At 72.9% G+C, this 55,520-nt stretch carries 53 protein-coding genes (1 of these 53 running past the window's edge); 14 read left to right on the top strand and 39 right to left on the bottom strand.

The genetic code is table 11. From position 1 onward, the window contains the following. The 16 genes from cobA to AMK13_RS13355 form a co-directional block, all read right to left on the bottom strand. Window positions 1-496 carry the start of a uroporphyrinogen-III C-methyltransferase gene (gene cobA / locus AMK13_RS13430; RefSeq protein ID WP_074002361.1) on the bottom strand. 752 nt of this gene lie to the left of the window's left edge, so only the first 496 of its 1,248 coding nucleotides appear in the window; it begins with the start codon at window positions 494-496; the stop codon falls past the left edge of the window. Between the two features lie 107 nt (window positions 497-603). Next, complete coding sequence (gene cobT, locus AMK13_RS13425) at window positions 604-4,557, bottom strand: nicotinate-nucleotide--dimethylbenzimidazole phosphoribosyltransferase (protein ID WP_079272095.1); 3,954 nt, start codon at window positions 4,555-4,557, stop codon at window positions 604-606. Window positions 4,558-5,051: 494 nt separating this feature from the next. Then, window positions 5,052-6,308: a precorrin-6y C5,15-methyltransferase (decarboxylating) subunit CbiE gene (cbiE, locus tag AMK13_RS13420; protein WP_107418731.1), complete on the bottom strand. Its 1,257-nt coding sequence runs from the start codon at window positions 6,306-6,308 to the stop codon at window positions 5,052-5,054. Window positions 6,309-6,445: 137 nt separating this feature from the next. Further along, complete coding sequence (locus tag AMK13_RS13415; RefSeq protein WP_049652062.1) at window positions 6,446-7,081, bottom strand: GNAT family N-acetyltransferase; 636 nt, start codon at window positions 7,079-7,081, stop codon at window positions 6,446-6,448. 199 nt (window positions 7,082-7,280) lie between these two features. Continuing rightward, window positions 7,281-8,108: a MetQ/NlpA family ABC transporter substrate-binding protein gene (locus AMK13_RS13410; RefSeq protein WP_074002360.1), complete on the bottom strand. Its 828-nt coding sequence runs from the start codon at window positions 8,106-8,108 to the stop codon at window positions 7,281-7,283. Between the two features lie 57 nt (window positions 8,109-8,165). Beyond that, complete coding sequence (locus tag AMK13_RS13405) at window positions 8,166-8,894, bottom strand: methionine ABC transporter permease (RefSeq protein ID WP_049652064.1); 729 nt, start codon at window positions 8,892-8,894, stop codon at window positions 8,166-8,168. Further along, window positions 8,891-9,916 (bottom strand): methionine ABC transporter ATP-binding protein, encoded by a 1,026-nt coding sequence (locus AMK13_RS13400; protein ID WP_074002359.1) that lies wholly within the window; start codon window positions 9,914-9,916, stop codon window positions 8,891-8,893. Before AMK13_RS13400 ends, AMK13_RS13405 begins: the two co-directional genes overlap by 4 nt. Window positions 9,917-10,466: 550 nt before the next feature. Next, window positions 10,467-10,967 (bottom strand): GNAT family N-acetyltransferase, encoded by a 501-nt coding sequence (locus AMK13_RS13395; protein ID WP_049652066.1) that lies wholly within the window; start codon window positions 10,965-10,967, stop codon window positions 10,467-10,469. A gap of 206 nt (window positions 10,968-11,173) precedes the next feature. Further along, entirely contained in the window at window positions 11,174-11,431 is a 258-nt protein-coding gene (locus AMK13_RS13390) for a sigma-70 family RNA polymerase sigma factor (protein WP_053112078.1), read from the bottom strand. Between the two features lie 164 nt (window positions 11,432-11,595). After that, a complete protein-coding gene (gene argH / locus AMK13_RS13385; RefSeq protein WP_074002357.1) occupies window positions 11,596-13,020 on the bottom strand; it encodes an argininosuccinate lyase in 1,425 nt (474 codons plus the stop codon). A 115-nt stretch (window positions 13,021-13,135) separates the two neighbouring features. Further along, window positions 13,136-13,684, bottom strand: a complete 549-nt coding sequence (locus AMK13_RS13380; protein WP_049652068.1) for an arginine repressor — start codon at window positions 13,682-13,684, stop codon at window positions 13,136-13,138. A 23-nt stretch (window positions 13,685-13,707) separates the two neighbouring features. Beyond that, window positions 13,708-14,985, bottom strand: a complete 1,278-nt coding sequence (locus tag AMK13_RS13375) for an acetylornithine transaminase (RefSeq protein WP_074002356.1) — start codon at window positions 14,983-14,985, stop codon at window positions 13,708-13,710. Next, window positions 14,982-15,857: an acetylglutamate kinase gene (gene argB, locus AMK13_RS13370; RefSeq protein ID WP_049652078.1), complete on the bottom strand. Its 876-nt coding sequence runs from the start codon at window positions 15,855-15,857 to the stop codon at window positions 14,982-14,984. Before argB ends, AMK13_RS13375 begins: the two co-directional genes overlap by 4 nt. 142 nt (window positions 15,858-15,999) lie before the next feature. Then, window positions 16,000-17,172 (bottom strand): bifunctional glutamate N-acetyltransferase/amino-acid acetyltransferase ArgJ, encoded by a 1,173-nt coding sequence (gene argJ, locus AMK13_RS13365; RefSeq protein ID WP_074002355.1) that lies wholly within the window; start codon window positions 17,170-17,172, stop codon window positions 16,000-16,002. Beyond that, complete coding sequence (gene argC / locus AMK13_RS13360) at window positions 17,169-18,197, bottom strand: N-acetyl-gamma-glutamyl-phosphate reductase (RefSeq protein ID WP_074002354.1); 1,029 nt, start codon at window positions 18,195-18,197, stop codon at window positions 17,169-17,171. Before argC ends, argJ begins: the two co-directional genes overlap by 4 nt. 94 nt (window positions 18,198-18,291) lie before the next feature. Continuing rightward, complete coding sequence (locus AMK13_RS13355; RefSeq protein ID WP_074002353.1) at window positions 18,292-19,503, bottom strand: methyltransferase; 1,212 nt, start codon at window positions 19,501-19,503, stop codon at window positions 18,292-18,294. 80 nt (window positions 19,504-19,583) lie between these two features. On the opposite strand from AMK13_RS13355, the gene AMK13_RS13350 reads away from it, so the two are divergent. Continuing rightward, on the top strand, window positions 19,584-20,006 hold the full coding sequence (locus AMK13_RS13350) for a VOC family protein (protein ID WP_074002352.1): 423 nt from the start codon (window positions 19,584-19,586) through the stop codon (window positions 20,004-20,006). Window positions 20,007-20,015: 9 nt separating this feature from the next. Further along, entirely contained in the window at window positions 20,016-20,390 is a 375-nt protein-coding gene (locus tag AMK13_RS13345) for an RNA-binding S4 domain-containing protein (protein WP_074002351.1), read from the top strand. A 14-nt stretch (window positions 20,391-20,404) separates the two neighbouring features. Here AMK13_RS13345 and AMK13_RS13340 read toward each other — a convergent pair whose 3' ends face one another. From AMK13_RS13340 to AMK13_RS13330, 3 genes are all read right to left on the bottom strand, one after another. Next, a complete protein-coding gene (locus tag AMK13_RS13340; RefSeq protein WP_049652075.1) occupies window positions 20,405-20,914 on the bottom strand; it encodes an FBP domain-containing protein in 510 nt (169 codons plus the stop codon). A gap of 44 nt (window positions 20,915-20,958) precedes the next feature. After that, the gene (locus AMK13_RS13335; RefSeq protein ID WP_049652076.1) at window positions 20,959-21,513 is read right to left on the bottom strand and encodes a phosphohydrolase; all 555 of its coding nucleotides are present in this window, start codon (window positions 21,511-21,513) and stop codon (window positions 20,959-20,961) included. 116 nt (window positions 21,514-21,629) lie between these two features. After that, window positions 21,630-22,514 (bottom strand): SAM-dependent methyltransferase, encoded by an 885-nt coding sequence (locus AMK13_RS13330; RefSeq protein WP_079272094.1) that lies wholly within the window; start codon window positions 22,512-22,514, stop codon window positions 21,630-21,632. A 210-nt stretch (window positions 22,515-22,724) separates the two neighbouring features. On the opposite strand from AMK13_RS13330, the gene AMK13_RS13325 reads away from it, so the two are divergent. Next, window positions 22,725-23,636: a polysaccharide deacetylase family protein gene (locus AMK13_RS13325; protein WP_079272093.1), complete on the top strand. Its 912-nt coding sequence runs from the start codon at window positions 22,725-22,727 to the stop codon at window positions 23,634-23,636. A 42-nt stretch (window positions 23,637-23,678) separates the two neighbouring features. Here the strand turns inward: AMK13_RS13325 and AMK13_RS13320 are convergent, their stop codons facing one another. Continuing rightward, window positions 23,679-24,497, bottom strand: coding sequence for an SDR family NAD(P)-dependent oxidoreductase (locus AMK13_RS13320; RefSeq protein WP_074002350.1), 819 nt, complete (start codon window positions 24,495-24,497; stop codon window positions 23,679-23,681). 304 nt (window positions 24,498-24,801) lie between these two features. On the opposite strand from AMK13_RS13320, the gene AMK13_RS13315 reads away from it, so the two are divergent. After that, entirely contained in the window at window positions 24,802-25,671 is an 870-nt protein-coding gene (locus tag AMK13_RS13315; protein ID WP_074002349.1) for a 3-hydroxybutyryl-CoA dehydrogenase, read from the top strand. Between the two features lie 72 nt (window positions 25,672-25,743). On the opposite strand, the gene AMK13_RS13310 is transcribed toward AMK13_RS13315, so the two are convergent. The 8 genes from AMK13_RS13310 to infC form a co-directional block, all read right to left on the bottom strand. Next, entirely contained in the window at window positions 25,744-26,586 is an 843-nt protein-coding gene (locus AMK13_RS13310) for a chitosanase (RefSeq protein WP_049649866.1), read from the bottom strand. Between the two features lie 249 nt (window positions 26,587-26,835). After that, a complete protein-coding gene (gene pheT, locus AMK13_RS13305) occupies window positions 26,836-29,337 on the bottom strand; it encodes a phenylalanine--tRNA ligase subunit beta (RefSeq protein ID WP_074002348.1) in 2,502 nt (833 codons plus the stop codon). Then, window positions 29,337-30,458 (bottom strand): phenylalanine--tRNA ligase subunit alpha, encoded by a 1,122-nt coding sequence (gene pheS, locus AMK13_RS13300; protein WP_049649868.1) that lies wholly within the window; start codon window positions 30,456-30,458, stop codon window positions 29,337-29,339. The genes pheT and pheS overlap by 1 nt, the downstream gene beginning before the upstream one ends. A gap of 172 nt (window positions 30,459-30,630) precedes the next feature. Further along, window positions 30,631-31,734 carry a sensor histidine kinase gene (locus tag AMK13_RS13295; RefSeq protein WP_049649869.1) on the bottom strand — a complete coding sequence of 368 codons (1,104 nt, stop codon included), beginning with the start codon at window positions 31,732-31,734 and terminating at the stop codon, window positions 30,631-30,633. 117 nt (window positions 31,735-31,851) lie between these two features. After that, on the bottom strand, window positions 31,852-32,718 hold the full coding sequence (locus AMK13_RS13290) for a TrmH family RNA methyltransferase (protein WP_049649870.1): 867 nt from the start codon (window positions 32,716-32,718) through the stop codon (window positions 31,852-31,854). 100 nt (window positions 32,719-32,818) lie between these two features. Next, window positions 32,819-33,214, bottom strand: coding sequence for a 50S ribosomal protein L20 (gene rplT / locus AMK13_RS13285; RefSeq protein ID WP_030055649.1), 396 nt, complete (start codon window positions 33,212-33,214; stop codon window positions 32,819-32,821). 109 nt (window positions 33,215-33,323) lie between these two features. Continuing rightward, entirely contained in the window at window positions 33,324-33,518 is a 195-nt protein-coding gene (gene rpmI / locus AMK13_RS13280) for a 50S ribosomal protein L35 (protein WP_030055648.1), read from the bottom strand. A 142-nt stretch (window positions 33,519-33,660) separates the two neighbouring features. Next, window positions 33,661-34,392, bottom strand: coding sequence for a translation initiation factor IF-3 (infC, locus tag AMK13_RS13275; RefSeq protein ID WP_074002347.1), 732 nt, complete (start codon window positions 34,390-34,392; stop codon window positions 33,661-33,663). A gap of 446 nt (window positions 34,393-34,838) precedes the next feature. On the opposite strand from infC, the gene AMK13_RS13270 reads away from it, so the two are divergent. Beyond that, a complete protein-coding gene (locus tag AMK13_RS13270) occupies window positions 34,839-35,216 on the top strand; it encodes a DUF1844 domain-containing protein (protein WP_049649872.1) in 378 nt (125 codons plus the stop codon). A 50-nt stretch (window positions 35,217-35,266) separates the two neighbouring features. On the opposite strand, the gene AMK13_RS13265 is transcribed toward AMK13_RS13270, so the two are convergent. Then, the gene (locus AMK13_RS13265; RefSeq protein ID WP_074002346.1) at window positions 35,267-36,040 is read right to left on the bottom strand and encodes an SseB family protein; all 774 of its coding nucleotides are present in this window, start codon (window positions 36,038-36,040) and stop codon (window positions 35,267-35,269) included. A 102-nt stretch (window positions 36,041-36,142) separates the two neighbouring features. Here AMK13_RS13265 and AMK13_RS13260 point away from each other — a divergent pair, with 102 nt between their 5' ends. The 3 genes from AMK13_RS13260 to AMK13_RS13250 all read left to right on the top strand — a co-directional run bounded on the left by AMK13_RS13260 (window position 36,143) and on the right by AMK13_RS13250 (window position 39,000). Then, window positions 36,143-37,366 (top strand): amino acid deaminase/aldolase, encoded by a 1,224-nt coding sequence (locus AMK13_RS13260; RefSeq protein ID WP_074002345.1) that lies wholly within the window; start codon window positions 36,143-36,145, stop codon window positions 37,364-37,366. A gap of 58 nt (window positions 37,367-37,424) precedes the next feature. Further along, window positions 37,425-37,844 carry a hypothetical protein gene (locus tag AMK13_RS13255; RefSeq protein ID WP_049649875.1) on the top strand — a complete coding sequence of 140 codons (420 nt, stop codon included), beginning with the start codon at window positions 37,425-37,427 and terminating at the stop codon, window positions 37,842-37,844. Between the two features lie 241 nt (window positions 37,845-38,085). Next, window positions 38,086-39,000 (top strand): lytic polysaccharide monooxygenase auxiliary activity family 9 protein, encoded by a 915-nt coding sequence (locus AMK13_RS13250; RefSeq protein WP_049649876.1) that lies wholly within the window; start codon window positions 38,086-38,088, stop codon window positions 38,998-39,000. A 139-nt stretch (window positions 39,001-39,139) separates the two neighbouring features. Here AMK13_RS13250 and AMK13_RS13245 read toward each other — a convergent pair whose 3' ends face one another. The 4 genes from AMK13_RS13245 to AMK13_RS13230 form a co-directional block, all read right to left on the bottom strand. Then, a complete protein-coding gene (locus AMK13_RS13245) occupies window positions 39,140-40,300 on the bottom strand; it encodes a DUF2510 domain-containing protein (RefSeq protein ID WP_074002344.1) in 1,161 nt (386 codons plus the stop codon). A gap of 155 nt (window positions 40,301-40,455) precedes the next feature. Continuing rightward, the gene (locus AMK13_RS13240) at window positions 40,456-41,256 is read right to left on the bottom strand and encodes a 3-oxoacyl-ACP reductase (protein WP_049649878.1); all 801 of its coding nucleotides are present in this window, start codon (window positions 41,254-41,256) and stop codon (window positions 40,456-40,458) included. Window positions 41,257-41,263: 7 nt separating this feature from the next. Beyond that, window positions 41,264-42,643 carry an aldehyde dehydrogenase family protein gene (locus tag AMK13_RS13235; RefSeq protein WP_074002343.1) on the bottom strand — a complete coding sequence of 460 codons (1,380 nt, stop codon included), beginning with the start codon at window positions 42,641-42,643 and terminating at the stop codon, window positions 41,264-41,266. Window positions 42,644-42,646: 3 nt separating this feature from the next. Continuing rightward, the gene (locus AMK13_RS13230) at window positions 42,647-44,041 is read right to left on the bottom strand and encodes a glutamine synthetase family protein (protein ID WP_074002342.1); all 1,395 of its coding nucleotides are present in this window, start codon (window positions 44,039-44,041) and stop codon (window positions 42,647-42,649) included. Between the two features lie 165 nt (window positions 44,042-44,206). Between AMK13_RS13230 and AMK13_RS13225 the strand changes: the two genes are divergently transcribed. The 3 genes from AMK13_RS13225 (at window position 44,207) to AMK13_RS13215 (ending at window position 47,246) form a co-directional block, all read left to right on the top strand. Then, entirely contained in the window at window positions 44,207-44,935 is a 729-nt protein-coding gene (locus AMK13_RS13225; RefSeq protein WP_049649881.1) for a gamma-glutamyl-gamma-aminobutyrate hydrolase family protein, read from the top strand. Window positions 44,936-45,129: 194 nt separating this feature from the next. Further along, a complete protein-coding gene (locus AMK13_RS13220; RefSeq protein WP_074002341.1) occupies window positions 45,130-46,284 on the top strand; it encodes a cation diffusion facilitator family transporter in 1,155 nt (384 codons plus the stop codon). Between the two features lie 59 nt (window positions 46,285-46,343). Then, complete coding sequence (locus AMK13_RS13215; RefSeq protein ID WP_074002609.1) at window positions 46,344-47,246, top strand: 5'-3' exonuclease; 903 nt, start codon at window positions 46,344-46,346, stop codon at window positions 47,244-47,246. A 66-nt stretch (window positions 47,247-47,312) separates the two neighbouring features. Here the strand turns inward: AMK13_RS13215 and AMK13_RS13210 are convergent, their stop codons facing one another. From AMK13_RS13210 to AMK13_RS13185, 6 genes are all read right to left on the bottom strand, one after another. Beyond that, the gene (locus AMK13_RS13210) at window positions 47,313-47,780 is read right to left on the bottom strand and encodes an NUDIX domain-containing protein (protein WP_074002340.1); all 468 of its coding nucleotides are present in this window, start codon (window positions 47,778-47,780) and stop codon (window positions 47,313-47,315) included. Between the two features lie 286 nt (window positions 47,781-48,066). Further along, window positions 48,067-49,161 carry a radical SAM protein gene (locus AMK13_RS13205; protein WP_049649888.1) on the bottom strand — a complete coding sequence of 365 codons (1,095 nt, stop codon included), beginning with the start codon at window positions 49,159-49,161 and terminating at the stop codon, window positions 48,067-48,069. Between the two features lie 13 nt (window positions 49,162-49,174). After that, a complete protein-coding gene (locus tag AMK13_RS13200; protein ID WP_074002339.1) occupies window positions 49,175-49,708 on the bottom strand; it encodes a class IV adenylate cyclase in 534 nt (177 codons plus the stop codon). Next, a complete protein-coding gene (locus AMK13_RS13195; protein WP_074002338.1) occupies window positions 49,695-50,303 on the bottom strand; it encodes an AAA family ATPase in 609 nt (202 codons plus the stop codon). The genes AMK13_RS13200 and AMK13_RS13195 overlap by 14 nt, the downstream gene beginning before the upstream one ends. Window positions 50,304-50,330: 27 nt before the next feature. Then, the gene (locus tag AMK13_RS13190; RefSeq protein WP_074002337.1) at window positions 50,331-51,284 is read right to left on the bottom strand and encodes a hypothetical protein; all 954 of its coding nucleotides are present in this window, start codon (window positions 51,282-51,284) and stop codon (window positions 50,331-50,333) included. Beyond that, window positions 51,281-51,964 carry an ATP-binding protein gene (locus AMK13_RS13185; RefSeq protein WP_074002336.1) on the bottom strand — a complete coding sequence of 228 codons (684 nt, stop codon included), beginning with the start codon at window positions 51,962-51,964 and terminating at the stop codon, window positions 51,281-51,283. Before AMK13_RS13185 ends, AMK13_RS13190 begins: the two co-directional genes overlap by 4 nt. 301 nt (window positions 51,965-52,265) lie before the next feature. Between AMK13_RS13185 and AMK13_RS13180 the strand changes: the two genes are divergently transcribed. From AMK13_RS13180 to AMK13_RS13170, 3 genes are all read left to right on the top strand, one after another. After that, on the top strand, window positions 52,266-53,615 hold the full coding sequence (locus tag AMK13_RS13180; protein ID WP_241852865.1) for a tetratricopeptide repeat protein: 1,350 nt from the start codon (window positions 52,266-52,268) through the stop codon (window positions 53,613-53,615). A gap of 33 nt (window positions 53,616-53,648) precedes the next feature. Next, window positions 53,649-54,551: a phosphotransferase gene (locus AMK13_RS13175; protein ID WP_049649896.1), complete on the top strand. Its 903-nt coding sequence runs from the start codon at window positions 53,649-53,651 to the stop codon at window positions 54,549-54,551. Between the two features lie 337 nt (window positions 54,552-54,888). Beyond that, window positions 54,889-55,377 (top strand): SAM-dependent methyltransferase, encoded by a 489-nt coding sequence (locus AMK13_RS13170; RefSeq protein ID WP_074002334.1) that lies wholly within the window; start codon window positions 54,889-54,891, stop codon window positions 55,375-55,377. The last annotated feature ends 143 nt before the right edge of the window (window positions 55,378-55,520 follow it).

Genomic DNA, 55,520 nt, shown 5'->3' with positions numbered 1-55,520 from the left:
GACGGGCGGCCAGCGAGCCGTCCCGCAGGCCGTCCACGATGGCGTCGCGCAGGGCGGCGGAGTGGCGCGGGTCGCCGGTGAGGACGGCCACGGTGGCGCCCGCGTCGCGGCCGCTGGCCGGGGTCCAGGCGGTGGCCGCGGCGGCGTCGTCGCTGCGGGAGCAGAACACCCGATCGCGCTCGGCCTCGGCGCTGACCGCCGCGTTGACGGCCGGGTCGTCGGTGGCCACCAGGGCGTACCAGGTGTCGGCGAGGTCGCCGTCCCGGTACGGGCGGGCGTGCCAGGTGAGCTCGCCGGCGTCGGCCATGGCCTGGACGGCCGGGGTGGTGGCGGGCGCCACCAGGTGCAGGTCGGCGCCGGAGGCGATCAGGGCGGGCAGCCGCCGCTGGGCGACCTGGCCGCCGCCGACCACGACGACGCGGCGGCCGGCCAGCAGCAGGCCCACCGGGTAGGGGGTACGGCCCTCGGTGCTCGGGTGCGGGGTGGGCGCGGTCATCGGCGGTGCTCCTGATCGGGGATGAGGGTGTGGGGACGGTACGGCACGTCACCGCTCCGCGGTCCGGCGCGCCCTCGGGCCGGACCGCGGAGCGGTGACGGGGTGCGTCAGGCCTTCTCGGTGACCCCGGCGGAGTCGAAGGTCGCTACATCGTGCATCGCCCGGGCCGCGCTCTGCACCAGCGGCAGGGCCAGCAGGGCACCGGTGCCCTCGCCCAGCCGCAGGTCCAGGTCGATCAGCGGGCGCAGGCCGAGCTTCGCCAGCGCGGCCTGGTGGCCGGGCTCGGCGGAGCGGTGGCCGGCGATGCAGGCGGCCAGCACCTCGGGGGCGATGGCCTTGGCGGCCAGCGCGGCGGAACCGGCGATGACGCCGTCCAGGATCACCGGGGTGCGCAGCGAGGCGGCGCCCAGCAGGAAGCCGGCCAGGGCGGCGTGCTCCAGGCCGCCGACGGCGGCGAGGACGCCGATCGGGTCGCTCGGGTCGGGCTGGTGCAGGGCCAGCGCGGCGCGGATGACCTCGACCTTGCGGGCGTGGGTCTCGTCGTCGATGCCGGTGCCGCGGCCGGTGACCTCGGCCGGGTCGAGGCCGGTGAACACCGAGATCAGGGCGGCCGAGGCGGTGGTGTTGGCGATCCCCATGTCGCCGGTGACCAGTGCCTTGTTGCCCGCCGCGACCAGGTCGCGGGCGGTCTCGATGCCGACCTCGATGGCCTTGAGGGCCTCCTCGCGGGTCATCGCCGGGCCCTGGGTCATGTCGGCGGTGCCGGGGCGGACCTTGCGCGGCAGCAGGCCGGTGGCGCGGCCCTGCTGGACGGCGTCCGGCAGTTCGGCGGCGACGCCGACGTCGACGACGCAGACCTCGGTGCCGATCTGCTTGGCGAAGGAGTTGATCACCGCTCCGCCGGCCAGGAAGTTTCCGACCATCTGGGCGGTCACCTCCTGCGGCCAGGGGCTGACGCCCTGGGCGTGCACGCCGTGGTCGCCGGCGAAGATCGCCACGCAGGCGGGCTCCGGGAGCGGCGGCGGGCACTTGCGGGACAGGCCGCACAGCTGGGCGGAGATGATCTCCAGCATGCCGAGCGAGCCGGCCGGCTTGGTCATCCGCTTCTGCCGGTCCCAGGCCTCGCCGAGCGCCTTGGCGTCCAGCGGGCGGATGCCGCGCAGGGTGTCGGCGAGCAGGCTCTGCGGCTCCTCGCCGGGCAGCGCGCGGTTGCCGTACTGCTCCTCGTGGACGACCCAGGACAGCGGGCGCTTCTTGGCCCAGCCCTGCTGCTCCAGCTCGGGCTCGTCCGGGAACTCGTCGACGAAGCCGACGCACAGGTAGGCGACGACCTCCAGGTGCTCGGGCAGGCCGAGCTCGCGGACCAGCTCCTCGTCGTCGAAGAAGCTCACCCAGCCGACGCCCAGGCCCTCGGCGCGGGCGGCCAGCCAGAGGTTCTCGACGGCCAGGGCGGCCGAGTACGGGGCCATCTGCGGCTGGGTGTGCCGGCCCAGGGTGTGCCGGCCGCCGCGGGTGCGGTCGGCGGTCACCACGATGTTGACCGGGGTGTCGAGGATGGCCTCGATCTTGATTTCCTTGAACTGCTTGGCCCGGCCCTTGGGCAGCGAGTCCGCGAACGCCTCGCGCTGGCGCTCGGCCAGGGCGTGCATCCGCCTGCGGGTCTTCGCCGAGCGGATCACCACGAAGTCCCAGGGCTGCGAGTAGCCGACGCTGGGCGCGGTGTGGGCGGCCTCCAGGACGCGGATCAGCACCTCGTGCGGGATCGGGTCCGGGCGGAAGCCGTTGCGCACGTCGCGGCGCTCGCGGATCACCTGGTGGACGGCCTCGCGGCCGGCCTCGTCGTAGCCGGGGGCGGCCGGGCCGCGCGGCTCGGCGGGCTCCTCGGGCTGCGGCTCCGGCTGCTCCTGCGGCTCCTCGGCGGCGGGCTGCTCCTCGGCCACGGGCTGCTCCTCGGTGGCCTCGGCGGGCTCCGTGGCCTCGCCGGCTTCGGCGACCTCGGCGACCTCGCCGGACTCGACGGTCCCGGCGGCGGGCTGCTCGGCCTGGGGCTGCTCGGCGGCTTCGGCGGGGGCCTCGGCGGCCTGCTCCTGGACGGGCTCGGCCTCGACGGCGGGCTCCTCCACGGCGACGGGCTGCTCAGCGGCGGCCTCGGGCTCGGCCGGGGCCTGCGCCTGCTCGGCGGCCGGCTCCGCGGGGGCCTCGGCCTCCGGAGCGGCGGCGACGGGCTGCTCGGCGACGGCCTCGGCGGGCGCGGCAACCTCGGCGGCGGGCTCCTCGACGGCTTCGGCGGGCTGCGCCGCCTCCGCCTCGGGGGCGGCCTCGACCGGAGCCTCGGCGGCCGGCTCGACAGCTGCGGCGGCGTCGGCCTCCGCCGGCGCCTCCACGGGCTGCTCCGCGACCGGCTCGGCGACGGCCTCGGCCGGGACCTCGGCCTGCTGCTGCGGCTGCTCGCCCTCGGCCGCGGGCTCGGTGACGGCCTGGCCGGAGGGCATCTCACCGGTGCCCGCGGCGGTCTCCGCCACCGGCTCGGCGACGGCCTCCGACACGGCCTCGGCCGGGACCTCGGCCTGCTGCGCGGCCTCGGCGACCTCGGCGGCTTCGGCAACCGGGGCGGACTCGGCGCCCGCCACGGCCTCGGCGACGTGAGCAGCCTCGACGGCCTCGACGACCTCGACGGTCTGAGGCGCGTCGGCGGCCGCTATGGGCGCGGGCTGCTGCGGGGCCGTCTCCTCGACCACCGGAGCCTGCCCGGCCGCCCCGACCTTGGGCAGGCCGTGCGGGGTGGGTGCGGCGAGGAAGGCGGAGATCCGGCGCGGCTGACCGGCCGGGGCCGCGGCCTCGGGCTGCTCGGCCAGCACGGCGGCGCCGTCGGCGGCAGCGCCCTCGGCGGCGACGGCCTCAGGAGCGGCGGGAGCGACGGCGGTCTCGGCGGCCACGGGCTCGGCGACGGGTGCGTCGGCCGCCTCGGCCACCGGCTGGGCGGCCTCAGCCGGAGCCGGCTCGGCCACGGGGGCCTGCGGCGCGGCCGCGACGACGGTCTCCACGACCTCGGCGGCCTGAGGGGCCTGCGGGGCCTGGGGAGCCGTCACGTCCTGCACGGGCTGCGCCGGGACGGCCTCCGGCGTCTCGACGACCTCGATCACCTCGATCGCCCCGACCGTCTCGACGGCCAGCACGGTCTCGACCGGCGGCACGCCCAGCGGCACCTGCTGGGCCCCGTGGGCCTGCGGAGCCTGCTGGACCTGCTGGGCCTGCGGGAAGTCCTGCGCCTGCGGCAGCTGCTGCCCCTCCACGACCGGGGCCGCCGGAGCGGCCAGGACGGCCTGCGGCGCGACGGCCGGAGCCGCGGCCTCGGCCATCGGCGGGCGGCCGACCACCGGGATGCCGTGCGCCGGCGTGCCGCCCTGCGAGGGGCCGCGGTCGGCCAGCGAGCGGACCGGCACCTGGCCGGTCATCAGCGACGGGTCCGGGATCGGCGGACCGGCGTGCAGCGGCCGGCGCGGCTGCTGAGCCTGCGTCATCGGCTGCTGCGCCTGCTGGACGGGGTGCTGCTGGACGCCGTGCTCGGCGCCGAGCACCGGCGGGTCCACCGGCGGCCAGGACGGCTCGACCGGCGTGCCGTCGTGCTGCGGCGCGAGCGGCACCTGCTCGGCCGGGACGGCCGCGAGCGGCTCGCCCCAGGAGCCCTGCGGACCGGGCATCAGCAGCACGTCGTCCTCGTCGTCCAGGCCGTCCGGCGTGTCGGGCTGGTCGAGGAAGTGGAAGGCCGGGCGCGGGGCGCCCTGGTCGACGCCCCAGCCCTCGCCGGGCTGGCCGGGCTGCGGCACGCCGGGAACGCCGTAGCCGTACTGGCCCTGCGGCGGGATGCCGCCCGCGCCCGGGGGCACCGCGCCGGGGACACCGCCGATCGGGGCCGCCGGGTTGGGGATCGCCCCACCGTCCGTCGCGACGCCCTGGAGGGGTGCAACGCCCGCGACGCCCTCCGGTCCGCCGAGCGGGCCCGGCCCGCCGTGCAGGTGCTCCGGCATTCCCTCGCCCGGAACGTGGCCGCCATCGGTCATTGTCAAAGCTCCTTCCAGGCCGCTGCCGCGCCCTCGGCGACACGATCACCGATCGCAGCGCCCATCCGCACGGGCCGAACCAGCACCGGCCCGCCCCTAACCACACGCGGCCGCCGCGCCGTGGCGCTGCGGCCCAAGTCCATCCGGCGCGCTGCGGCACCCCGGTCCGGCGCACCGCCCGTAGGGGGCGGCGCATCGTCTGAAACAACGACAACCCGGAGCAACCGGCACGACCGCACCGGACCCTACGGCATTCTCCAGGTCCGGCACGAGGCCCGTCGAATTGCCCACACTTCGAGCGGAACCGGATTGCACCGCGTCAAAAAGGTGACAAACCGACTGAATCGGGTGGGTCGCCTACCCTTGCAGTCGCCCAGGACGTCACACTACCGGCACCGCGCGGTCACCTCTCGAATCGGTGTCCGGATGCGACCTGGATCACCGTCGGCGCCACCGGACGATCCCGGCGCGGGCCCCGGACGGGCCCACGGCCTTCACACGATCTGCTCACCCCAGAGGACCAGCGCGCCGGTTCCGCCCGCTCCCAGCGCCAGCCCGTCGCCCTCCCCGACCGGCCGCAACGGGCTCGCCTGGAGCAGCGCGCCGTCCGCCCGGTAGCCGGCCCCGGCGATCGCCCGGTGGACCTCCTCGGCCTCGGTGAGGGTCCGGGGCAGCGCGACGAACCGTTCGGGCCGGCGGGCCAGCACCGCGCGCACCACGTCGAGGCCGCCGGACTCCACCACCGCCGCGTCCGGTTCCGGCAGGCCGCCCAGCACCTCGGGGCCGCTCCCGTACACCGCCTCCACCTCGACGCCGTAGCGGCGGGCGTTGACGGTCAGCCGGGCGCAGGCCGAGCGGGAGCCCTCGACCGCGACGACGGCGGCGCCGAACCGGGCCGCCTCCACCGCGAGGGCGCCGCTGCCGGCGCCGACCGACCAGACCAGGTCCCCGGGGCGGGCGCCGAGCCGGGCCAGCACCAGGGCGCGCACGTGGGCGGGGAGCGCCTCCGGTGCGCCCGGCTCGCCTTCCGTGCGCCCGGCGCCCGCGTAGGCGTCACCGGGGAGCGCCCAGCCGCGTTCCACGCCGGGGTAGCCGACCGGGCGCCCGGCGAGCCAGCCGGCCGCCTCGTCCACCGCCCCCGTCCGGGCGCCGCCGCCGATCACCAGCACCACGTTGGGGTCGCGCCACACGTGGTCGGCGATCCGGTCGGAGGTGAGGACGGTGACGTCCTCGTCGGGGGTGCCGAGGGCCTCGCAGACCACGAAGGTCCGGTGCACCCCGCGCAGCATCAGGGCGAGTTCGGCGGGCCCGGCGCCCGGCGCGGTGAGCACCGCGACCTTGGGGTGGGCCCGGCAGATGTTGGCCGCGCGGCGCAGCCGTCCGCCGTGCGCGCTGACCACCTGGGCGTCCTCCCAGGGCATGCCGGCCCGGGCGAAGGCGGCGGCCACCGAGGAGACGGCGGGCAGCACCTCCAGTTCGAGGCCGTACTCGGGGCGGCGCAGGGTGCGCACCACCCCGAAGAACCCCGGGTCGCCCTCGGCGACCACGACGGCGGCGCCGCGGTGCTCGGCGATCCTGCGGGCGGCCTGCCGGACGTTGCCGAGGGCGATCCGTTCGGCGGCCTCCGGCACCGGAAGGGCGTTCAGTTGGTAGGGGGCGCCGGCGACCAGGGTCGCCGCGGCCAGGGCCGCGCCGGCGGCCTCGGTCAGCGGTGTGCCGTCCCACCCGATGACCGTGATCCGGTCAGCCATCTGCGGCCGTTCTCCCTCGACTCGGTGCGCCGCTCGATCCGCCGTCGTGCGGCACCGGTCCAGAGGCTACCGGGTGCGGTCGGCCGGAGCCCGACATCTCGCACACATGTCCGCGCCGGGTGAACAGGCGGCGTGTCTCAGTCGCGCAGCACGTAGCGGTGGTCGCCGTGCCAGCCCTCGCGGTGCAGCTCGGGGGACTCCAGGTCCTCCGGGAGCAGGCTCCACAGGATGAGGTCGCTGCGGCTGTCCTGAAGCACCTCGCCGGACTCCCCGCGGACTATCCAGGCGCTGCGCAGCACGCCCTCGCTGATGCCGCCGATCTTCTGGGCGACCTGCTGGGCGGCGGTGTTCCCGGCGGCGGTGCGCAGTTCCAGGCGCAGGAAGCCGCGGTCCTCGAACAGCCACTGGGCGACGCCGAGGACGGCCTCCGGGGCGTAGCCCTCGCCGCGCGCCCAGACGGCGGTGACGTAGGAGATCTCGGTGCTGCGCAGCCGCCAGTCGGTGTTGCGCAGCTCGACCAGGCCGACCAGGCGCTGGGTGAGGTGCTCGGTGACGGCGAAGACGATGCCGCGGCCGGCGGCCCGGTGGGCGGGGGCGAGGGTGCGGGCGAGTTCGGCCGCGTACTCCTCGGTGAAGGGGTGCGGCAGGTCCGTCCAGGCGAGCACGAGGTCGTCGGCCATCATCGTGGCCAGGCCGGGGGCGTCGTCCTCCGCAAGGGGTCGCAGCAGCAGCCGTTCGGTGCTGATGGCGGTCTCGGGGAAGCTCGCTGCCATGCCGTCTCTCCTCGCCGGGTCGTGAACACAACACCGTACGCCTCCGGCGTGCCCCGGGTGCCACGCGGTGCGCTGCCCGCACGACGGTACGTCAGAACGCGGTCGGTCGGAGTGTCCCTGCTGCATACTGCCCGACCGGGCCCCCGTCGCGGTGCGGTGGGGGCCCGGTCGGGCGTTACGAGGTATGACCGTACGACGATCAGAAGGCCGGGATGACCGAGCCCTGGAAGGTGTCGTCGATGTACTTCTTGACCTCGTCGGAGTGCAGCAGCTCGGCCAGCTTCTTGACCCGCGGGTCGTTCTCCTTGCCCTTCTTGACGGCGAGGATGTTGGCGTACGGGTTGCCCTCGGCCTTCTCCAGCACCAGGGCGTCGGTGGCCGGCTTCAGGCCGGAGTCGATCGCGTAGTTGCCGTTGATGACGGCGGCGTCGAGGTCGGCGACGGAGCGGGGCAGCTGGGCGGCCTCCAACTCCTTCCACTTGAAGTTCTTCGGGTTGCCGGTCACGTCCGCCGGGGTGGCGGTGGTGGTGACGCCGTCCTTGAGGGTGATCAGCTTGTTGTCGGCGAGCAGCTTGAGCGCGCGGCCCTCATTGGTGGCGTCGTTCGGCAGGCCGATGGTGGCGCCGTCCGCGAGGTCGCCGATCGCCTTGACCTTCTTGGAGTAGAGGCCCAGCGGCTCCAGGTGCACGGGCTCGACCGACACGATGTTCGTGCCGTGCTTCTTGTTGAAGTCCTCCAGGTACGGGACGTGCTGGAAGTAGTTGGCGTCGGCCGAACCGTCCTGCACCGCCGTGTTGGGGGTCACGTAGTCGGTGACCTCCTTGATGTCGAGCTTGAGGCCCGCCTTCTCCGCGAGGTTGTCCTTGACGTACTTCAGGATCTGGCCGTGCGGGGTGGGGCTGGCCACGACCTTCAGCGGCGCGTTCGCGTCCGAGGAAGAGGAGGAGCCCGAGCTGCCGCAGGCGGCGAGCGAGAGGGCGACGCCGGCGGTGGCGAGGATGCTGGTGAACTTCAGGGCGTTGCGCACGAAAAGTGCCTTTCTGCGTGGAACGGGGAGCCGCGTCCGGGGTCGGACGAGGGAGGTCTAGGAGGCGGCGAGGTCCTTGTCGGGAGCCGCCGGGGTGCGGCCGAGCAGCCGCGTCCGGCCGCCGGTGCGGCCGCGGTGGGACAGCCGCCGGACGGCGAAGTCGCCGATCAGCTGGACGGCGGTGACGATGATCACCAGCTCGGCCACGATGACCCACATGAAGGCGGTCTCGAAGCGCTGGTAGCCGTAGTTGACGGCGAGGGTGCCGAGGCCGCCGCCGCCGACGGTGCCGGCCATCGCGGAGTAGCTGACCAGGGTGATGACCGTGGTGGTGACCGAGGCCACGATGCCGGGCAGGGCCTCGGGCAGCAGGGTCTTGCGGACGATCGTCCAGGTGCTGCCGCCCATCGACTGGACCGCCTCGACCAGCCCCTTGTCGACCTCGCGGACGGAGGTCTCGACCAGGCGGGCGAAGAACGGGATGGCGCCGATGGTCAGCGGCACGGTCGCCGCCTGCCAGCCGATGGAGGTGCCGACCAGCCAGCGGGTGAAGGAGATCAGCGCGATCATCAGGATGATGAACGGCACCGAACGGGCGATGTTCACGACGAAGCCGATGGCCTTGTTGACGGCCCGGTTGGCCAGCAGGCCGCCCTTGTCGGTGAGCACCAGGAGCACGCCCAGCGGCAGGCCGAGCAGCACGGTGACGAGCGCGGACACCCCGACCATCTGGAAGGTCTCCTGGGTGGCGGGCCACATCAGCTCCCACATCTGGTCCCAGGTCATGCCACCGCTCCGTTCGCCGTACCGATCACGTCCACCTGCAGGCCCTGCTCGCGCAGGTAGCCGATCGGCACCACGTTGTCCTGGTGGCCGCCCGGCAGCTCGACCCGCATCCGGCCGACCATCCGGCCGGCGATGGTCTCCACCGCGGCGCCGAGGATGTTGATGTCGATCTGGTACGTGCGGGCGAGCTGGGAGACGAACGGCTGGGCCGAGCTGTCGCCCTGGAAGGTGATCTCCAGCACGGTCGAGCCGGGGTGGCCGGTGCCGAACTCGCTGAGCGGGAACAGCTCGCGGGCCAGCTCCGAGCCGGGCTTGGCCAGCAGGTCGGTCAGCTCGCCGGACTCCACCACCCGGCCGCCGCGCATCAGGGCGGCGGAGTCGCAGACGGACTTGATGACGTCCATCTCGTGGGTGATCAGCAGGACGGTGAGGCCCAGCTGCTGGTTGAGGTCGCGCAGCAGCTTGAGGATCGAACGGGTGGTCTCCGGGTCGAGCGCCGAGGTGGCCTCGTCGGAGAGCAGCACTTTCGGGTCGCCGGCCAGTGCGCGGGCGATGCCGACGCGCTGCTTCTGGCCGCCGGAGAGCTGGTTGGGGTAGCTGCGGGCCTTGTCGCCGAGGCCGACCAGCTCCAGCAGCTCGGCGGCCTTGCGGCGGCGCTCGGTGCGGTCCAGGCCGACGATCTCCAGCGGGAGCTCGACGTTCTGCTGCACCGTCCGCGAGGAGAGCAGGTTGAAGTGCTGGAAGACCATGCCGATCCGGCGGCGGGCCTCGCGCAGTTCGCGGCCGGCCCGGTTCTCGCCGCCGGACAGCGCGGTCAGCTCGACCCCGTCCACGGTGACCGTGCCGGAGGTCGGGCGCTCCAGCATGTTCACGCAGCGGATGAGGGTGGACTTGCCGGCACCGCTGGTGCCGACGACTCCGTAGACCTCGCCCGGGCGGACGTGCAGGTCGACACCGGCGAGGGCGGTCACCTCGCGGCCTCGGGAACGGTAGACCTTCGTCAGGTCCGTGGTGGTGATCACAGCGGCTTTCCGTGGGTCGGGGGCGGGCGGCGTGGTCCGACCGCCCGACCGGCTTGCGGCCGGCGGCGGCGTTACGGCGCTGCGCCGGGAGGGTCCGGACCTGCCGCCCCTTGATCGTGGCCGCTGGACGGCCGGGCCGCGCGACGGCGTGGCCCTAACGAGTCACCCGGGCCCGCGGGTCGGCGGGCACGGCAAAGGGAGGGGTCCGGGAGGAGGGGCGCGCTCGCACGGGCGGGAGCGGCGCCGGAGTCTCGCTTCGGGGCGCGAGGAGGAGGCGCCCTCAGCGGGGCGCCGGGGGCGGTGGCCCTCAGCAGTGACACATTCGACGACACATGGCACGCTCACCTGCCGGCAGGGTGCCGGTGGGGGTCCAGTTCGTCGTCGCAGTCATGTGAGCCAGTAAAACAGATGGGTTGATTCCTGCCCAATTGTTTCCCGAAGCTGTCCGCATTGCGGACACTCACCACCGTTGACCAGCGCGGATACGGCTCGGCGCCGCCACCGGTGGTCCGGATGGTGGCGGCGCCGGGAAAGCGCGGGAGCGGCGGGCTCAGGCCGTCGCGGCGAGCGGCTCGGCGGCCGCCTTCTCCAGGTGGACGAAGCTCAGCCGGGTGCTGACCTGCTCGACCCGGGTCTGACGGTACCCCTGCCGAGCGTACAGCCGCAGGTTGCCCAGGCTGCGGTGGCCGGTGAACAGCCGGTAGGCGCTCACCCGGCCGTCCTGGGCCAGGCGGCGCTCCAGCGCGTCCAGCAGTCGGCCGCCGAGGCCGTGGCGCTGCATCCGCGGATGGACCACCAGGCGCCCTATCCGGCCGACGCCGTCGGCGCCGACGTGGCCGCGGACGGTGCCGACCACCTCGTCGCCCAGCCGGGCGACCAGGAAGTGCTGCTCGGACAGTTCGGCGCGCAGGCTCTCCAGGCTCTGCGTCAGGGGCTCGATCGCCCAGTCGCCGTACAGCTCGGCCTCGGGCTGGTAGCCGAGGTACTGGAGCTTGAGGATCTGCTCCGCGTCCTCGGCCTCCGCGGCCGAGATGATCACGCTCATGCCCATGTGGAGGGGCCTCCCCAGTCGTCGTGCGCGGCGCGCGGAGGGTAGGCGCGCTCACGCTCAGTATCCGAGTGATCGCGCCACCGTCAAGGGCTGCGTTCGCCAGCGCTCTACCCGGGTGTCAGCTTCCCTCAACCTTCGCGGGGGCGGACGTGAGGAGGGTCACCTCCCGTGCCGCACACGTTCCGCTCGGTCGCACGGGCTTGCGCTCAGGGGTAGCGCTCGGTGTGGAGCAGCATCCGCAGGCAGGCCAGGCAGCGGGAGCGGGTGGGACCGATCGAGCCGCGCGGCATGCCGAGCCGCTCGGAGAGCTCACGGTAGGTGGGCGGCGGATCCTCGGCGAGCGCGGCCATCAGCTGCGGACAGCGGCCGGGCAGGGCGGCGACGGTCTCGCGGACCGCGCGGCGGCGACACTCGTCGAGGTAGACGTCCTCGGCGGAGGGGGCGAAGGGGAGGGCGGTGCACACACCGTGCATGACGGCCCGGGGCGGGGCCGGTTACGCCCGGGCCGGGGCACGGACGCGGGAGGGGCGCGCCGGTCGGACCGCCGCGCCCCTCCCCCGTCGCGCCGGGGATCGGCCCCGTCGCGGGGGTCCGGCCCCTCGTCCGGGACCGGCCCCGCCGTCCGGGATCAGCCCCGCGCCCACTCCTGCTGCCGCGCCAGGTCCGCCTTCACCTCGGCGAGCTGGACCGCGACCGCCGAGGGGGCCGTTCCGCCGCGCCCGTCGCGGGAGGCGATGGCACCGTGGACGCTGAGCACCGAGCGCACCTCGGGCGTCAGGTGCCCGGAGATCGCGGCGAACTGCTCGTCCGTCAGGTCGGACAGCTCGATGCCCTCGGCCTCGCAGACCTTGACGCAGGCGCCGGCCACCTCGTGCGCGACCCGGAACGGCACGCCCTGCTTGACCAGCCACTCGGCGATGTCGGTGGCGAGCGAGAAGCCGGCCGGGGCCAGCTCCTCCAGCCGCTCCCGGTGCACGGTGAGGGTGGCCATCATCCCGGTGAACGCGGGCAGCAGCACCTCCAGCGTGTCGCAGGAGTCGAAGACCGGCTCCTTGTCCTCCTGGAGGTCCCGGTTGTAGGCGAGCGGCAGCGCCTTGAGGGTGGCCAGCAGGCCGGTCAGGTTGCCGATCAGCCGGCCGGACTTGCCCCGGGCGAGCTCGGCGATGTCCGGGTTCTTCTTCTGCGGCATGATCGAGGAGCCGGTGGAGAAGGCGTCGTGCAGCGTGATGAAGCCGAACTCCTTGGTGTTCCAGATGATCACCTCCTCCGCGATCCGGGAGAGGTTGATGCCGACCATCGCGGTCACGAAGGCGAACTCGGCGACGAAGTCGCGCGAGGCGGTGCCGTCGATGGAGTTGCCGACCGAGCCGCCCTCGAAGCCGAGGTCGGCGGCGACGGCCTGCGGGTCGAGGCCGAGCGAGGAGCCGGCCAGCGCGCCGGAGCCGTACGGCGAGACGGCGGTGCGGGCGTCCCACTGGCGCAGCCGCTCGGCGTCCCGGCCGAGGGCCTGCACGTGCGCGAGGACGTGGTGGGCGAAGAGCACCGGCTGGGCGTGCTGGAGGTGGGTGCGGCCGGGCATCGCGGTGTCCGGGTGCGCCTCGGCGAGGCCGACCAGGGCCTGCTGGAGGTCGAGCAGCAGGCCGCCGATGGCCTTCGCGTGGTCCCGCAGGTACATCCGGAACAGGGTGGCGATCTGGTCGTTGCGCGAGCGCCCGGCCCTCAGCTTGCCGCCGAGGTCGGGGCCGAGGCGCTCCAGCAGGCCGCGCTCCAGGGCGGTGTGCACGTCCTCGTCGGCGACGGTGCCGGTGAAGGTGCCCGCCTCGACGTCGGCGAGCAGCTCGTCCAGGCCGGCCAGCATGCCGGCCAGCTCCTCGTCGGAGAGCAGGCCGGCCTTGTGCAGGACCCGGGCGTGGGCCTTGGAGCCGGCGATGTCGTACGGCGCGAGGCGCCAGTCGAAGTGGACCGAGGCCGAGAGCCTGGCCAGCGCCTCGGACGGGCCGTCGGCGAAGCGCGCACCCCAGAGGCGGACGTCGGAGGACTGCTCGGCGGTCATCGCGGTGGCTCCTTCATGCATGTGCAGTGGGTGGCATAAGTATGCACGATGCCGTATGAAACACAAAACCCCGGCCGGACGGTCTCCGTCGGCCGGGGTTCGTGCGTTCGAGGTGCTACTGCGCCTTCGCCTGGGCGAGTTGCATGAGGTGGTCGGCGAGCGCCTGCCCGCCGGCCGGGTCCCGGCTGATCAGCAGGACGGTGTCGTCGCCGGCGATGGTGCCGATGATCTCGAACACCTCGGCCTGGTCGATCGCCGAGGCCAGGAACTGGGCGGCGCCCGGCGGGGTGCGCAGCACCACCAGGTTGCCGGAGGCCGTCGCGGAGACCATGAGCTCGCCGGCCAGCCGGGCCATCCGGCCCTCGCTGGCCGACTCGCCCATCGGCGCGCGCGGCGTGCGGTCGCCGCCCTCGGCCGGGACGGCGTAGATCAGCGCGCCGTCCCGGTTGCGGATCTTGACCGCGCCCAGCTCGTCCAGGTCCCGGGAGAGGGTGGCCTGGGTGACCACGAGTCCGTCGTCGGCGAGCAGCTTGGCGAGCTGGCTCTGCGAACGCACGGGCTGGCGGGTGAGCAGGTCCACGATCCGCCGGTGGCGCGCGGTGCGGGTCTGCGGGACCTGCGGCGTCGGGCCTGCGGCGGACGGGCCGGAGTGGGAAGCGGTCATGTGATTATTCTCCCGGACGACGGTCAATTCGCATCGGCCGGGGCGCCCTCGCGCACCGTCCGGAGGATGCCCGGCAGCGCGGCCAGGAAGGCGTCCGCCTCCTGCTCGGTCAGCACCAGCGGCGGGGCCAGCCGGACGGCGTCCGGGACGGCCGCGTTGACCAGGAAGCCCGCCTCCTGCGCGGCGGCCTGGACCTGCGCCGAGACCGGCTCGGTGAGCACGATGCCGAGCAGCAGGCCCGCCCCGCGCACGTGCGAGACCAGCGGGTCGCCGAGCGCCTCGACGCCCTGCCGCAGCCGCTCGCCGAGCTTGCGGACGTGCTCCAGCAGGCCCTCGGACTCGATGGTGTCCAGCACCGCGAGCCCGGCCGCGGCGGCCACCGGGTTGCCGCCGAAGGTGGTGCCGTGCTGGCCCGGGGTGAGCAGCTCGGCGGCCGGCCCGAAGGCGAGCACCGCGCCCATCGGCAGGCCGCCGCCGAGCGCCTTGGCCAGGGTGACCACGTCCGGCTCCACGCCCTCGTCCGCCTGGTGGGCGAACCAGTGGCCGGTGCGGCCGACGCCGGTCTGGATCTCGTCCAGCACCAGCAGGGTGCCGGTGGCCCGGGTGATCTCGCGGGCCGCCTTCAGGTAGCCCTCGGGCAGCGGGATCGCGCCGTTCTCGCCCTGGACGGGCTCCAGGAAGACGGCGGCCGTCTCGGTGGTGACGGCCGCGCGCAGCGCCTCGACGTCGCCGAGCGGGACGTGGGTGACGTCGCCGGGCAGCGGGCGGAACGGGTCCTGCTTGGCGGGCTGGCCGGTGAGCGCGAGGGCGCCCATGGTGCGGCCGTGGAAGGCGCCCTGGAGGGCGACCAGGTGGGTGCGGCCGGTCCGCCGGCTGATCTTGAAGGCGGCCTCGTTGGCCTCGGCGCCGGAGTTGCAGAAGAACACCCGGCCGCCCGGGCGGCCGTCGAGCTCCAGCAGCCGCTCGGCGAGCGCGATGGTGGGCTCGGCCATGAAGAGGTTGGAGACGTGGCCCAGGGTGGCGATCTGCCGGCTCACCGCCTCGACGACGGCCGGGTGGGCGGTGCCGAGGGCGTTGACGGCGATGCCGCCGAGCAGGTCGGTGTACTCCTTGCCGTCGGCGTCCCAGAGCTTGCTGCCCTCGCCGCGCACCAGCGGGATGCGGGGGGTGCCGTAGTTGTCGGTGAAGGCGTGCTGCCAGCGCTCGGCGAGCTGCTCGTTGTGGGTCGTACCCGTCGTACCCGTCGCGCTGGTCGCACCCGTCGCGCCGGTCGTGCTGTCGGTGCCAGTCGTGCCGCTCATGCCAGTCCCCCGGTCACGGTCGTTTCGTCGTCCGGCACGACCATCGTGCCGATGCCCTCGTCGGTGAAGATCTCCAGCAGCAGGCTGTGCTGGACCCGGCCGTCCAGGACGCGGGCGGTGCCCACGCCGGAGCGGACGGCCCGCAGGCAGCCCTCCATCTTGGGGAGCATGCCGCTGGCCAGCTCGGGCAGCAGCTCCTCCAGCTCGCTCGCGCTGAGCTGGCTGATCACGTCGTCGGATTCCGGCCAGTCCTTGTAGAGACCCTCGACGTCGGTGAGGACGACGAGCATCTCGGCGCCGAGCGCGACCGCGAGGGCGGAGGCGGCGGTGTCGGCGTTGATGTTGTAGACATGGCCGTCGGTGCCGCGGGCGATCGAGGAGATGACCGGGATGCGGCCGTCGGCGATCATCGCCTTCACGGCGCCGGCCTCGATGTTGACGATGTCGCCGACCAGGCCGATGTCGACCTGCTCGCCGTCCACCACGGCGTAGCGCTTGACCGCCGTCATGGTGTGGGCGTCCTCGCCGGTCATGCCGACCGCGAACGGGCCGTGCTCGTTGAGCAGGCCGACCAGCTCGCGCTGCACCTGGCCGGCCAGCACCATCCGGACCACGTCCATGGTCTCCGGGGTGGTGACCCGCAGGCCATTGGTGAAGCTCGACTCCAGGCCCAGCCGGTCGAGTTGGGCACTGATCTGGGGGCCGCCGCCGTGCACCACGACGGGGTGCAGCCCGGCGTAGCGCAGGAAGACGACGTCCTGGGCGAAGGCGGACTTGAGGCTGTCGTCCACCATGGCGTTGCCGCCGAACTTGATCACGACGGTCTTGCCGTGGAAGCGCTCCAGCCACGGCAGCGCCTCGATCAGCGTCATGGCCTTGGGCAACGCGGTGTTGTTGCGGGCCTGTTCGCCCTTGGGTGCGATCTGCACGGGTTTCCCTCGTCGATGGGGGTCCCCCCGGCCGCGGGCCGGGGGGATGTCGCGGATCAGGCGGGCTCGGGTGGAGCGGCGCGGATCAGGTCGAGTAGGCGCTGTTCTCGTGGACGTAGTCGGCCGTCAGGTCGTTGGTCCACAGCGTGGCGCCCGCCGTACCGGCGTTGAGGTTCGCGGTGATGACGACCTCGCGGCCCTTCATGTCGACCAGGTCGCGGTCCTCGCCGACGCCGCCGGACTTGCAGACCCAGACGCCGTTGATGGCGACGTCCAGCCCGTCCGGGTCGAAGGCGGCGGAGGTGGTGCCGATCGCGGCCAGCACCCGGCCCCAGTTGGGGTCCTCGCCGTGGATGGCGCACTTGAGCAGGTTGTTGCGGCTGATCGTCCGGGCGACCTCGACCGCGTCGTCCTCGGTGGCGGCGCCGGTGACGTCGATCCGGATCTCCTTGCTCGCGCCCTCGGCGTCGCCGATCAGCTGGCGGGCCAGGTCGGCGCTGACCGTGCGGACGGCCTCGGCGAACTCGGCCCGGTCCGGGACGGTGCCGGAGGCGGCGGAGGCGAGCAGCAGCACGGTGTCGTTGGTCGACATGCAGCCGTCGGAGTCGATCCGGTCGAAGGTGGTGCGGGTGGCGCCGCGCAGCGCGTCGTCCAGGGCGGCGCTGTCCAGGTCGGCGTCGGTGGTGAGGACGACCAGCATGGTGGCGAGGCTCGGGGCGAGCATGCCCGCGCCCTTGGCCATGCCGCCGACCGTCCAGCCGGCCGGGCTGGTGTACTCGGCGGTCTTGTGCACGGTGTCGGTGGTCTTGATGGCGATCGCGGCGGCCTCGCCGCCGTCCTCGCCGAGCGCGCCGACGGCCAGGGCGACGCCGGGCAGCAGGAGGTCCATCGGCAGCCGGACGCCGATCAGGCCGGTGGAGGCGACGGCGACCTCGCCCGCGTTGAGGCCCAGCTCCGCGGCGGCCTTCTCCGCGGTGGCGTGGGTGTCCTGGAAGCCGAGCGGGCCGGTGCAGGCGTTGGCGCCACCGGAGTTGAGGACGACGGCGGACACCTGGCCGCCCTTGAGGACCTGCTCGGACCAGAGCACCGGCGCGGCCTTGACCCGGTTGGCGGTGAAGACGCCGGCCGCGGCGAGCGAGGGGCCGTCGTTGACCACCAGGGCGAGGTCGGGGGTGCCGGAGGCCTTGATGCCGGCGGTCACACCGGCGGCCCGGAAGCCCTTGGCGGCGGTCACTCCGACGTTGGTGCTCTTGCTCACGGTGCGACTCCGTTCACGGGCAGGCCGAGCTCCTCGGGCAGGCCCAGGGCGATGTTCATGCTCTGCACCGCGCCGCCGGCGGTGCCCTTGACCAGGTTGTCGATCGCGCTGATCGCGATGATCCGCCCGGCGGCGGCGTCCAGGGCGACCTGGACCAGGGCGGTGTTGGCGCCGTAGACGCTGCTGGTCTGCGGCCACTGCCCCTCGGGCAGCAGGTGGACGAAGGGCTCGTCCGTGAACGCCTCGGTGTAGGCGGCGCGCAGGCTCCGGGCCGTCACCCCGGGCCTGGCCTTGGCCGAGCAGGTGGCGAGGATGCCGCGCGGCATCGGGACGAGGGTGGGGGTGAAGGAGACGGTGACCGGCTCGCCCGCGACCGGGGAGAGGTTCTGCGCCATCTCCGGGGTGTGCCGGTGGACGCCGCCGACGCCGTACGGGCTGACGCTGCCCATCACCTCGCTGCCCAGCAGGTGCGGCTTGGCGGCCTTGCCGGCGCCGGAGGTGCCGGAGGCGGCGACCACCACGGCCTCCGGCTCGGCGAGCTGCGCGGCGTAGGCGGGGAACAGCGCCAGGGAGACGGCCGTCGGGTAGCAGCCGGGTACGGCGATCCGGTTGCTGCCCTTCAACGCGGCTCGGTGGCCGGGGAGTTCGGGCAGGCCGTAGGGCCAGGTGCCGGCGTGCGCGGTGCCGTAGAACTGCTCCCAGTCGGCGGCGGCCTTGAGCCGGAAGTCGGCGCCGCAGTCGATCACCAGGACGTTCGGGCCGAGCTCCTCGGCGACGGCGGCGGACTGACCGTGCGGCAGGGCCAGGAACACCACGTCGTGGTCGGCCAGCACCTCGGGGGTGGTGGCTTCGAGGACGCGGTCGGCGAGCGGGCGCAGGTGCGGCTGGAGCTGGCCCAGCCTGGTGCCCGCGTTCGAGCCGCCGGTCAGCGCCCCGATCTCCATCTCCGGGTGGCCGAGCAGCAGGCGCAGCACCTCGCCGCCCGCGTAACCGCTCGCGCCGGCGACGGCGACTCGCAATGCCATGGCGTTCCTCCTTAGTCTTGGCATGAATATACGCGTGACGGAAAATTCATGCAAGGAGGTTGTGCCGGACCCCCGCCGGGGCGGGGTGCCCGGGTCAGCGCTTGACGGCCCGCAGCACCACGAACTTGGGGTTCCCGGCGACGAGTTGGCAGTTGCCGAAGAGGCGGCGCAGCTTGACGTGGTAGCCGAGGTGGCGGTTGCCGACCACCCAGAGCTCGCCCCCGGGGCGCAGCGCCCGCTTGGCGCCGGTGAACATCCGCCAGGCGGTGGCGTCGGTGGTGGCCTGGTGGGAGTGGAACGGCGGGTTGTTGAGCACCAGGTCCACCGAACCGGGGGCGACCACGTCCCGGGCCAGGGCGTCGGCGGCCAGGAACTCGGCCGGGGCGTCCGGGCCCAGGTTGGCGCGGAAGGTCTCCTCGGCGGAGGCCACCGCCTGGTGCGACTCGTCCACGAACACCAGCTCCGCGCCGGGCCCGGCCAACGCGGCGGCCGTGCCGACCACGCCGTTGCCGCAGCCGAGGTCCACCACCCGGGCGCCGGGGGCGGGGACGGGCAGGTGGGCGAGGAGGAAGCGGGTGCCGATGTCGAGCCGGTCGGCGCAGAAGGTGCCCGCGTGGTTGACGACCGTACGGCCGGAGGCGGGGCCGATGTCCTGCGGCAGCGCGTAGCGGTGCGGCCACGGGTTGGGGCCGGGGTCCAGCGCCCGGTCCGGGGTGCAGAAGACCAGCCGGGCCTTGCGGGCGGCCAGCGAGGTGCGGGTCGGGCCGAGGATCCGCTCGAAGAGCCGGAGCGTGGAGGTGTGGATCTCGGTGACCATGCCGGTGCCGATCACCACGGTGCCCTCGTGGACGGCGGGGGCGAGCCGGTGCAGCTGGTCCTCCAGCAGGGCCAGGCTCTTGGGCACGCGCACCAGCAGCACGTCGATCCGCTCCGGCGGGGTGTCACGGGTGGTGAGCAGCCGGGACTCGTCGACGGCGGCGTGGGCCCGGGCCAGGTTGGCCAGGGTGGCCTGCCGGCCGAGGTGGGAGTCGGTGATCTGGACCGGCCGGTACTCGGCGAGCGCGGTGGTCAGCGCGCCCCAGCGGTCGCCGAGGACGGCGACCGTCCGGCCGGCCAGCTCCGTCACGGTGCCGGCCGCGCTGTCGGCCTCGCCCGCGAGGTGGCGCAGCAGGTACTCGTCGGCGGCGTCCCAGGCCCGCAGCCGCTCGCGCGGGTCCTCGGGGAAGCGGGTGAGCGCGAAGGCGCCCCACGGGGTGGCGAAGGAGCTGTCCGGCGGGGTCGCGGCGGGCGTGGTCTGGGGATTCATCGTGTTCTCAGGCTATCCGACGGTCCCGGGGGCGGTTACGGACGGATACTGGAAGGGCCCGGCCGAGAGAGGTGAGGGCGATGGAGTGGAAACTCGAAGTCGTGGTGGTCCCGGTCTCCGACGTGGACCGCTCGAAGCTCTTCTACGAGGAGCAGGCCGGGTTCACCGTCGACCACGACACCCTGTTGCGGGACGGGATCCGGGTGATCCAGCTGACGCCCCCGGGTTCGGCCTGCTCCATCGTGGTGGGCAAGGGGGTGATCGACTCGCCGCCCGGATCGGTCAAGGGACTCCAGCTGGTGGTGCCGGACATCGAGAAGGCGCACGCCGAACTGGTGGCCCGCGGTGTGCAGGTCAGCCCGGTCCAGCACTTCGTGGCCGGGGCCCGGGTGGACGGGCACGGCGAGGCGTGGAACAACTTCCTGTTCTTCAACGACCCGGACGGGAACGGCTGGGCGATCCAGGAGGCGCCGCCCGCGGGCGGGCAGGCCGTCCTTGGGTAGGCTCCCAGGATGGCTGAACACGAGGGAAGCGTGCGGGTGGACAGCTGGATCTGGTCGGTCCGGCTGGTCAAGACGCGGGCGCTGGCGGCGGCCGCCTGCCGGGCCGGGCACGTCCGGGTGAACGGCGAGCGGGCCAAGCCCGCCCAGACGCTGAAGCCCGGGGACGAGGTGCGGCTCCGCGAGGAGGGCCACGAACGGGTCGTGGTGGTGAGCAAGCTGATCCGCAAGCGGGTCGGCGCCGTCGTCGCGGCGGAGTGCCTGGTCGACAACAGCCCGCCGCGGCCGCCGCGCGAGTTCGTCGCGGCGGCCGGGACGCGGGACCGCGGGGCCGGGCGGCCGACCAAGCGGGAGCGCCGCGACCTGGACCAGCTGCGCGGGCACTGAGCGGCGCGGAGCCGCTACGCGACGTCCGCGGTGGCGAGCACCTTGGCGAGGAAGCCGCCGAGGTTGCCCACCGTACGGTCGATCTGCAGCTCCAGCGGCAGCGACTCGTCGGGCCGGGTGACCAGCGTGGACTTCTTCAGCCCGCGCACGTAGAGCGAGCAGGCCAGGTCGGCGCAGATGTACGTGCCGACCGTGTTGCCCTCGCGCCCGGCCGCCCCGGCCCGGCGGGCGGCGAGCAGCGCGACCCCCGACCCGGCGTGCGCGGTGATGCACAGCGAGCACACGTTGGTCTTGGTCAGGCTGCGCCGGATCACCGAGGAGCGCAGCGTCACGCCGACCGGCTCGCCCTCGTACGGCGCCACCAGGTACGCCCGGTCGGGCGCGCCCTGGTCCCGCCAGCCGAGGAAGTCCAGCTGCTCCCAGGGCAGTTCGGCCAGACCCCGGGGCAGGTGGAGCCGGCGGGCCTCGCCCTTGGAGCAGTTGACGAAGGACGCGCGGATCTCGTTCTCGCTCAGGGGTTCCATGCCGCGGACGCTAACACCGGCCGGCCGGGCCTGTCGCGCCGTTTTCACCCGGTCCGTACCGGGTGGGCGGCCTGGACGGCGAGCCGGCGCGGGGCGTCCTCGCCGATCCGGGTGAGCAGGTCGTCCAGGGCGAGGAAGGCCTCCCAGCGCTCCTTCCCGCCGGCGGCGGCGAGGCGGTCGACGACCAGGTCCTCCAGGTCCTGGACCCGCTTGTTCTTCCAGGCCTTGTCGGCCAGGCCGACCAGCAGGTCCTCGACGGTGGTGCCGGGCTCGTCCCAGCTCGCGTGGGTGCGGGCGAAGCGGGCGAGGTGCTCGGGGACGCCGTGGGCGAGCAGCAGGGCGTGCCCGGCGGGCTCGTGCCGGGAGCCGGGGGCGGAGAGCTCCTCGGGGTGGACGGTCTTGCCGATGTCGTGGGTGGCGGCGCCGTAGAGGACGGCCGCGCGGTCGAAGGCCAGGCCTTCGCGGGCGCAGAACCCGGCGATCTCCTCGGCGACCCGGTGCACCAGCGCGAGGTGGGCGACCAGGCGGGGCGGGGCGTCGACGGCCCGCAGCAGTTCGGCGACGTCGGCGGGCAGCGGCGGCAGGGCGGTGGTGGTCACGCCGCAGGGTAGCCGCGGGGGTGAGGGGTTGTCAGTGGGGTTCCGTAGCCTTCGACGGTCCGGTCCCGGCGTAGGAGGGAGGCGCCGGGACCGGGCCTGCTGTTCGAGGCGGACGACTACCGCTTGAAGGCGACGCCGGCGTACGCGGAGACGTCCTGCCAGCCCTCGGGGAGTTCGGAGGTCGGCACGTGGCCCGCGACGGGGCGCCAGAGCGGGAGCTGGACGAGCCCGGGGCCGACGAAGTCGAAGTCGCCGAAGAAGGGCTCGACGCCGGAGCGCGGGCGCAGCACGAGCGGGGCGCTGGCGCTGCGGTAGATGCGGGTGCCCTCGGCGGCGCTCTCGCGGGAGGCGAAGTCGGGGCTGCCGTGGGAGAGGATCAGCGCGCTGCCGGGGGCGAGCGCGTCGCGCAGGGTGCGGACGATCTGCTGGGCGCCCTCCTCGTCGCGGATGAAGTGCAGGACGGCGACCAGCATCAGCGCGACCGGCTGGGAGAGGTCGACGGCGCCGGCCAGCCCGGGGTGGCCGAGGATCGTGGCCGGGTCGCGCAGGTCGGCCTCGATCACCGAGGTGTGCCCGGCGGGGTGGCCGGCCAGCAGGGCGCGGGCGTGGGTGGCGACGATCGGGTCGTTGTCCACGTACACCACCCGGGCGTCCGGGGCGACCCGCTGGGCGACCTCACTGGTGGAGCCGACCGCCGGGATGCCGGTGCCGATGTCGACGAACTGGCGCACGCCCCGGCCCGCCACGTACTCCACCGCGCGGCCGAGGAACTGCCGGTTGGTGCGGGCCAGCAGCGGCAGCGCGGGGTAGGCGGCTATCGCGGCCTGGGCGGCCTTGCGGTCGGCCTCGAAGTTGTCCTTGCCGCCGAGGTAGTAGTCGTACATCCGGGCGGTGTGCGGGACGCCGGTGTCCAGCTCGCTCGGCGGCTGCCAGTCGCCGGTCCTGCCCCAGTCCCACTCGGTGTCCGTGCTCCGGCCGGTCGCCGCGCTGTCCTCGTACATCCTGTCCGCCCCCAATGCGCCATGCCGGAAGAGTTCGGCTACCGCCCGTCCTCACGCGGTGCGCGGTGATCGTATCCAAGGACACGCCGTGGAAACAGCGGGAGTTCAGGTTTACGCAACACCCGGTGACGGAGTGTGTGCACGTCAAGAAGGGTCCGGACGCTCGGCCCGGATCGCCCGCCCGAGCCGTCCTCTCTATGCTGGCTGCCGATGACTGCCGACCGCCGCAGCGTGCTGCGCACCACCGCCCGACTCGCCGCCCTCGCCGCCACCGGGGGGCTGCTGGCTGCCTGCGGCACCGGCACGCTCCGCCGGGCCGACCCGGGGGCGCTCGCCGCGCACCCCGGCACGGTGGACCCGCAGCACACCACCGACCCGGCCTGGAACGGCGGCGAGGGCCCGGCCTCCCCCGAGCCCACCGCCCCGGCGGAGCCCCGGCCCGACGCCGAGCCGACCGCCGCGGCCGCCGCCCAGCCCAGCGCCCCGCCGGCCCCGCCCGCGCTGCCGCCGCTCGCGCCCGGCACCCCGGTCGAGGTCGCGTACGGGCCGCGCACCGGGAAGAACGTGGCGCTCACCGTCCACGGCAGCGGAGACCCGAAACTGGCCACCGCCCTGCTGGAGATCGCCGAGCAGCGCGGCGCCAAGCTGACCGTGATGGTCGTCGGCAGCTGGCTCGACCAGCAGCCGCAGATGGCCCGGCGGATCCTGGACGGCGGCCACGAGCTGGGCAACCACACCCAGAACCACCTCAACATCTCCGCCATGACACCGGACCAGGCGCGCGCCGAGATCGCCCAGTGCGCGGAGCGCCTGCAGCGGCTCACCGGCTCGATCGGCCGCTGGTTCCGGCCCTCCGCCGCGCAGTACGCCACCCCGATGGTGCGCGAGCAGGCCAAGGCGGTCGGGTACGAGCACGTGCTGTCCTTCGACGTCGACCCGCGCGACTACAACGACCCCTCGGCGGCCGAGCTGCAGCGCCGGGTGCTGAACTCGGTGCGCGGCGGCTCGGTGGTGGCGCTGCACATGGGGCACCAGTGCACGGTGGACGCGATGCCCGGTGTCCTGGACGGCCTGGCCAAGGCGGGGCTCAAGCCGGTGACCGCCAGCCAGCTCTGCGCCTGAGCACCCGGGACCGGTCTGACGGGCCCCAGGGAACGCCCCAGGTCAGACCATCGGATCGTCGTCCTTGTACGGGCGCAGCCGCAGCGTACGGGCGTCCGCGGCGCGGATCGCGTCCGCCCGGTTGACCAGCTCCTCCAGGTCGTCCCGGCCGGCGTGGATGAACCGCCCGTGCAGTCCGTCGAAGCGGCCCCGGGCGGCGTCCACGGTGACCGCGACCATGTACGGGATGGAGCCCCAGGTCGTCGTCTCCTTGAACATCGGCATCCCGGCGGTCATGTCGGTGGCCACCGCGCCCGGGCTGACGTCGAGGACCACGACGCCGTTGCGGGCGAGCGAGTCCGCCATGTTGTCGGAGAGCTGGAGCAGCGCGCCCTTGGACGTGGCGTACGCGGTGTAGTTGCCGTCCGGGCGCAGCGCGAAGCCGGAGTTGAGGTTGACCACCCGGCCGCTCCGGCGGGCGACCATGCCGGGGAGCACGCAGCGCAGCAGGTTGTAGGGGCCGCGCAGGTTGGTCTCGATCACCTGCCACCACTGGTTCGCGTCGGTCTCCCAGATCGGTACCTCGGCGCGGTCGACCAGGCCGGCGTTGTTGACCAGCAGGTCGATCGGCCCGAGGTCGCGCTCGACCAGCCGGACGGCCTCGCGCACCGAGCCGGGGCGGGTGACGTCGGCGGTCACCGCGACGCCCCGGGAGCCGCGCTTGACGCACTCCTTGAGCGTGTCGGTCAGCGTCTCGTGGGTGCGGCCGACCAGGCCGACGGACATCCCCTCGGCGGCCAGGCCGATGGCGAGCTCCCGGCCGATGCCCCGGCCCGCGCCGGTGATCAGGGCGACCTGTCCTGCGAGCGATCCCGTCGACACCCTGTGCTCCCTTCACGTCCCCGGCCCTGTCCGCGTCCGCCGCCGGCCCCGTCTGCGGCATTCTGTCGGCAGCCGGGCGGAGCGGGCCCCGGGCACACGGGTCCGGGGCCGCTGCCTCACTCGTTCAGGTGAAGCCCAACCCTGGCACTACGCCGGGGAGGGGGTGACCTACTGGCCGGTACGGAGTAGTAACGTCGTCGGGGCGGTGACCGGTGCACCCATTCCGGCACACCGGCCCGTCGTCCAGCAGCTCGCTGGGCCACCCGAAGCTGGGCGACCCCCAGCACCGTCGAAGGGCAACTGAGTGAGTGACATCGCGCGCGTCGGAGTGATCGGCTGCGGTCTGATGGGGTCGGGCATCGCCGAGGTCTTCGCCCGGGCCGGGCTGGACGTCCTGGTGTCGGAGGCCAGCGGTGAGGCGCTGGAGTTCGGCCGCACCCGGCTGACCAACTCCCTGGAGACGGCGGTCAAGCGGGGCAAGCTGAGCCCCGAGCAGCGGGACGAGGCGCTGGCCCGGCTGTCCTTCACCGTCGAGCTGTCCGACTTCGCCGACCGCGACCTGGTGGTCGAGGCCGTCGCCGAGCGCGAGGACATCAAGGTCAAGATCTTCGAGACCCTGGACCGGGTGGTCGAGCGCCGCGACGCGATCCTCGCCTCCAACACCTCCTCGATCCCGATCGTGAAGCTGGCCGCCGCCACCACCCGCCCGGAGCAGGTGATCGGCCTGCACTTCTTCAACCCGGCGCCGGTGCAGAAGCTGGTCGAGGTCATCCCGACCCTGACCACCTCGGCGACCACCACCGAGCGGGTCGAGGCCTTCGCCTCCCAGGTGCTCGGCAAGGAGCCGATCCGCGCCCGCGACCGGGCCGGCTTCGTGGTCAACGCGCTGCTGGTGCCGTACCTGCTGTCCGCGGTGCGGATGTTCGAGACGGGCGTGGCCACCGCCTCCGACATCGACAAGGGCATGGAGGCCGGCTGCGCCCACCCGATGGGCCCGCTGCGGCTGTGCGACCTGATCGGCCTGGACACCATCGTCTCGATCGCCGAGTCGATGTACGACGAGTACAAGGAGCCGCTGTACGCCGCTCCCCCGCTGCTCTCCCGGATGGTCGACGCGGGCCTGCTGGGCCGCAAGTCCGGCCGGGGCTTCTACGACTACACCGCGAGCGCCTGACACCCCGGCGCGCGCGAACGGCGGGGCCCGGCGGCTGTGAACCAGCCGCCGGGCCCTTTCGCCTTGCCGGCGTCAGCTGTTGATGGCGTAGCTGTCGCCGTAGACCTTCCACTTCAGCGGCGGGTTGAGGTCGAAGTTCTTGGCGTTGAGGAAGACCAGCTGCTCGGTGTCGACCCGGCTGGTGTCGGAGTGCGCCTCCTCCTTCTTCATGACCACCTTGCGGGCGTCCAGGAAGGCCTTGAGGTAGGTGGCCTCGTCGCCGCCCTGGGCGGGGGTCTTGGCCTTCTTCAGGGCGGCGGCGCGGATGCCGCCGAAGCTGTCCGAGCTGTTGCCCGGGCCGTGCATGACGATGGCGTCGTAGTAGGCGAACTGGCCGAGCGCGCGCAGGCCGTCGCTCTTGGCCTGGTTGACGGCGGGGTTGAAGTACACCCGGTCGCGCTCGTCGTTCTGGGCCTGCTGGAAGACGGTGTCCTTGGCGGCGGTGGCCCAGTCCTTCTCGAACGCGGAGCCCAGCCCGGCGTGCGACTCGCTGCCGTTGACCTTCTTCAGCGCCGGCAGGTACTTGGCCAGGATGTTGCCGGGCTTGAGGTCGGTGTAGTGCTGGACCAGGTCCAGCATGTCACCGGTGCCGGAGCAGAAGCCGATGATGCCGGCGGTGTAGCCGCGGCCGTCCTTGATGTCCTCGATGTACTTGTACTGGGCCTTCCAGTCCAGCGACGAGTTCTCCGCGCTGGACACCAGCTGCATGGCGATGTCCTTCTTGTGCGGGTCGTCCAGCCCGACGCCCTTGAGCTGGACGGCGGCGGCGGGCGACGGGGCGGCCTGGGCCGCCGAGGTGGCCGCGACGGTCAGCGGCGCGGCCACCAGGGCGGCGGCGAGGGCGATGCGGAGGGCACGACGGGGCTGAGGGCGCATGGGACGCTCCGATTCCTCGTGGGGTTAGGAAACTTTCCTAACGAGAAAAAGGAAACGCTCTCGGCCCGGCTCCCGCAAGGGTTTTGACCGAACCTCTTCAAGAGATCTTGAGGGCCGGCGGCCGGGTCGCGACGTCCGGGCGACCGTCCGGTCGAGCCGGGGAAACGGCCGGGACAACACCGGGGAAACGGAGAGGGCCCCGCCCCGGACGCGTGGTCCGGGACGGGGCCCTCCTCGGGCGCTGCCGCGTCAGGCGCCGCGCAGCACCGCGCCGGTGCGGGCGACGGCCTCGGCGACGGCCGCCTCACGGGCGGCGGTGGCCTCGTCGGCGGTCAGGGTGCGGTCGACCGCGCGGAAGCGCAGCGCGTACGCCAGCGACTTCCGGCCCTCGCCGACCTGCTCGCCGGTGAACACGTCGAACAGCCGGATGGCCTCCAGCAGTTCGCCCGCGCCGACCCGCAGCGCGGCCTCGACCTCGGCCGCCGGGACGGCGGTGTCGACGATCAGCGCGACGTCCTGGGTGGCCACCGGGAAGCCGGAGACCGCCGGGCCGTTGACGCGCTCGGCGCCGTCCGCCGTCAGCAGGTCGACGTCGATCTCCATCGCGGCGGTACGGGCCGGCAGCCCGAGCGCCTTGACCACCCGCGGGTGCAGCTCACCGGCGTGGCCGACCACCCGGTCGGTGCCGGCCACCAGCAGCTCGGCGCAGCGGCCCGGGTGCCACGGCGCCAACTGGCCCTGGCGGACGGTCAGTTCGACGCCGGCCGCACGGGCCACCGTGCGGGCCGCCTCGACGGCGTCCGCCCAGGAGGCCTGGGAGCCCTTGCCCCACCAGCCCGACGGCAGCCGCTCGCCCGCGAGGGCGACGGCGATCCGGCGCGGCTGGTCCGGCAGCGCGGCGTCCAGCGCGGCCAGCTCCTCGTCGCTGGGCCGGTGGTCGACCGCCGGACGCGGGGCCACGCTCAGCTCGTCCTTGGGCAGGAAGACCGTGCCGGTCTCGAAGACCGCCAGGTCGGTGTTGCCCCGGCCGACGTTGCGGCGCAGCGCGCCGAGCAGGCCCGGCAGCAGCGTGGTGCGCAGCGCCGGCTCCTCGTCGTTCAGCGGGTTGACCAGCTTCACCGTGCGGCGGCGCCGGTCGTCCGCCTCCAGGCCGAGCGCCTCGAAGGCGGGCTCGCCGAGGAACGGGTAGTTGTTGACCTCGACGTAGCCGGCCGCGGCCAGCGCGACGCCGATCCGACGGTGCACCCGCTGGGCCTCGGTCAGACCCTTGCCCGGGGGGACGTTCGGCATCCGGGCGGGGACGTTGTCGTAGCCCTCCAGCCGGATGACCTCCTCGGCGAGGTCGTACGGGTCCGTGAGGTCGGGCCGCCAGGTCGGCGGGGTGACCTCCAGGATGTCGGCGCCGGAGACCGAGCAGCCGATCTCCTGCAGGCGCCGGGTGACGGTCTCGCGGCCGTACCCGGTGCCGGCGACCCGGTCGGGCAGGTCGGCGGCGATGGTGATGGTCCGCACCGGGTGCGGGGCCGCGATGTCGGTGACCCCGGCCTCGGCGGTGCCGCCGGCGATCAGGACCAGCAGGTCGACGGCGCGCTGCGCGGCGGCGCGGGTGGCCTCCGGGTCGACGCCGCGCTCGAAGCGCTTGGACGCCTCGGAGGGCAGCTTGTGCCGCTTGGCGCTGCGGGCGATGGCGACCGCGTCGAAGTGCGCCGCCTCGATGATCACCTCGGTGGTGCCCGGGCCTGCGGCCGGGTCGAGGATCTCGGTGGAGGCGCCGCCCATCACGCCGGCCAGGCCGATCGGGCCGCTGTTGTCGCAGATCAGCAGGTCCTCGGCGGAGAGCTTGCGCTCGACCCCGTCGAGGGTGGTCAGGGTCTCGCCCTGCGCCGCCCGGCGGACCGTAATCGGGCCGTCCACGCGCTGCTTGTCGTAGGCGTGCAGCGGCTGGCCGACCTCCAGCATCACGTAGTTGGTGATGTCGACGGTCAGCGAGATCGGGCGGATGCCCGACTTCTGGAGCCGGCGCTGCAGCCAGATCGGGGACTTGGCGTTCGGGTCGACGCCGACGACCGTACGGGCCACGAAGCGGTCGCAGCCGGTCTGGTCGTTGACCTTCACCAGGTAGCCGAAGGAGTTCGCCGGCGGCACGTCGAGCAGCGCCGGGTCGGCCAGCGGCAGCCCGTACGCGGCGGCGGCCTCACGGGCCACACCGCGCATGGACAGGCAGTAGCCGCGGTCCGGGGTGACGGCGATGTCGAGCACCTCGTCGACGAGCTGGAGCAGCTCGATGGCGTCGGTGCCGGGCTCGTACTCCGGCGGGAGCACGATGATGCCGTTGTGGTCGTCGCCCATGCCCAGCTCGCGGGCGGAGCAGATCATGCCGGCCGAGGTGTGGCCGTAGGTCTTGCGGGCCGCGATCGGGAACGGGCCGGGCAGGACGGCGCCCGGGAGCACGACCACGACCTTGTCGCCGACGGCGAAGTTGGTCGCGCCGCAGACGATCTCCTGCGGGTCGCCGGTGCCGTTGGCGTCGCCGACGTTCACGAAGCAGTGCCGGATCGGCTTCTTGAAGCCGGACAGCTCCTCGATGGAGAGCACCTCGCCGACCACCAGCGGGCCCTTGAAGTCCGCGCCGATCTGCTCGACGGTCTCGACCTCCAGGCCGGCCCGGACCAGGCGCTCCGCGACGTCACGGCCGGTCTCGCCGGCCGGCAGGTCGACGTACTCGCGCAGCCAGGAAAGCGGGACGCGCATCAGATCTCCATCCCGAACGGGAGGGTGAAGCGGACGTCACCCTCGACCATGTCGCGCATGTCGGCGACGTTGTGACGATTCATCAGGATCCGCTCCAGGCCCAGGCCGAAGGCGAACCCGCTGTAGCGGTTCGGGTCGACACCGCAGGCGACCAGCACCCGCGGGTTGACCACGCCGCAGCCGCCGAGCTCGATCCAGCCCTCGGAGGAGCAGGTACGGCAGGGGCGGTCCGGGTTGCCGACGCTCTCGCCGCGGCACACGAAGCACTGGAGGTCGATCTCCGCGCTCGGCTCGGTGAACGGGAAGTACGACGGGCGCCAGCGCAGCTCCAGGCCGCCGCCGATCAGCTTCTCGACCAGCACCTCGATGGTGCCCTTGAGGTCCGCGAAGGTGATGCCCTCGTCCACCGCGAGGCCCTCGACCTGGCGGAAGACCGGGGTGTGGGTGGCGTCCAGCTCGTCCGTCCGGTAGACCCGGCCGGGGCAGACCACGTAGAGCGGGGGCTCGCGGTCGAGCATGGTGCGGGCCTGGACCGGGGAGGTCTGGGTGCGCAGCACCACGCCGGAGTCGGCGGAGCCGTCCGGGGCCTGGACCCAGAAGGTGTCCTGCATCGAGCGGGCCGGGTGGTCCGGGCCCAGGTTGAGGGCGTCGAAGTTGAGCCACTCGGCCTCGACCTCGGGGCCCTCCGCGACCTGGTAGCCCATCGCGACGAAGGTGTCCTCGATGCGCTCGGCCATGGTGGTCAGCGGGTGCCGGGCGCCGCGCGGGGCGCGGTCGTACGGCAGCGTGACGTCCACCGCCTCCTCGACCAGCACGCGGGCGTCCCGCTCCGCCTCCAGCTCGGCCTGCCGCTGGGCGAGGGCCTTGTTGACGGCCCCGCGGGCCTGACCGATCAGCTTTCCGGCGGCCGCCTTGGCGTGCGGGGGCAGGGCCCCGATCTCGCGATTGGCGAGCGAGAGCGCGGAGCGGTCGCCGGTGTGGGCGACCTTGGCCTGCTTCAGCTCGTCCAGGGAGCCGGCGGCGGCGAACGCGGCGACCGCCTCGTCCCGCGCCTGCTCCACCACCTCGGGCTTGAGGGCCTCGACCTCGACCGGGTCGTACGACTTGTTGGGTGCCGACATCTCTATCTTTCCCGTGCTCCTGCTCGTCCGTGCTCAAGGTCTTTGGGCCAACGCCAAAGGTCGAGTGTAGTCGCAGCGTGTATCACCGCTGCCGCGAAGCCCGTCCGGGGGGAACGACGTCCGACCTGCTCGGGATCCCGAAGCAGGCTGTGCTTGGCGTTCACGCACTTTCTCAGAGCATGAAGTCGGGCACCCCGGCGGGCAGGATAAATCGGAACCGGGCGCCGCCGCCGGGCGCGCGGTCGACGCGGATCGAGCCGCCGTGGGCCTCCACGATGCCCTTGACGATGTAGAGGCCCAGGCCCGTACCGCCGCGCTTGGAGCCGCGCCAGAAGCGGGTGAAGACGCGCGGCACCGCCTCCTCGGGGATGCCGCTGCCTTCGTCGCTCACGGTGACCGCCGTACCTTCCACGATGCGGGGCGGGGTGCCGTTGCGCTCCCAGACGGGCGCCTCGACGACCTCCTTGGCCGGTGCCACCTCGATCGTGACAGTTCCCTCACCGTGCCGCACCGCATTTTCCAGCAGGTTGGCCAGCACCTGGTCGACCTTGTCCGGGTCGGCCCACAGGACGGTCAGCGGCTCGCTGATCCGGATGTCGAACCGGTCCTCGGGGATGCCGGTGGCGACCTTGCGCTCGACGTGCCGGCGCACCGCCGCCGCCAGGTCCACCACCTGCTTGCGCAGCTCCAGCCGGCCGGCGTCGATCCGGGAGATGTCCAGCAGCTCGGCGATCAGCCGGGTGACCCGGTCCGCGTCGGCGTCCACGGTCTCCAGCATCAGCCGCTTCTGCCCGTCGGTGAACCGCTCCCACTTGGCCAGCAGCGTCGCCGTGAAGCCCTTGACGCTCGTCAGCGGGGAGCGCAGCTCGTGCGCCACGGTGGCGATCAGCTCGGCGTGGCTGCGCTCGGTGCGGCGCCGGGCCTCGGTGCCGCGCAGCGCGATCACCAGGCGCTCCAGCGGCCCGCCCGGGGCGCCGCGCACGTACCGGGCGGAGACCAGCACCTCACGCCCGCCGGGCAGCAGCAGGTTGCGCTCCGGCTGGCCGGTGCGGATGGCCAGGCCGCCGTACGGGTCGGTCAGCTGCCACCAGCGGCGGCCGTCCAGGTCCTCCAGCGGGAGGGCGTCCTCCAGCCCGCTGCCGAGCGCGGCCTGCGGGAGCACGCCGGTGAGCCGGGCCGCGGCCCGGTTGAAGCAGACCACCCGGCCCAGCGCGTCGGCGACCACCAGGCCGTCCGGCAGGTCGTCCGGGTCGAGCTCTGGCCCGCTGCCGACCATGGGTTGCCTCCCCGATTACCCACCGTGCCGTTCCCCCCACAGAGGCAGACCCTAGCGTCTCCCAGGCGGGTGTAGTAGGGCTTGCAACGGGGAGATCCCGGTGCGCCCCCGGGTGCGTCAGGCGTTCGAGCGGCAGCCGCCGGGCGAACGCTGCGCCCGGGCCGAGGCGTACAGGCAGACGGCCGCGGCCGTGGCCAGGTTGAGGCTCTCGGCGTGGCCGTGGATCGGAACGCGCACGACCTCGTCGGTGAGCGCGCGGGTCTCCTCCGGAAGCCCCCACGCCTCGTTGCCGAACACCCATGCGCCGGGCGCGCCCAGCGTGCCCTCGTCCAGCTCCTGGTCCAGGTCCCGCTCCCCCGCGCCGTCCGCGGCGAGCACCCGGACACCGGCCTCGCGCAGCCTGCCGACGGCCTCCTCGACCGGCACGCCGACCGCCACCGGCAGGTGGAACAGGCTGCCCACGGAGGCCCGGACGGCCTTCGGGTTGTAGAGGTCCACCGAGGCGTCGGTGAGCACCACGGCGTCCGCGCCGGCCGCGTCGGCGGTGCGCAGCACCGTGCCGGCGTTCCCGGGGTCGCGCACGTGGGCGAGGACCGCGACCAGCTTGGGGCGGGCCCTGAGCACCTCGTCGAACGGGGTGTCGATGAAGCGGCAGAGCGCCACGATGCCCTGCGGGGTCACGGTGTCGCAGATGTCGGCGATCACCTCGTCGGTGGCGGTCAGCACCGGCAGCCCCTCCGCCAGGGCGGCCTCGACGATGCCGGCGTGCCGCTCGGCGGCCTCCTGGGTCGTGTAGACCTCGACCACGGCGTGCTCGCCGCTGCCCGGCAGCCTGCCGAAGGCGACGGCCTCCCGGACGGCCTGCGGGCCCTCGACCAGGAAGCGGCGCTCCTTGCCGCGCTGGCTTCGCTTGGCCAGCCGGCGGGCGGCGACGACGCGCGGCGAGCGCAGGGAGGTCAGCAGGGGGGTGTCGGTGCTCGGCATGGTCTCGATCTCTGAGGGCGCTGAAGGAGGGGGGCGAAAGCAGGACCGGACCCGCAGGCGAGCCTGCGGGTCCGGTCAGAGCTCAACCGATCTCGGAAGATCAGGCGGCGTCCGCGGCGGCCTTCGGGGCGTTCACGTCGGCCGGCAGCGCCTTCTGGGCGACCTCGACCAGGGAGGCGAACGCACCCGGGTCGTTGACGGCCAGGTCGGCCAGCATCTTGCGGTCGATCTCGACGCTGGCGGCCTTCAGGCCCTGCACGAAGCGGTTGTAGGTGATGCCGTTGGCACGGGCCGCAGCGTTGATGCGCTGGATCCACAGCTGACGGAAGTCGCCCTTGCGCTTCTTGCGGTCGTTGAAGTTGTAGACCAGCGAGTGGGTGACCTGCTCCTTGGCCTTGCGGTACAGGCGCGAACGCTGGCCACGGTAGCCGCTGGCGCGCTCCAGGATGACCCGGCGCTTCTTGTGGGCGTTGACTGCCCGCTTGACGCGTGCCACTTGATTACTCCTTGGGTTGGACCACGGACTACTTCACGTGGTCCGTCATTCGAATGGGTCGGGAAGGATCAGCTGCCCCGCTCACGGCTCGCGCCGGGCGGGAGGGCGATCACTTGCCGAGAAGCTTCTTGATCTTCTTGGCGTCAGCGGGGGCCAGCTCGACGGTCCCGGCCAGCTTGCGGGTCAGCGTCGAGGGCTTGTGCTCCAGGAGGTGGCGGCGGCCGGCGCGCTCGCGCAGCACCTTGCCAGAGCCACTGATCTTGAAGCGCTTGCTGGCGCCACTGTGCGTCTTCTGCTTCGGCATTTCGCCGTATCTCCTCGTCAGTCCCGTCCGCGCCCGCGCGACGTGCGCCGCGCGGGCGTGAACTGGATGGATCTGCGGTGACCGGGCGGGACGCCCCGTCACCCTGGGGGCCGGTCTCCCGGGCCTCCTGGCCGGTGAGGGCTCAGGCGCCCTGGGAGGCGGCCGGCTGCTCGACCGGAGCGTCGGCCTCGACGGCCGGCGCCTCGGCCGGGGCGTCCTCGGCCTCGGTCACGACGTCCTCGACGTCGGTCACGACGTCCTCGTCCTCGATGTCCGCAGCGGCGTCGGGGCCGCCGGTGCGGCCCTGACGCTCGGCCTTGCGGGCGTCCGCGAGGGCGCGGGCCTCGGCCATCGCCTCGGTCTTCTTCTTGTGCGGGCCAAGAACCATGATCATGTTACGGCCGTCCTGCTTGGGCGAGGACTCGACGAAGCCCAGGTCCTGGACGTCGTCGGCGAGCCGCTGGAGCAGACGGAAGCCCAGCTCGGGGCGGGACTGCTCACGACCGCGGAACATGATCGTGATCTTGACCTTGTCGCCCTGCTTGAGGAACCGGACGACGTGACCCTTCTTGGTGTCATAGTCGTGCGGGTCGATCTTCGGCCGGAGCTTCATCTCCTTGATGACCGTGTGCGCCTGGTTCTTGCGCGCCTCACGGGCCTTCATGGCCGACTCGTACTTGAACTTGCCGTAGTCCATGAGCTTGCACACCGGCGGCCGGGCGGTCGCCGCGACCTCGACCAGGTCGAGGTCGTACTCCTGCGCGAGCTCCAGCGCCTTGGCAAGCGGCACGATGCCGACCTGCTCGCCGCTGGGACCGACGAGTCGCACCTCGGGGACGCGAATCCGGTCGTTGATGCGGGGCTCGGTGCTGATGGGGCCTCCTCGGTTGCACCTTCTGCGATGCGGCCGTCGGACGGCGGTCGCACGTAGTGGACTCGACCACTGGGCGGGGCTTCATTCGTGCTGCGCTGTCCGGCTACGTACACCGCCACACGAAAAAAGCCCCGCTCGGTACAAGCGGGGCTCCACACAACCGGGGGCTGCGCCCGGTGAGGGGCGCTGCGGCGACTCGGCGCCAGGGGCGCCCGTCGCGGACCGGGACCCGTCGGCCGCGAGGCCGACAAGGTGGGAGACTTTCGCGGTTGCCCTCTCAGGCCTCCTCAGTGGAGCCTCCACTTGCTGGCCGAGTGCCCATACGGGATCCCGGCCGGTCAGTCTCGAAGCTTACAGCGTCACGCGGTCGAACGCTATTCCGCCCCGGCGCGGACCCCCTTGTACGCTCCACGTGTACCCACACGGCACAACGGAACGAGCCACCCTTGAGCAGCGAGCCCACCCAGAACCCCGGCGCGGACGACGACGCGATCGGCTTCGACGACCTCACCCGCGACATCGCCGAGGTCCCGGCCGTCGAGGTGATCACCACCGTCGCCGTGCACCTGATGAGCGCCGCCGCGGTCAAGTGCGGTCTCGCCGAGGGCGGCGACAAGGACAAGGACCTGGACGAGGCCCGCAAGCTGATCACCGCGCTCGCCGGGCTGGTCACCGCCGGCGCCCCGGAGATCAGCAACTTCCACGCCGCGCCGCTGCGGGACGGGCTGCGCTCGCTCCAGCTCGCGTTCCGCGAGGCGTCCGTCGTCCCGGACGCGCCGGGCGCGGGGCCGGGCGAGAAGTTCACCGGGCCGGTCTACTCCTGACGTCCGGACGGGGAAAGGAGCGGCACACGTGTGCCGCTCCTTTCTCACGTCTACCGCTTGTAGAGCGGCTCCCCCGGCAGCTCCGCACCGGCCGGCAGCACCGCGAGGTCCAGCCCCCGGTCCAGCCGCACCCGCAGCACCGGGTCGGCGGCCACGGCCTGTCCGACCCGCTGGGCGGCCGCCTGTAGCCCGGCCTGGTCCAGCGCCGGGTCGAAGACCACCGCGAGCACCCCGTCCGAGTCCTCCGAGGCCGCCAGCAGCCCGGTGACCACCTGCGGCTCGGCCGCCAGCAGCCCGCGGACCGCCTCGCGCACCTCCGGGTCCCGGACCGGCGGCAGGAACGCGCGGTTCTCCGCCAGCGCCCGCAGCCGGGCACCGCTCAGCAGGAACGGCACCGGCCCGGCCGGGTCGATCAGCAGGGTGTCGGCGCGCTCCGAGAAGGCCACCATCGCGGCCTGCGGGGCCGCGGTCGGCGCCGGGCGGGCGTCGGCGCGCCAGCGGGCGAGCGAGTCGAGCGAGGTGAACGCCGGCAGCGCGCGGCGCCCGTCCGGGGCCTCCAGCACCGGGACGGCCATGTCGCTGGTCTTCTCGTGCCGGTGCCCGTTCGCGTCCACCTCGACCTCGCCGAGGATCGCGACGATCGGGACCATCAGCCGGGTGGGGGTCAGCGCCGCCAGCACCTCCGGCTCGGCCGCGCGGTCCTGCGACCAGCGGGCGAGGGCCTCGGTGAGCGCCTGGTCGGCGGTGCCGTCGTCGTCGGAGAAGCCGGGATTCGGGATGCTCTTGCCGACGAACGCCGGGTTGGAGAAGTCTTTGCGGTCCACCCGCCCGACCCTATGCCACCGCGCGCGAGCGGCCCCATTTCCCTGCACACTCCCCGCGCACGGGGCCTACCCACCGGTAGCGCGGTGTGGCACCCTGCGGCCATGGTGATCCTCGACGCGCCCGCGACCGCACCCGCCCCGGTCTCCGACCGCCTCCGGTACGACCGCGCCACCGCCCACCTGGACGGGCCGGTGGCCGTCGTGGACCTCGCCGCGTTCGACGCGAACGCCGCCGACCTGGTCCGCCGGGCCGGCGGCAAGCCGATCCGGCTGGCCAGCAAGTCGATCCGCTGCCGGGCGCTGCTGGAACGGGCCCTGGCCGTGGACGGCTTCCTCGGGGTGATGAGCTTCACCCTGGACGAGTCGCTCTGGCTGGCCCGCACCGGCGTCCGCGACATCCTGCTCGCCTACCCCTCCGCCGACCGGGCCGGCTACGCCGAACTGACCGCCGACCCGGAGGCCGCCCGCGAGATCACCGTCGTCCTAGACGACCCGGCCCAGCTGGACCTGATCGACGCGGCCCGCGGCGGCGACGCCGAGGTACGGGTCTGCCTGGAACTGGACACCTCGCTGCAACTGCTCGGCGGCCGGGTCCGGGTCGGCGCCCGGCGCTCGCCGCTGCGCACCCCCGAGGACCTCGGCGCCTTCGCCGAACTCGTCCAGCGCCGCCGGGGCTTCCGGGTGGTCGGCCTGATGGCGTACGAGGGACACGTCGCCGGGGTGGGCGACCGGGTGCCCGGACGGCCGGTGCGCTCGCAGCTGATCCGGCTGATGCAGGCCAGGTCCCGGACCGAGCTGGCCGAGCGGCGCGCGGCGGCGGTCCGACGGCTGCGGCGGGTGGCCGACCTGGAGTTCGTCAACGGCGGCGGCACCGGCAGCGTGGAGTCCACCGTGGCCGAGCGCGCCGTCACCGAGGTGGCGGCCGGCTCCGGGCTGTACCAGCCGCGGTTGTTCGACAACTACCGCTCCTTCCGGGGCCGCCCGGCCGCGCTGTTCGGCCAGCCGGTGGTGCGCCGCCCCGGCCTCGGCGTGGTGACCGTGCTCGGCGGCGGCTACCCGGCCTCCGGCGCGGCCGGCCCGGACCGCTCGCCGGTGCCGTACCTGCCGGCCGGGCTGCGCTACGACCCGATGGAGGGCGCCGGGGAGGTGCAGACCCCGCTGCTCGGCTCGGCCGCGGACGACCTGCTGATCGGCGACCGGGTCTGGTTCCGGCACGCCAAGGCGGGCGAGCTGTGCGAGCGCTTCGCCGAGCTGCACCTGGTCGAGGGCGACCGGGTCGTGCGGACGGTGCCGACGTACCGGGGCGAGGGGAAGACGTTCCTCTGACGCTTCGTCCGCCTTTGCCCTACCGTGGTGGCGACACTGCGAACGTGAAGGGGGCGGCATGGACGCCGAGCTCGTGCAGGAGATGGTGAGGTCCGGGGCGACCTCGGTGGCCGGACTGATGGCCACGGCCGCCTGGAACCAGGCCAGTTCGCGGATCGCCCGGCTGTTCGGGCGCGGCGAGCGGGACGAGGAGGCGAGCGCCGAGCTGGAGGTGATCCGCGCCGAGGTGCTGGAGGCCGACGGCGACGAGGAGGTCCTGGCCGACCAGGCCGCCGCCCTTCGCAACCGGCTGCGCGCGCTGTTCCGGACGAACCCGCAGGCGGCCGAGGAACTCTTCGACATCCTCAGGGAGTTCCTGCCCGGGCAGTTCGAGAAGGCGCCCGGCGGGACCTACATCATCAACACCATCAGCGGCAGCTCGACCGTCAACAGCGATCTCGTGATCCAGGCCGGCATCATCCACGACATGCGGCACTGACCTTTCCGGAGCCTTAACGGGGCCCGATGGAACGGCTAACCACGGCCGTCCGTCGGGCCTTTGTCCTGCTCCGGGGCCTACAGTCCGTCAACAAGCACAGTACGCGCGGCTATTGCCTTCTGGTCCAGACCAATCCTACGCTCTGGCCGGGAGCCGCGCGCCGGGCCGGCGGCTCCCGAACGGGCAGGCGTGCCCGTTCCCCCACGCACGCCCGGAACGACGGTCAAGGAGTCCCCACCCCATGTCCATCAAGCGAAGTGCCCTGTCCGTCGGCGTGATCGGCGCCGCGGTCGTCGCGGTGGCCGGTGCCACCGCCGGCACCGCCAGCGCCCACGGCACGATGACCAACCCCGTGAGCCGGGTCGCCGCCTGCTACGCCGAGGGCCCCGAGCACCCGGTGTCCCAGATCTGCAAGGACCTCGTCGCCGCGAGCGGCACCCAGCCGCTGTACGACTGGAACGAGGTCAACATCGCCAACGCCAACGGCAATCACCAGGCGCTGATCCCGGACGGCAAGCTCTGCTCGGCCAACCGCGACAAGTACGCGGCGCTGGACTGGCCGCGCACCGACTGGCCGGCCACCGCGGTGAAGTCCGGCGCCTTCACCTTCCAGTTCCGCACCACCGCGCCGCACGTCGGCACCCAGACCGTCTACATCACCAAGGCGGGCTACGACCCCACCAAGCCGCTGAAGTGGTCGGACCTCGACCCGACCCCGGTGGCCAAGGTGCAGGTCGACCGCAACGCCGTCAACGGCTCCTACAGCTACTCCGGCACCCTGCCGCAGCGCACCGGCCGCCAGGTGCTGTACACGGTGTGGCAGCGCAGCGACAGCCCGGAGGCCTTCTACGCCTGCTCCGACGTCGACTTCGGCGCCTCCGCCACCGCCGCGTCGGCGCTCACCGCCCAGGCCCCGGCCGCGCCCAGCGACGCCCAGATCGCGGCCGACGCCTCCAAGTCCACGGTCGCCCACCACGGCCACGGCGGGGACCCGGACTCCCCGGCCGGCCAGGTGATCCCGACCGCCTCGGCGGCCGTGGGCGGTACCTCGGCCACCGGTCCGCTGCTGCTCGCGGGTGCCGCCGCGATCAGCGTCGGCTGGGCCGGCATGGTGCTCCGGCGCCGTCGCGTCGAGGCTGTTCGACGCGACTCCTGACGCCGGGCGCGGGACCGGGCCGGCCACACCCCCGTCCGGCCCGGTTCCCGCGGCACCACCCCGCGTACGAGCGAACGGCGGCGGCCCACCCGGAGGGTTCCCTCCCGGGTGGGCCGCCGCCGTGTGAGGAGCGCGGTGCTCAGGTGGTGGTGCCCCCGGCGCCGCCGGCGCCCGCACCGGACCCGCCGGAGCCGGGCAGCCCCGGGATGGTCGGCAGCTTGCCCTTGTAGTCGGTGATGCCCTTGACGATGGTGTCCATCACCGCGACGTCCGGCGACTTGTCGGCGATGTCGAAGCCGAAGTGCACCGAGACCAGCGACTTCCCGTCGGCGGACGGGAAGACCACGGTCTGCACGTAGCCGTTGTTGCCCTTGGGCGCGTCCACCTTCCAGCGGACCAGGTAGCCGTCCTGGCCGTTGACCTTCACGGCCTCGGACTTGAGCTCCTGGTGCCCGGTGACGTCGCCGTACGCGGCCTTGGCGGCCGCCGCGATGTCGGCCTTGGCCGCCGCCTGGGCGTCGGTGCCGCCGCCGTCGATCCGGCCGGTGTTGGCCCCGCCGAGGGAACAGATGTTCTTGCCGTCCACACAGGTGTACGAGCCGACGCTGAGCATGGCGTAGCCGTCGGTGGTGGTGCCGGCCTCCCAACCGTCCGGGACCGGCAGGGTGAGCTTGTTGACCACGTCGATCGCCTGGTCGGTGCTCGGGCGGGTCTTGCCGCCGCCGTTGCCGTTCCCGCCGCCGCCCTTCCCGCCGTTCCCGCCGTTGCCCCCGTTGCCGCCCTTGCTGTCCCCGCCCCCACCGTTGCCGGGGTCGCCGAAGCCCGGGAGGCCGCCCCACGGGCCGTAGCCGCCGCCCTGCGGGGCCGGGCGGGCGCTGCGCGGGGCGCGGTCGCCGTGGCCGTCCACCGCGAGGTAGGTGACCCCCGCGCCGACGGCCAGGCCGAGCAGGGCGGCGACGGTGGTCGCCAGCACCAGCTTGGAGGGCTTGCGCCGGGGCTTGCGCGGCGGCCCGGCGGGCGAGCCGTAGGCGGCGCCGAAGGGCGGCGGCTCCGGGTAGCGGACGGTCGGGCCGCTCTCCAGCACCTCGCCCTCCAGCACCGTGGTCTGCCCGGCCGCTCCCGGCCCCGGGGCCGCGGCGGCCGTCGGCTCCGCCTCCGGAGCCTGCGGTGCCGGGGCGTCCGAGGGTGCGGGCCGGGTGTCGGCCGTCCAGCCCTTGCCGTCCCACCACCGCTGCGGCCTCGGGTCGCCGGTGGTGTTCTTGGGGTCCGGGTACCACCCGGCGGGAATCTGCTCGCTCACGGTAGAGAATCTAAAGGCAGCCGGATAAACGCGAAATCAGCGCGGCCCGGAATTCCCGCCGTTTTCGATGAGATTCCGGTGAGAACCCCGGCTGCGACCCTTCCGCGGCCCTTGTGCAGCCCTTGTGCGGCCCGACCGCCCGCGGCCGCGGACGGCTACAGCGGTGTGACGTACGCCCCGGAGATGCCGCCGTCCACCAGGAACTCGCTCGCCGTGATGAACGAGGAGTCGTCGCTGGCCAGGAAGGCCACCGCGGCGGCGATCTCCTCGGCCCGGGCGAACCGGCCGAGCGGGATGTGCACCAGCCGGCGGGCGGCCCGCTCCGGGTCCTTGGCGAACAGCTCGCGCAGCAGCGGGGTGTCCACCGGCCCCGGCGAGAGCGCGTTGACCCGGATGCCCTCCCGGGCGAACTGCACGCCCAGCTCGCGGGACATCGCCAGCACCCCGCCCTTGGAGGCGGTGTAGGAGATCTGCGAGGTGGCCGCGCCCATCCGGGCCACGAAGCTGGCGGTGTTGATGATCGAGCCCCGCCCGTGCCGGCGCATGTACGGCAGCGCGGCCTTGCAGCACAGGTAGACCGAGGTCAGGTTGACCTCCTGGACCCTGCGCCAGGCGTCCAGGCCGGTGGTCAGGATCGAGTCGTCCTCGGGCGGCGAGATGCCCGCGTTGTTGAACGCGACGTCCACGCTGCCGCAGGTCTCGTACGCCTCGTCGAACAGCGCCTCGACCATGTACGGGTCGGTGACGTCGGTGTGCACGAACAGCCCGCCGACCTCCTTGGCGGCGGCCCGCCCGGTCTCCTCGTCGAGGTCGGCGCAGACCACCTTCGCGCCCTCCGAGGCGAGCCGGCGGGCGGCGGCCAGGCCGATCCCGCTGCCCGCGCCGGTGACCACGGCGGTGCGGCCGACCAGCCGTCGGCAGACGGGCTCGTCCGGCGCGGCGTGCTTCTCGCTCATCGGGCTGTCACTCCTCGCTGTGGATGAAGACGTTCTTGGTCTCGGTGAAGTGGCGCAGCGCGTCCGGCCCCAGCTCGCGGCCCACCCCGGACTCGCCGAAGCCGCCGAAGGGCGTCCAGTAGCGCACCGAGGAGTGCGAGTTGACCGACAGGTTGCCCGCCCGTACGCCCCGGGCCAGGCGCAGCGCGCGGCCGACGTCCCTGGTCCAGATCGAGCCGGACAGGCCGTAGCGGGTGGCGTTGGCCAGCCGCAGCGCGTCGGCCTCGTCGGTGAACGGCAGGACGGCGGCGACCGGGCCGAAGATCTCCTCGGTGACGGCCGGGACCTCCGGGTCCTCGGGGGCGACCACCGTCGGCGGGTACCAGTAGCCGGGCCCGTCCGGGACCTTGCCGCGGGCCAGCACCGGCAGGTCGGGGGTGAGGTAGGAGGCCACCCGGCGGACCTGGGCGGCCGAGATCAGCGGGCCGAGCTGGGTCTGCGGGTCGGTCGGGTCGCCGGTGCGCAGGGTGTCGACGGCGGGCAGCAGCAGGGCGAGGAAGTCCTCGTACACCTCGCGCTGGACCAGGATCCGGCTGCGGGCGCAGCAGTCCTGGCCGCTGTTGTCGGCGAAGGAGAGCGGGTCGGCGGCGCGGGCCAGGTCGGCGTCGGCGAAGACGATGTTGGGGCTCTTGCCGCCGAGCTCCAGGGTGACCCGCTTGGCGCGGGCGGCGCAGCGGGCGGCGACCTCCTTGCCGACGAGGGTCGAGCCGGTGAAGACGATCTTGCGGACGGCCGGGTGGTCCACCAGGGCGCGTCCGGTGGTGGCGCCCGCGCCGGGGACGGTCTGGAACAGGCCCTCGGGCAGGCCCGCCGCGAGGGCGAGTTCGGCCAGCCGCAGGGCGGTCAGCGGGGTGGCCTCGGCGGGCTTGAGCAGGACGGCGTTGCCGGCCGCCAGGGCGGGGGCGAAGCCCCAGGCGGCGATCGGCATCGGGAAGTTCCACGGCGCGATCACCCCGACCAGGCCGACCGGCTCATGGAAGGTCACGTCCAGGCCGCCGGGGACCGGGATCTGCCGGCCGGTCAGCCGTTCCACTCCCCCGGCGGCGTACTCCAGCAGGTCCCGGACGTTGCCGGCCTCCCAGCGGGCGCTGGCCTGGAGGTGGCCGGCCTCCGCCACCTCCAGGGCGGCCAGCTCCGGGACGTGCACCTCGACCTGGTCGGCGAACCGGCGCAGCAGCCGGGCGCGTTCACCGGGGGCCAGCGCCGCCCAGCCGGCCTGGGCCTTCACCGCGCGCCGGACGGCCGCGTCCAGCTGCTCGGGGGTGGTGTCGGGGACGGTGGCGAGCACCTCGCCGGTGGCGGGGTTGCGGACCGTGCTGCTCCCGGCGGTCGCGTTCGGCTCGCTCATGACTCACATCCGTTCGAAGGATCGGTAGCGCTCCCAGTCGGTGACCGCCCCGTCGTAGGCGGACTGCTCGACCCGGGCCATGTTCAGGTAGTGCTCGACCACGTCGTCGCCGAAGGCTTCGCGGGCCAGTGCGCTGTCCGCCCAGAGCCCGGCGGCCTCGCGCAGCGAGCCGGGCACCCGCGCGTACTCCTCCACCGCGTAGGCGTTGCCGAGGCAGGGCGCGGGCAGGTCCAGCTTGCGCTGCAGCCCGTGCAGGCCGGCCGCGATCATCCCGGCCACCGCGAGGTACGGGTTGACGTCGCCGCCCGGTACCCGGTTCTCCATCCGCAGGCCGGGGCCGTGGCCGACCACCCGGTAGGCGCAGGTTCGGTTGTCCCGGCCCCAGGCGACGGCGGTCGGGGCGAAGGAGCCCGGGCGGTAGCGCTTGTAGGAGTTGATGTTCGGCGCGTACAGCAGGCTGAACTCGCGCAGCGCGACCAGCTGGCCGGCCAGGAAGTGCCGCATGGTGTCGGTCATCCGGCCGTCCCGGTCGGCGAAGGCGGGGGCGCCGACGGCGTCGCGCAGCGAGAGGTGGATGTGGCAGCTGTTGCCCTCGCGCTCGTCGTACTTGGCCATGAAGGTGAGCGCGCAGCCGAGTTGGGCGGCGATCTCCTTCGCACCGGTCTTGTAGACGCTGTGCTGGTCGCAGGTGGTGAGGGCGTCGGCGTAGCGGAAGGCGATCTCGTGCTGGCCGAGGTTGCACTCGCCCTTGGCGGACTCCACCACCAGGCCGGCGCCGGCCATCTCGGTGCGGATCCGGGACAGCAGCGGCTCGACCCGGGCGGTGCCCAGCATCGAGTAGTCCACGTTGTAGAGGTTCGCCGGGGTCAGGCCGCGGTAGCCCCCCAGCCAGGCCTGCTCGTAGGTGTCGCGGAAGACCAGGAACTCCAGCTCGGTGCCGATGTCGGCGGCCAGACCGTACTCGGCGAGCCGGGCGATCTGGCGGCGCAGCAGCTGGCGCGGGGCGGCGTCCACCGGGTGGCCGCCGTGCCGGGCGAGGTCGGCGGTGACCTGGGCGGTGCCGGGCTGCCAGGGGGTCAGCCGCAGGGTGCCGAGGTCGGGGCGCATCGCGAAGTCGCCGTAGCCGGTGGCCCAGGAGGAGAAGGCGTAGCCGTCCACGGTGTTCAGGTCGACGTCGACGGCCAGCAGGTAGTCGCAGGCCTCGGCGCCGTGCTCGGCCACCTCGTCGAGGAAGAACCGGGCGGCGAAGCGCTTGCCCTGGAGGCGCCCCTGCATGTCGGTGAAGGCGAGCGCGACGGTGTGCACCTCACCGGTGTCCACCAGGGCGCGCAGCCGGTCCAGGGTCAGCGGCGGCCGGGGCGGCGAGCCCGCGGCGGCCCGTTCGGGCGTTTCGGACATACCGAACCCTCCTCCTCGATCACTCTTCGAGATCAAACGGTCACAGCGAACCGTACGGCCTGCGACTCGCGGGGCGGAAGAGGGCGGGTGGGTGTCGGGCGCCCGTGGCGCGCCGACGCGCGTGGCTGACGGTGGATCAGGTGCTCCGGGGGGAGAATGCGCGCCATGGATCGCAGGCCTTTGATCGGCGTCAGCACCTACCTGGTGGACGCGAGTTGGAGCGATTGGCGGGGCCGCCGGGTGGCCCTGCTGCCCGAGCGGTACACCGCACAGGTCCGGGACTCCGGCGGGATCGCGGTCCTGCTGCCGCCGGACGTCCCGGAGCGCGCCCCGGAGGTGCTGGCCCGGCTGGACGGCCTGGTGATCGCGGGCGGGCCGGACATCGACCCGGCGTACTACGGGGAGCCGGCCCACCCGGCGACGGAGGTGGACTCGCCGGAGCGGGACGCCTGGGAGGTCGCGCTGCTGCGGTCGGCACTGGCGGCGGGGATGCCGCTGCTGGCGGTCTGCCGGGGGATGCAGGTCCTGAACGTGGTGTGCGGCGGGACGCTGGTGCAGCACCTGCCGGACGTGGTGCCGGTGGACGTGCACGGCGGCTCGCCCGGGTGCTACGGCTCGCACCTGGTGCGGCCGGTGCCGGGGACGCTGCTGGGCGGGCTGCTGCCGGAGAGCGAGCTGGAGGTGCCGACCTTCCACCACCAGGCCGTCGACCGGGTGGGGGCGGGCCTGCGGGTGAGCGCCCACGCGCCGGACGGGACGGTGGAGGCGGTGGAGGGGCCGGGGTTCGCGCTCGGGGTGCAGTGGCACCCGGAGCAGGGGGACGACCTGCGGCTGATGCGGGCCCTGGTCCGGGCGGCCACCGCGGCGGTCCTCGACGCGATGGCGCTGGGGTAGATCAACTGGGCGCGGGGGAAAGGGAGTTCGGGAGGCCGGCCGGGTGCGGAGTGAGCCGGATCCGGCCGCCCGGACGGGAACGACAACGGTCACCAGTACAACCTTTGGATCTTTGTCGATTCTGCGGTTCACTTCGGTTGCGGGGCGGTCGTATCGCGCCCCCTTTCCCACCCGTGCGCCCAGAGAGGACTTCCATGGCCGGGCACGAGCACTCGCACGATGATCATGCGCATGACCAGAGGCACTCGCCCTCGCACTCGCACGGCTCCGGGGGGCACGCGCATGGTTCCGGCGGGCACTCCCACGGCTCCGGGGGGCACTCGCACGGCTCCGGGGGACACGGCGGCCACTCGCACGGCGTCGCCGCCGACGCGGACCGCCGCTGGCTGCTCAGCGCCCTCGCCCTGATCGTCGTCTTCATGGCCGGCGAGGTCGTGGTCGGCTTCGCCGCCCAGTCCCTGGCCCTGATCTCGGACGCGGCGCACATGCTCACCGACGCCGCCTCGATCGTGCTCGCGCTGATCGCCATGCGGCTCGCCGCCCGCCCGGCCCGGGGCGGCTACACCTACGGCCTCAAGCGCGCCGAGATCCTCTCCGCGCAGGCCAACGGGGTCACCCTGCTGGTGCTGTCGGCCTGGCTGGGCTACGAGGCGGTCACCCGGCTGTTCGAGCCGCCGCAGGTCACCGGCTCGCTGGTGCTGATCACCGCGCTGATCGGGATCGTCGTCAACCTCGCGGCCACCTGGTGCATGTCCAAGGCCAACCGCAGCTCGCTGAACGTCGAAGGCGCCTTCCAGCACGTCCTGACCGACCTGTACGCCTTCATCGCCACCGCCGTCGCCGGCGCGATCGTGCTGACCACCGGCTTCGCCCGGGCCGACGCCATCGCCTCGCTGATCGTCGTCGCACTGATGCTCAAGGCCGGCATCGCGCTGGTCCGGGACTCCGGACGGATCTTCCTGGAGGCCGCCCCGGCCGGGATCGACCCGGACGCCGTCGCCGACCGGATGGTCACCGAACCGCTGGTCGAGGAGATCCACGACCTGCACATCTGGGAGATCACCTCCGGCCAGCCCGCCCTGTCCGCACACATCCTCGTCACCCCCGGCGGCGACTGCCACGCGGTGCGGCGCTCCCTGCAGCGCCGGCTCTCGGACGAGTACGGCATCACCCACTCCACCCTCCAGGTCGACCACGTCGGCGAGGACGAGGCCGGCGCGCTGCTGCAGATCGCCACCCCGCCCGACTCCACCGCCGCCCCCAACGGCGCCTCCGCCGCCTCCTCCGCCGCCGAGCACTGCGCCGACTCCCACGGCCCGGTCCACCGCGCCGGACCGCACGAGCACTGAGAACCGGCGGTCCGTCACCGCCGTACGGCATGATCTGAGACGTGACCGCACCGCGACTGATGCTGCTCGACTCCGCCAGCCTGTACTTCCGGGCCTACTACGGCGTACCGGACACCCTGCGCTCGCCGCAGGGTGAGCCGGTCAACGCCGTCCGCGGCCTGCTGGACTTCATCGCCCGGCTGGTCCACGACCACCGGCCCGACCAGCTGGTCGCCTGCATGGACGCCGACTGGCGCCCGCAGTGGCGGGTCGACCTCGTCCCCTCCTACAAGACCCACCGGGTCGCCGAGGCCGCCGAGGACGGCGAGGAGGAGGTGCCCGACACCCTGGCCCCGCAGGTCCCGGTGATCGAACAGGTGCTGGACGCCCTCGGCATCGCCCGGGTCGGCTCCGCCGGCTACGAGGCGGACGACGTGATCGGCACCCTCACCGCCCGCGCCACCGGCCCGGTGCAGATCGTCACCGGCGACCGCGACCTCTTCCAGCTGGTCGACGACGCCCGCGGGATCACCGTGCTCTACCCGGTCAAGGGCATGGGCAACCTCCAGGTCACCGACGACGCGCTGCTCCAGGAGAAGTACGGCGTACGCGGCGCCCAGTACGCCGACATGGCCGCCCTGCGCGGAGACCCGTCCGACGGCCTGCCCGGCGTCAAGGGCATCGGCGAGAAGACCGCCGCCCAGCTGATCAACGAGTACGGCGACCTCCCGGCCATCCGCGCCGCCGCCCTCGACCTCGGCTCCAAGCTCACCCCGGCCCGCCGCCGCAACATCGTCGAAGGCGCCGCCTACCTCGACGTCGCCCCCACCGTCGTCCGCGTCGCCCCCGACGCCCCCCTCCCGGACTTCGACCCGGTCCTCCCCCGCGAACCCCTCTACCCCATGACCCTGGAGGAACTCTCCACCCGCTGGGGCCTCGGCACCTCCCTCGACCGCCTCCTGGAATCCCTCGCCACCCGCTGACCCCGATTCCACCCCGGGGCCCGCACGTTCGCCTCGAACGCGGGCCCCTGCCCTACCGGCCGACCGCTACGCGGCCGGCCAGCCGTGGTGCGCCAGGCCGCCGGGGTCGGTGAGGGCGCCGCGGATGCCTGCGGCGGGGTACGGGATCAGGTCGTCGGGCAAGCCGCCCTCGGCGAACCAGCGCAGGTCCAGGCACTTCTCGGGCTCGCGGTTGACCGGCTCCCCCTCCCACTCGGTGGCGAGGTAGAACAGGCCGAGGCGCAGGGGCGCGGGGGCCTGGTGGTGCAGGACGGTGTAGGCGAGGCGGAGGCGGGCCGGGTCGGCCGTGATGCCGGTCTCCTCCCGCAGTTCGCGGGCGGCGCCGTGGGCGGGCTTCTCGCCGGGGTCAAGCTTGCCGCTGGGGGCGTGCCACTGGCCGTAGCCGTAGGGGCCGCCGCGCTGGGAGAGCAGGATCTTGCCGTCCGGGGTGCGCAGGACGACGTGGACGTCCACGATCGGGAGCGGGGCACGGCCGATGTCGCTGATTGTGCTCATGTTCTCTCTAACTCCCGTACGGGATTTTGGTGTTGACCGTCCGGTGCGATACCGCTTCCAGGATGGCCTGTGCGGTGTCGGGCTCCGTGGTCAGCAGGACTGCGAGGTCGGGGACGTCCGCGCCGCGTAGGCGGCGGCGAGGAGGATCTCGGAGTCCACACAGTTGACACCCTGGAGGACGAGGCCGAAGGGCAGGTGTCAGCCCAACAGTTTCGGATCCCAGCGGCCTCGCTCGACCCGAGCGAGGCCGCAAAGCCATGTCGCCGGGGCCGACCGATCAGGCGGCTCAGGCGGCGGCACCGTACTCGCGCGTCAGCCTCCGGACTTCGGCGTCCTTGAAGGCCAGTACCTCCTCCACGATCCCGCTCTTCGGCAACTCGGCCACGGGCACGCAGAGGTCCATCCGCTGAATGCAGACGCCCACCATGTACTCCCCCTGATCGGTGAGGTACAGGCGGATGCCGTAGTAGCCCTCCTCGCAGTCCGTGTCGTTGTTGAACCGGCACGACGCGCAGGTGTCGGGGAGCCGCACGGGCAGCAACCGCTTGACGTACACCGCCCGGCTGCCGAGCGCCCGGTAGAGGGTGCGCTCGTCGGAGGTCCCGGCGGTGAACGTCCGGAGCACCGGTTCCGCGCCGACCCGGGCCAGCACTTCGGAGATCGCCGCGACCGACTCCGGCCCGTCCTGGATGCTGGTGAGCATCCGCACGTCCGCGAACTGGCCGTACGACTCGACCAGGTTGACGACCCGGCCGACGTGGGCCATTCCGGGGACGACGATGTTCACGGAGACCTTCACGCCGTTGGAGACGGCGGCACGGATGGTCTGCTCCGCCGCCCGGATCTTCGCCTCGGCCAGACCCGGCGTCCTGAAGCGCTCGGACTGAACGACCCGGAGTTCTGCGGCGGTCGTACCGAAGACCGACACGTTGACTCGGCCGAGTCCGGCCGCGGAGCACTCCGCCATCACCTGCCGGCCGCGTTCCCCGTTGCTGGTCATCCCGACGCTCAACCCCATGCCGGTGAGTGCCGCGACCAGCGCGGGCACCTCCGTGTGAAGGGTGGGCTCCCCACCCGTGAGGTGAACCTCGTGGGCGTCGAACGCCCTCGCCACGGTTCGCACCGCCCGCCGGAAGGACGCGTCCGGGGCCATCCTCGCGGCAAGGAAGCCGACCCCGTTCGTCTCGCTGTAGATCGACACACGCCCGGTCCTGCCCGGGCCCGCGACGAAGGGCAGTTCGGCGCGGCCTCGATTGTCGGCGGTGACCGGCGTTCCCTCGTTGTGGCAGAACGTGCAGGCCAGCCCGCAGTCGTCGATCACCTTGATGCGGATCGTCCTGTCCCGGACGACCCTGATCGCCGGACGATGGGTAGCTGACAAGGCTTGTCTCCTGTCACTCGAACGTGAGCCGGGGAATCGCTTCGATGTCGATCCCGTACCGGCGGTAGACCTTGGTGGTGTTCTCGCTCGTCAGCTCCTCCAGGGGGAGCTTGAGCGCGAGGGCGGTCGCGTGGACGTGTTCGGCGCTGTCGCCCTCGATCTCCAGGTAGGGGGGAATCAGCGGCCAGTGGTCGATCTCGATGGCCGCGCCACCGAGCGTCCAGGAGGACCGACGGTTCTCCTGGTACGCCTTCGGCTGGTAGCCGAGCTTGCCGAGGAGCGTGTTCGCGGCGTCGAAGTCACCGACGGTCGTCTCCGTTTCGGCCACGCCGTCGATCGCGTCGGAGTGGATCTCCTTGACGCACAGGGTGACGTCGGTGCCCGTGTCACGCAGCCGGACCCACGCTCCCGGCCGGCCGGGGATGTCGTAGACGTAGCGGCGCTGGAAACGGTCGACCACGTGCTCGGCCCCGGCCTCGGCGAGGAGAACGCGGATCTCCTTCGGATCGACGTCGAGGATCTTCGCTTCGAACTCAGTTGCGGTCATGGGGAATTGCCTTCCTCGATGCGGTGCGGGCATACGAGCGCACGGTATCGGCGATGCTGCGAGCCACCTCGGCAGGCGTGCGGTCGGTGCCGTCGACCCGCAGCAGTCCGAACGCCCGGTACACGCGGGAGCTTTCGGCCACGTTCGGCTCCTCCCGCCGGTGCCAGGAACTCAGCGTTCCCAGCTCGGCCCGCCGGCGAAGCCGCTCCTGGCGGACGCGTTCGTCCACCTCCAGCAGAATCGGCACGTGCGGGACGAGGACTCCCTCCGGGTACTCCGGCGCGCAGTCGTGACCCATCGCCCTGTGCGTGGCGATGGTGCGCGGGAAGTAGGAATCGACCACCACGGTCCGGCCCGCCCCGACAACCGCGCGAGCGGTCTCGGACTTGATGTGATTGGCCATCATCCACCAGTGGAACCGCGCCGCCAGGATGCCGACGGCGTCTACCTCCGCACGCATGCGGGGGAAGGTCGGCAAGGTGTCGTCCGTGAGGTGGACGCCGTCAACGAGGGCCGCGACCAGCGGGGCGACCGTGGTCTTCCCGCTCGCGCTGAGACCGTCGATGGTGATGAAGAATCCTCGGGTCACGTCCATGTGAACTCCGTTTCCTGGTTCGGGCTTTCATCGCGGCCCCCAGTTCCACGGGACCGGGTGGGCGCCGCGCAGGCACGCGAGGCGGTGGGCGGCCTCCTGGCGGATGTTGGCGTCGAGGTGGGCGCGGCGGACCGTGTTCATCACCGTGGTGAGGACGACGATGTCGCGTACGACCTGGTAGCCGGACCAGGCTCCGATGTAGGGGTGGTCCGGGAGCCGATCCTCCCGCTCGTAGGAGAGGTAGGTGTCGGCGTAGGTCCGGTGGTCCTGACGCGGGCCGGTGAGCAGTTCGGAGCGCCAGCGGGCGGCGACCAGGTCCCACTCGCGGTGGCCGCGTCGGAGCGGGCGGCGCAGCAGGAGTCCGACGTGGACTCCGTCGTCATGGCAGGGGACCATGCCGAGGGCACCGAGGACGACGGTTTCCGGTGTCGGCCAGTCGAGGTAGTCCCACTCTTCTCGCAGTTGGGCGGCGCGTTCGCGCAGGAACCGGCGGGCGGACTCGTCCAGCGGCGCGTCGTCCAAGCCGTCCAGCAGGTGGGCGAACGGGTCGTGCTCCCGCAGCCACGGAGCCGTCCCGGGGCCGATGCGGTGGGTGAGGGCGGTCACCCACGCGGAGAGGGACGTGTCGGCGCTCGGCTTCCCTGGGTCCTGCCAGAAGGTCACGGCCTGGCCGTCGACGGCCGCGCGGACCTCGGTGTAGTAGGCGGAGGTGACGGGGAGCAGGTGCTCCCGGAGGAACTGCGCGCCCTTGATGAGCGCCCAGGCCTCGTCCACGTCCGGGTGGACGATGGCGAGTGCGCGCGAGCGCGAGCCGAGCGACCACAGGTGGTTCGGGCTGTCGCTGAGCAGTTCGGCTTTCGCGGGGTCGTCGCCGGTGGCCACGCAGGCCTGCGTCAGGGCCTCGTAGGAGGCCGCGATGTCCAGTCTGCGGGCGGGGCTGATGGTCTTGAGCAGCTTTCTGGTTCGCGTTCCGACGCTCATGGAGCAGTCCTCGGGTACGGAGTGGAAGGGTGGACGGGAGTGGCGGCCCGGCCCGGCCCGTGGAGACGTCGGCTCGCGGCTGTCGGCACGACGGTGCGTTCCCCAGGCCGTTGTGCCGGCCGGTTCGGCCTCGGCGTATTCCCGGGTGCGTGCCCGGGGCCGACCATCAGGCAACGCTCGGGGGGCCGCACGACGGCCTTCGGCTGCACTTCCGCCTCAGCGGCGGTGGCCTGGCCGAAGGTCGCCGGTTCCACGTCGAGTTCGAACCAGACGGACCAGCCGGTGGGCCGCCCCTGAAGGTCGATCCGCTGGTGCCATCCGATGTCGTCCGCGTAGCCGTCGACGACCACCAGTCCGCGGCCACTGGTCGCGTCGAGGTCGTCGACGCTGCTGTTCATCGCCGCTTCGACCACGCTCGGGTCCGTCACTGTGGTCCGCAAACGGCCACGCTCCCGGTCAATGCCCACTTCGATCAACAACACGGCTTCACGGTCAGGGCCTTGACCGGCGGCGTGCTTGATCGCGTTGTCGACGAACTCCGACGAACACACGCGGAGCGCGTACGCCCGGGACTCGTCGAGGACGATGCCGGCTCTCGCGACCTCCTCGGACAACAGGTTGCGGATCGCGCCGAGGGACGCGGTTGTGACCTTGGCTTTGACCTCCAGGACACGGTGCATGGCTGTTCCTCCTGGCTGGACATGGGCAAGTGTTCCCGGGTCATTGGCGGGGGTGGCGAGTGGTGGCCATCGCGTGTCCACAGAGACTCGCCGCGTCAGAGTCGAGGGGCAAGCGGAAGAAGTTGCCGTTACGAGCCGGACTCACTGCTTTGACGCCAGCGGTGATGCAAACCGGCAATGAGTTACTGGTTTTGACGGTCAGTCAGTGACCCCGGGCGACTAGGCTTTCGCTCGGCGATAGTGGAGGTGGGGCGTGGGTCACAAGCCGTCCTGCGCAGCGAGTACCAGGGCCCGTGCCTTGGTGAACGGCTGGACGATCGACATGGCGGTGGCTGCGATCGTTGAGTGCTGTGGCGTTACGCGCCTCCGTGCTCACCGCTTCGCCCGGGGGTGGACACGAGCTCGTGCCGTCAGCGAACTGATCGCCCTGTGCGATGGGTTGGCGCTCGACCGTCCGAATCCGGACGCCGAGCAGCTGGGCGCGTGGGAGCGGAGCGCTCGGATGCCGCGGGCTCAGACCATCGACCTTCTGTGTCGCCTCTACCGGACCGATGCGCAAGGACTGGGACTTTCCGGTGGCTACCGGGCGGATGTGTGCTCGCCTGTGACCGTGTTCACGCCGCCCGTCGCACCCGATGTTCCGGTGACCGAACGTGCGGCCGCACCCGGGTCGCCTGACGTGAGCGACCCGTTCGATGCTGTGGCCCGCGCACACCGGCGCGCCATCGAACGCACGCTGGCGAGCACGACGCTCACCACCGGGGAGCTGGAGTCCCTGGACGGGAAGCTCCTCACGCTGCGACGGGACTACGTGTCCGACCCCCCGATGGTGATGCTGGCACGGCTGCTGACAACCCTGGAGGAAGTCCGGCAGTACTCCGAAGAGCGGCAGCCGGCGCTCGTCCAGGTGCGTCTGTCCGAGATGATCGCCGTGCTGTCCACTCTGACCGCGGACGCCCTGATGAAGCTGGGACGAAAGGAGCAGGCCCGGGACTGGTACGGGACCGGGAAGTCAGCAGCCGACGACAGCGGCAACCGCGAACTGCGCACACGAGTGCGAGTGCAAGCAGCAATGCTGCCGTTCTACTACGGGCCTCTGACCGAGGCAGCAGCCCTTGCCCACGAGGCTGTGCTCCTCAACCGCGGGCGGCCGTCCGCGACAGGAGCGTTCGCCGCCGCCGCGGAAGCCCGGATCAAGGCTCGCCAGGGAGACGAGGACGGCGCCCGCGCGTCGATCGCACAAGCCCGCGGGCTGTTCGAACGCAGTCGGCAGGCAGCCCTGGAGGACGATGCCTGGGCGTTCCCCTATCGGCGGCTCCAGCTCTATTTGTCGGGCGCCTTCACCGCGCTCGGCGACACGGTGCAGGCCGGCCGTGCCCAGGAGGAGGCTCTGCGCCTCTACCCCGACCACACCGGTATCGACCCGGCGCTGCTGCGCTTGGAGCAGGCCATGTGTCTGGTTCGGCAGCGGAGCGTGTCCGAGGCCTGCCAGTTGGCCCGGGACACCTACCTGGCGGTGCCCGGTGACCACCGTACGCAGATCCTCGGCACCCGCGCGGCGGATGTCATCAAGATAACGCCGAAGGAGGCGAGGCCTCGCGCAGCCCGGGAACTCGGCGAACTCCTGGCGCTTCCGTCCGGCGGGACGTGACAGATGCTTCCCCTGCCCGTCAGCCTGACAGGTATGAGTGTTCCGGTTGTCCGGGTCGGCGGGTTCGCCGAAGCCGAGGTCGTCACAATCCTCAACGCCGCGTGCGACCAGGTCGGGCTCGACCCGACCGGAGCCGTGATGCTGCGCGGCCATACCAACGCCGTCTACACGCTGCCGGCCGCCGGGGCGGTCGCCAAGATCGCGAGGGCGGGCACACCCTTGGAGAGCGTCCGCCGTACCGTCCGGCTCGTTCAGTGGCTCACCAGCAAGAACTTCCCCACCGTCGAACTGCTGCCGATGAAGCAACCGGTTGTGGTCGACGGGCATGCCGTGACGTTCTGGCACCACCTGCCCCAGCCCGACCGTCCCGTCCCGGCGGCGCATCTTGCTGTTCCCCTCCGCATGCTTCATGAGCTTCCACTACCTCCCTTCGATGTCCGTCCCGTCGACACAGCCGGTGCCATCAGGCGGTCGATCGCGAAGACCACCGCATTGCCGGCGAACGATGTCGCCTACCTCGAACGGCGGCTGACCGAGCTGGAGGACGCGCTTCGCCAGGTCCGCTACGTCCTGCCGCCGGGGTTGTCACAGGGGGACCCTCAGCACCGGAACGCGCTCCACCACGAGGATTCCGCAGTCCTGTGCGATTGGGACACCGCCTGCTTCGGGCAGCCGGAACTCGACCTCGTCACCGTCGAGATCCACTGTCGCCGCTTCGGCTACGGCCGCGCCCACTATCAGGAGTTCGCCGATGCCTACGGATTCGACGTGACGTCGTGGCAGGGCTACCCCGCCCTGTGCTCGCTCCGTGAACTGCGGATGATCACCACGAACGCCAAGCGGGCCTCAGCCGGAAGCCCGACGATCGCGGAGGTACGACACCGCATCCAAGGGCTGCGGTCCGGACACGACCGGCTCGAATGGAACATCCTCTGACCAGGCCCCGGTTCGGGCCAACGAGTTCCGACGCAACCACTTCGCCCGGATCACATGCCTCCGCCCTCTGCCTCTTGGCGAATCATCCTTGCCGGACTGCACGCCTCAGGGGCGGCAAGGAGCTTCGAGCGCAGCCTCGCGCTCTGGAAAACTTCCTCATTCTCGGTCACCTCAGCCTCGTGAAGGCCGGGCAGCGCTCCAGGGTCGCACTATCTCATCCCAGTCACTCGACGCCATGCAAACCGATCGACGCCGTCGACAGGCGCGCTGCCGAGTACTTGGCAGCCACCATCTGACCCGCCGCCCAAGCGCGGTCCGTTCCAAGGAGAGGAAACACATGAGTGACGTCTTCAGCGTGGAAGCGCTCGGGCACGTTGTAGGAGGTCGAACGGAACCGACCGACGACTACTGGGGAGGGACGCGCGCCATCATCCGGCTCGACGGAGACAGGTTTCCGCTCGACGCAACGAAGGGGCTGGAGGAGTTCTCCCACCTCGACGTGATCTTCCGGTTCCACAGGACCGACCCGACCGATCTGAACTTCGGCGCGCGCCGCCCCCGGGACAACCCGGACTGGCCCGAGGTCGGTGTGTTCGGCCACCGGAACATGCGGCGCATCAACTGGCTCGGCTCCTCCCGCTGTCGGCTCGTGAAGGTCGACGGCCTGGACCTGCACGTCGAGGACCTGGACGCCATCGACGGCACCCCGGTCCTCGAAGTGAAGCCCTGGTTCGAGGAGTTCGGCCCGCGGGGAGAAGTCCGCCAACCCACGTGGACCAGCGAGATGCTCCGCGACTACTTCGCCCCGGCACCGCCCACGGTCTGACCGGCGGCATTGGCTCGTTCGCGTCGGCTGTCTCTTCTCCACGAGAAGTCGACTGGGCCGACTTCCTGCGCAACGCTGTTGAGGCCCAGCGGCGAGGCGAAGCCGAAGCCGCACAGGAGGTGGAAGGTGACGGGTGAAGCGCC

This window comes from Streptomyces sp. CB02056, from assembly GCF_001905545.1.
Lineage (GTDB): Bacteria > Actinomycetota > Actinomycetes > Streptomycetales > Streptomycetaceae > Kitasatospora.
The sequence above is the reverse complement of the archived record's forward strand: the minus strand, read 5'-3'. Positions and strand labels throughout refer to the sequence as shown.

What these genes read in the sequence shown, in the direction of transcription:
- cobT (WP_079272095.1), bottom strand. Translation starts at nt 4,557, where the DNA reads ATGACCGATGGCGGCCACGTTCCGGGCGAGGGAATGCCGGAGCACCTG.
- cbiE (WP_107418731.1), bottom strand. Translation starts at nt 6,308, where the DNA reads ATGGCTGACCGGATCACGGTCATCGGGTGGGACGGCACACCGCTGACC.
- AMK13_RS13415 (WP_049652062.1), bottom strand. Translation starts at nt 7,081, where the DNA reads ATGGCAGCGAGCTTCCCCGAGACCGCCATCAGCACCGAACGGCTGCTG.
- AMK13_RS13405 (WP_049652064.1), bottom strand. Translation starts at nt 8,894, where the DNA reads ATGACCTGGGACCAGATGTGGGAGCTGATGTGGCCCGCCACCCAGGAG.
- AMK13_RS13395 (WP_049652066.1), bottom strand. Translation starts at nt 10,967, where the DNA reads ATGGGCATGAGCGTGATCATCTCGGCCGCGGAGGCCGAGGACGCGGAG.
- argH (WP_074002357.1), bottom strand. Translation starts at nt 13,020, where the DNA reads ATGACCGCCGAGCAGTCCTCCGACGTCCGCCTCTGGGGTGCGCGCTTC.
- AMK13_RS13380 (WP_049652068.1), bottom strand. Translation starts at nt 13,684, where the DNA reads ATGACCGCTTCCCACTCCGGCCCGTCCGCCGCAGGCCCGACGCCGCAG.
- AMK13_RS13375 (WP_074002356.1), bottom strand. Translation starts at nt 14,985, where the DNA reads ATGAGCGGCACGACTGGCACCGACAGCACGACCGGCGCGACGGGTGCG.
- argB (WP_049652078.1), bottom strand. Translation starts at nt 15,857, where the DNA reads ATGACGCTGATCGAGGCGCTGCCGTGGCTGGAGCGCTTCCACGGCAAG.
- argC (WP_074002354.1), bottom strand. Translation starts at nt 18,197, where the DNA reads ATGGCATTGCGAGTCGCCGTCGCCGGCGCGAGCGGTTACGCGGGCGGC.
- AMK13_RS13355 (WP_074002353.1), bottom strand. Translation starts at nt 19,503, where the DNA reads ATGAATCCCCAGACCACGCCCGCCGCGACCCCGCCGGACAGCTCCTTC.
- AMK13_RS13350 (WP_074002352.1), top strand. Translation starts at nt 19,584, where the DNA reads ATGGAGTGGAAACTCGAAGTCGTGGTGGTCCCGGTCTCCGACGTGGAC.
- AMK13_RS13345 (WP_074002351.1), top strand. Translation starts at nt 20,016, where the DNA reads ATGGCTGAACACGAGGGAAGCGTGCGGGTGGACAGCTGGATCTGGTCG.
- AMK13_RS13340 (WP_049652075.1), bottom strand. Translation starts at nt 20,914, where the DNA reads ATGGAACCCCTGAGCGAGAACGAGATCCGCGCGTCCTTCGTCAACTGC.
- AMK13_RS13330 (WP_079272094.1), bottom strand. Translation starts at nt 22,514, where the DNA reads ATGTACGAGGACAGCGCGGCGACCGGCCGGAGCACGGACACCGAGTGG.
- AMK13_RS13325 (WP_079272093.1), top strand. Translation starts at nt 22,725, where the DNA reads ATGACTGCCGACCGCCGCAGCGTGCTGCGCACCACCGCCCGACTCGCC.
- AMK13_RS13310 (WP_049649866.1), bottom strand. Translation starts at nt 26,586, where the DNA reads ATGCGCCCTCAGCCCCGTCGTGCCCTCCGCATCGCCCTCGCCGCCGCC.
- pheT (WP_074002348.1), bottom strand. Translation starts at nt 29,337, where the DNA reads ATGCGCGTCCCGCTTTCCTGGCTGCGCGAGTACGTCGACCTGCCGGCC.
- pheS (WP_049649868.1), bottom strand. Translation starts at nt 30,458, where the DNA reads ATGTCGGCACCCAACAAGTCGTACGACCCGGTCGAGGTCGAGGCCCTC.
- AMK13_RS13295 (WP_049649869.1), bottom strand. Translation starts at nt 31,734, where the DNA reads ATGGTCGGCAGCGGGCCAGAGCTCGACCCGGACGACCTGCCGGACGGC.
- AMK13_RS13290 (WP_049649870.1), bottom strand. Translation starts at nt 32,718, where the DNA reads ATGCCGAGCACCGACACCCCCCTGCTGACCTCCCTGCGCTCGCCGCGC.
- rpmI (WP_030055648.1), bottom strand. Translation starts at nt 33,518, where the DNA reads ATGCCGAAGCAGAAGACGCACAGTGGCGCCAGCAAGCGCTTCAAGATC.
- AMK13_RS13260 (WP_074002345.1), top strand. Translation starts at nt 36,143, where the DNA reads ATGGTGATCCTCGACGCGCCCGCGACCGCACCCGCCCCGGTCTCCGAC.
- AMK13_RS13255 (WP_049649875.1), top strand. Translation starts at nt 37,425, where the DNA reads ATGGACGCCGAGCTCGTGCAGGAGATGGTGAGGTCCGGGGCGACCTCG.
- AMK13_RS13250 (WP_049649876.1), top strand. Translation starts at nt 38,086, where the DNA reads ATGTCCATCAAGCGAAGTGCCCTGTCCGTCGGCGTGATCGGCGCCGCG.
- AMK13_RS13240 (WP_049649878.1), bottom strand. Translation starts at nt 41,256, where the DNA reads ATGAGCGAGAAGCACGCCGCGCCGGACGAGCCCGTCTGCCGACGGCTG.
- AMK13_RS13235 (WP_074002343.1), bottom strand. Translation starts at nt 42,643, where the DNA reads ATGAGCGAGCCGAACGCGACCGCCGGGAGCAGCACGGTCCGCAACCCC.
- AMK13_RS13230 (WP_074002342.1), bottom strand. Translation starts at nt 44,041, where the DNA reads ATGTCCGAAACGCCCGAACGGGCCGCCGCGGGCTCGCCGCCCCGGCCG.
- AMK13_RS13225 (WP_049649881.1), top strand. Translation starts at nt 44,207, where the DNA reads ATGGATCGCAGGCCTTTGATCGGCGTCAGCACCTACCTGGTGGACGCG.
- AMK13_RS13220 (WP_074002341.1), top strand. Translation starts at nt 45,130, where the DNA reads ATGGCCGGGCACGAGCACTCGCACGATGATCATGCGCATGACCAGAGG.
- AMK13_RS13215 (WP_074002609.1), top strand. Translation starts at nt 46,344, where the DNA reads ATGCTGCTCGACTCCGCCAGCCTGTACTTCCGGGCCTACTACGGCGTA.
- AMK13_RS13210 (WP_074002340.1), bottom strand. Translation starts at nt 47,780, where the DNA reads ATGAGCACAATCAGCGACATCGGCCGTGCCCCGCTCCCGATCGTGGAC.
- AMK13_RS13200 (WP_074002339.1), bottom strand. Translation starts at nt 49,708, where the DNA reads ATGACCGCAACTGAGTTCGAAGCGAAGATCCTCGACGTCGATCCGAAG.
- AMK13_RS13195 (WP_074002338.1), bottom strand. Translation starts at nt 50,303, where the DNA reads ATGGACGTGACCCGAGGATTCTTCATCACCATCGACGGTCTCAGCGCG.
- AMK13_RS13190 (WP_074002337.1), bottom strand. Translation starts at nt 51,284, where the DNA reads ATGAGCGTCGGAACGCGAACCAGAAAGCTGCTCAAGACCATCAGCCCC.
- AMK13_RS13185 (WP_074002336.1), bottom strand. Translation starts at nt 51,964, where the DNA reads ATGCACCGTGTCCTGGAGGTCAAAGCCAAGGTCACAACCGCGTCCCTC.
- AMK13_RS13175 (WP_049649896.1), top strand. Translation starts at nt 53,649, where the DNA reads ATGAGTGTTCCGGTTGTCCGGGTCGGCGGGTTCGCCGAAGCCGAGGTC.
- AMK13_RS13170 (WP_074002334.1), top strand. Translation starts at nt 54,889, where the DNA reads ATGAGTGACGTCTTCAGCGTGGAAGCGCTCGGGCACGTTGTAGGAGGT.